The sequence below is a fragment of the Luteococcus sediminum genome (assembly GCF_054783495.1).
Map to the genome: position 1 here is coordinate 1 of NZ_BAAGQL010000012.1, position 57,671 is coordinate 57,671.

General features: G+C 68.6%; 44 protein-coding genes, 5 pseudogenes and 1 other annotated feature (1 of these 50 running past the window's edge). Of the genes and pseudogenes, 21 read left to right on the forward strand and 28 right to left on the reverse strand.

Annotated elements, in window-relative coordinates:
• Positions 1-184 precede the first annotated feature (184 nt).
• On the forward strand, positions 185-373 hold the full coding sequence (locus ACYVKA_RS06395; protein ID WP_460703949.1) for a hypothetical protein: 189 nt from the start codon (positions 185-187) through the stop codon (positions 371-373).
• Between the two features lie 79 nt (positions 374-452).
• Here the strand turns inward: ACYVKA_RS06395 and ACYVKA_RS06400 are convergent, their stop codons facing one another.
• Positions 453-929 (reverse strand): hypothetical protein, encoded by a 477-nt coding sequence (locus ACYVKA_RS06400; RefSeq protein ID WP_460703951.1) that lies wholly within the window; start codon positions 927-929, stop codon positions 453-455.
• Positions 930-944: 15 nt separating this feature from the next.
• On the reverse strand, positions 945-5,969 hold the full coding sequence (gene mobF / locus ACYVKA_RS06405) for a MobF family relaxase (RefSeq protein WP_460703953.1): 5,025 nt from the start codon (positions 5,967-5,969) through the stop codon (positions 945-947).
• A gap of 411 nt (positions 5,970-6,380) precedes the next feature.
• Between mobF and ACYVKA_RS06410 the strand changes: the two genes are divergently transcribed.
• Together ACYVKA_RS06410 and ACYVKA_RS06415 are read left to right on the forward strand one after the other, a co-directional pair.
• On the forward strand, positions 6,381-6,635 hold the full coding sequence (locus ACYVKA_RS06410) for a hypothetical protein (protein WP_460703955.1): 255 nt from the start codon (positions 6,381-6,383) through the stop codon (positions 6,633-6,635).
• 93 nt (positions 6,636-6,728) lie between these two features.
• A complete protein-coding gene (locus tag ACYVKA_RS06415; protein ID WP_460703957.1) occupies positions 6,729-7,064 on the forward strand; it encodes a hypothetical protein in 336 nt (111 codons plus the stop codon).
• A gap of 82 nt (positions 7,065-7,146) precedes the next feature.
• On the opposite strand, the gene ACYVKA_RS06420 is transcribed toward ACYVKA_RS06415, so the two are convergent.
• Entirely contained in the window at positions 7,147-7,305 is a 159-nt protein-coding gene (locus tag ACYVKA_RS06420; protein ID WP_460703959.1) for a hypothetical protein, read from the reverse strand.
• A 196-nt stretch (positions 7,306-7,501) separates the two neighbouring features.
• Between ACYVKA_RS06420 and ACYVKA_RS06425 the strand changes: the two are divergent.
• Together ACYVKA_RS06425 and ACYVKA_RS06430 are read left to right on the forward strand one after the other, a co-directional pair.
• A pseudogene (locus ACYVKA_RS06425) lies at positions 7,502-8,353 on the forward strand (IS481 family transposase); the annotation flags it as partial.
• Positions 8,354-8,459: 106 nt separating this feature from the next.
• Positions 8,460-9,275, forward strand: a complete 816-nt coding sequence (locus ACYVKA_RS06430) for a hypothetical protein (protein ID WP_460703961.1) — start codon at positions 8,460-8,462, stop codon at positions 9,273-9,275.
• A gap of 52 nt (positions 9,276-9,327) precedes the next feature.
• On the opposite strand, the gene ACYVKA_RS06435 is transcribed toward ACYVKA_RS06430, so the two are convergent.
• Positions 9,328-9,858 carry a GNAT family N-acetyltransferase gene (locus tag ACYVKA_RS06435; RefSeq protein WP_460703963.1) on the reverse strand — a complete coding sequence of 177 codons (531 nt, stop codon included), beginning with the start codon at positions 9,856-9,858 and terminating at the stop codon, positions 9,328-9,330.
• Between the two features lie 184 nt (positions 9,859-10,042).
• Here ACYVKA_RS06435 and ACYVKA_RS06440 point away from each other — a divergent pair.
• Together ACYVKA_RS06440 and ACYVKA_RS06445 are read left to right on the forward strand one after the other, a co-directional pair.
• Positions 10,043-10,345, forward strand: a pseudogene (locus tag ACYVKA_RS06440) (nuclear transport factor 2 family protein); the annotation flags it as partial.
• A 218-nt stretch (positions 10,346-10,563) separates the two neighbouring features.
• On the forward strand, positions 10,564-10,935 hold the full coding sequence (locus tag ACYVKA_RS06445; protein WP_123574853.1) for a VOC family protein: 372 nt from the start codon (positions 10,564-10,566) through the stop codon (positions 10,933-10,935).
• Between the two features lie 95 nt (positions 10,936-11,030).
• On the opposite strand, the gene ACYVKA_RS06450 is transcribed toward ACYVKA_RS06445, so the two are convergent.
• Complete coding sequence (locus ACYVKA_RS06450) at positions 11,031-11,603, reverse strand: CGNR zinc finger domain-containing protein (protein WP_123574852.1); 573 nt, start codon at positions 11,601-11,603, stop codon at positions 11,031-11,033.
• Positions 11,604-11,776: 173 nt separating this feature from the next.
• Between ACYVKA_RS06450 and ACYVKA_RS06455 the strand changes: the two are divergent.
• Positions 11,777-12,103 (forward strand): annotated as a pseudogene (locus tag ACYVKA_RS06455) (MFS transporter); the annotation flags it as partial.
• A gap of 87 nt (positions 12,104-12,190) precedes the next feature.
• Here the strand turns inward: ACYVKA_RS06455 and ACYVKA_RS06460 are convergent.
• The 9 genes and pseudogenes from ACYVKA_RS06460 to ACYVKA_RS06500 form a co-directional block, all read right to left on the reverse strand.
• Entirely contained in the window at positions 12,191-12,844 is a 654-nt protein-coding gene (locus tag ACYVKA_RS06460) for a cation transporter (RefSeq protein ID WP_123576819.1), read from the reverse strand.
• Positions 12,841-13,200 (reverse strand): Cd(II)/Pb(II)-sensing metalloregulatory transcriptional regulator CmtR, encoded by a 360-nt coding sequence (cmtR, locus tag ACYVKA_RS06465; RefSeq protein WP_123574850.1) that lies wholly within the window; start codon positions 13,198-13,200, stop codon positions 12,841-12,843. Before cmtR ends, ACYVKA_RS06460 begins: the two co-directional genes overlap by 4 nt.
• 515 nt (positions 13,201-13,715) lie before the next feature.
• Positions 13,716-14,819, reverse strand: a complete 1,104-nt coding sequence (locus ACYVKA_RS06470) for an ArdC-like ssDNA-binding domain-containing protein (RefSeq protein ID WP_460703965.1) — start codon at positions 14,817-14,819, stop codon at positions 13,716-13,718.
• Positions 14,819-14,986, reverse strand: a complete 168-nt coding sequence (locus ACYVKA_RS06475) for a hypothetical protein (RefSeq protein WP_460703967.1) — start codon at positions 14,984-14,986, stop codon at positions 14,819-14,821. Before ACYVKA_RS06475 ends, ACYVKA_RS06470 begins: the two co-directional genes overlap by 1 nt.
• A gap of 378 nt (positions 14,987-15,364) precedes the next feature.
• Positions 15,365-15,601, reverse strand: a pseudogene (locus ACYVKA_RS06480) (integrase core domain-containing protein); the annotation flags it as partial.
• A gap of 46 nt (positions 15,602-15,647) precedes the next feature.
• Positions 15,648-17,564 (reverse strand): tyrosine-type recombinase/integrase, encoded by a 1,917-nt coding sequence (locus ACYVKA_RS06485; RefSeq protein ID WP_460703969.1) that lies wholly within the window; start codon positions 17,562-17,564, stop codon positions 15,648-15,650.
• Complete coding sequence (locus ACYVKA_RS06490; RefSeq protein ID WP_460703971.1) at positions 17,533-18,621, reverse strand: tyrosine-type recombinase/integrase; 1,089 nt, start codon at positions 18,619-18,621, stop codon at positions 17,533-17,535. Before ACYVKA_RS06490 ends, ACYVKA_RS06485 begins: the two co-directional genes overlap by 32 nt.
• Before the next feature lie 68 nt (positions 18,622-18,689).
• Positions 18,690-19,741: pseudogene (locus ACYVKA_RS06495) on the reverse strand (IS3 family transposase); the annotation flags it as partial.
• Positions 19,338-19,472 (reverse strand) — a sequence feature (AL1L pseudoknot). Its footprint overlaps the pseudogene before it by 135 nt.
• A 347-nt stretch (positions 19,742-20,088) precedes the next feature.
• The gene (locus ACYVKA_RS06500; RefSeq protein ID WP_028702685.1) at positions 20,089-21,846 is read right to left on the reverse strand and encodes an oleate hydratase; all 1,758 of its coding nucleotides are present in this window, start codon (positions 21,844-21,846) and stop codon (positions 20,089-20,091) included.
• 87 nt (positions 21,847-21,933) lie between these two features.
• Between ACYVKA_RS06500 and ACYVKA_RS06505 the strand changes: the two genes are divergently transcribed.
• The gene (locus ACYVKA_RS06505) at positions 21,934-22,581 is read left to right on the forward strand and encodes a TetR/AcrR family transcriptional regulator (RefSeq protein WP_460703973.1); all 648 of its coding nucleotides are present in this window, start codon (positions 21,934-21,936) and stop codon (positions 22,579-22,581) included.
• Between the two features lie 445 nt (positions 22,582-23,026).
• Here the strand turns inward: ACYVKA_RS06505 and ACYVKA_RS06510 are convergent, their stop codons facing one another.
• Positions 23,027-23,461, reverse strand: a complete 435-nt coding sequence (locus ACYVKA_RS06510) for a hypothetical protein (protein WP_460704061.1) — start codon at positions 23,459-23,461, stop codon at positions 23,027-23,029.
• Here ACYVKA_RS06510 and ACYVKA_RS06515 point away from each other — a divergent pair.
• Both ACYVKA_RS06515 and ACYVKA_RS06520 read left to right on the forward strand, forming a co-directional pair.
• Positions 23,447-23,677, forward strand: a complete 231-nt coding sequence (locus ACYVKA_RS06515) for a type II toxin-antitoxin system RelE/ParE family toxin (protein WP_460704053.1) — start codon at positions 23,447-23,449, stop codon at positions 23,675-23,677. The two genes, ACYVKA_RS06510 and ACYVKA_RS06515, sit on opposite strands and share 15 nt — an antisense overlap.
• Before the next feature lie 336 nt (positions 23,678-24,013).
• On the forward strand, positions 24,014-24,481 hold the full coding sequence (locus ACYVKA_RS06520; protein WP_460703975.1) for a hypothetical protein: 468 nt from the start codon (positions 24,014-24,016) through the stop codon (positions 24,479-24,481).
• A gap of 187 nt (positions 24,482-24,668) precedes the next feature.
• Here ACYVKA_RS06520 and ACYVKA_RS06525 read toward each other — a convergent pair whose 3' ends face one another.
• The 5 genes from ACYVKA_RS06525 to ACYVKA_RS06545 all read right to left on the reverse strand — a co-directional run bounded on the left by ACYVKA_RS06525 (position 24,669) and on the right by ACYVKA_RS06545 (position 29,345).
• Positions 24,669-25,733 carry a tyrosine-type recombinase/integrase gene (locus tag ACYVKA_RS06525; protein WP_460703977.1) on the reverse strand — a complete coding sequence of 355 codons (1,065 nt, stop codon included), beginning with the start codon at positions 25,731-25,733 and terminating at the stop codon, positions 24,669-24,671.
• 870 nt (positions 25,734-26,603) lie between these two features.
• Positions 26,604-27,773 (reverse strand): hypothetical protein, encoded by a 1,170-nt coding sequence (locus ACYVKA_RS06530; RefSeq protein WP_460703979.1) that lies wholly within the window; start codon positions 27,771-27,773, stop codon positions 26,604-26,606.
• A 115-nt stretch (positions 27,774-27,888) separates the two neighbouring features.
• Complete coding sequence (locus ACYVKA_RS06535) at positions 27,889-28,203, reverse strand: recombinase family protein (RefSeq protein ID WP_460704055.1); 315 nt, start codon at positions 28,201-28,203, stop codon at positions 27,889-27,891.
• Between the two features lie 43 nt (positions 28,204-28,246).
• Complete coding sequence (locus ACYVKA_RS06540; protein WP_460703981.1) at positions 28,247-28,441, reverse strand: recombinase family protein; 195 nt, start codon at positions 28,439-28,441, stop codon at positions 28,247-28,249.
• 112 nt (positions 28,442-28,553) lie between these two features.
• Positions 28,554-29,345, reverse strand: a complete 792-nt coding sequence (locus ACYVKA_RS06545) for a hypothetical protein (RefSeq protein ID WP_460703983.1) — start codon at positions 29,343-29,345, stop codon at positions 28,554-28,556.
• Between the two features lie 63 nt (positions 29,346-29,408).
• On the opposite strand from ACYVKA_RS06545, the gene pglW reads away from it, so the two are divergent.
• Genes pglW through ACYVKA_RS06575 form a run of 6 tightly spaced genes read left to right on the forward strand, consistent with a single transcriptional unit; the run spans position 29,409 to position 47,101 of the window.
• Positions 29,409-33,635: a BREX system serine/threonine kinase PglW gene (gene pglW / locus ACYVKA_RS06550; RefSeq protein ID WP_460703985.1), complete on the forward strand. Its 4,227-nt coding sequence runs from the start codon at positions 29,409-29,411 to the stop codon at positions 33,633-33,635.
• Positions 33,632-37,141: a BREX-2 system adenine-specific DNA-methyltransferase PglX gene (pglX, locus tag ACYVKA_RS06555; RefSeq protein WP_460703987.1), complete on the forward strand. Its 3,510-nt coding sequence runs from the start codon at positions 33,632-33,634 to the stop codon at positions 37,139-37,141. The genes pglW and pglX overlap by 4 nt, the downstream gene beginning before the upstream one ends.
• A gap of 26 nt (positions 37,142-37,167) precedes the next feature.
• Positions 37,168-40,914, forward strand: coding sequence for a DUF6079 family protein (locus ACYVKA_RS06560; RefSeq protein WP_460703989.1), 3,747 nt, complete (start codon positions 37,168-37,170; stop codon positions 40,912-40,914).
• Positions 40,896-43,682 carry a BREX-2 system phosphatase PglZ gene (pglZ, locus tag ACYVKA_RS06565; protein WP_460703991.1) on the forward strand — a complete coding sequence of 929 codons (2,787 nt, stop codon included), beginning with the start codon at positions 40,896-40,898 and terminating at the stop codon, positions 43,680-43,682. Before ACYVKA_RS06560 ends, pglZ begins: the two co-directional genes overlap by 19 nt.
• A 1-nt stretch (position 43,683) precedes the next feature.
• The gene (gene brxD / locus ACYVKA_RS06570) at positions 43,684-45,021 is read left to right on the forward strand and encodes a BREX system ATP-binding protein BrxD (protein ID WP_460703993.1); all 1,338 of its coding nucleotides are present in this window, start codon (positions 43,684-43,686) and stop codon (positions 45,019-45,021) included.
• A 1-nt stretch (position 45,022) separates the two neighbouring features.
• Positions 45,023-47,101 (forward strand): DEAD/DEAH box helicase, encoded by a 2,079-nt coding sequence (locus ACYVKA_RS06575; protein ID WP_460703995.1) that lies wholly within the window; start codon positions 45,023-45,025, stop codon positions 47,099-47,101.
• 675 nt (positions 47,102-47,776) lie between these two features.
• Here ACYVKA_RS06575 and ACYVKA_RS06580 read toward each other — a convergent pair.
• From ACYVKA_RS06580 to ACYVKA_RS06600, 5 genes are all read right to left on the reverse strand, one after another.
• A complete protein-coding gene (locus ACYVKA_RS06580) occupies positions 47,777-48,313 on the reverse strand; it encodes a hypothetical protein (RefSeq protein WP_460703997.1) in 537 nt (178 codons plus the stop codon).
• Positions 48,295-49,920, reverse strand: coding sequence for a P-loop NTPase family protein (locus ACYVKA_RS06585; protein WP_460703999.1), 1,626 nt, complete (start codon positions 49,918-49,920; stop codon positions 48,295-48,297). The genes ACYVKA_RS06580 and ACYVKA_RS06585 overlap by 19 nt, the downstream gene beginning before the upstream one ends.
• A complete protein-coding gene (locus ACYVKA_RS06590) occupies positions 49,917-50,126 on the reverse strand; it encodes a helix-turn-helix domain-containing protein (protein WP_460704001.1) in 210 nt (69 codons plus the stop codon). The genes ACYVKA_RS06585 and ACYVKA_RS06590 overlap by 4 nt, the downstream gene beginning before the upstream one ends.
• Before the next feature lie 189 nt (positions 50,127-50,315).
• Positions 50,316-50,594, reverse strand: a complete 279-nt coding sequence (locus ACYVKA_RS06595) for a tyrosine-type recombinase/integrase (protein WP_460704057.1) — start codon at positions 50,592-50,594, stop codon at positions 50,316-50,318.
• Entirely contained in the window at positions 50,488-50,877 is a 390-nt protein-coding gene (locus ACYVKA_RS06600) for a site-specific integrase (RefSeq protein ID WP_460704003.1), read from the reverse strand. Before ACYVKA_RS06600 ends, ACYVKA_RS06595 begins: the two co-directional genes overlap by 107 nt.
• 626 nt (positions 50,878-51,503) lie before the next feature.
• Here ACYVKA_RS06600 and ACYVKA_RS06605 point away from each other — a divergent pair.
• The 4 genes from ACYVKA_RS06605 to ACYVKA_RS06620 all read left to right on the forward strand — a co-directional run bounded on the left by ACYVKA_RS06605 (position 51,504) and on the right by ACYVKA_RS06620 (position 55,417).
• Positions 51,504-52,715 (forward strand): LolA family protein, encoded by a 1,212-nt coding sequence (locus tag ACYVKA_RS06605; protein ID WP_460704005.1) that lies wholly within the window; start codon positions 51,504-51,506, stop codon positions 52,713-52,715.
• Positions 52,712-53,650: an ABC transporter ATP-binding protein gene (locus ACYVKA_RS06610; protein WP_460704007.1), complete on the forward strand. Its 939-nt coding sequence runs from the start codon at positions 52,712-52,714 to the stop codon at positions 53,648-53,650. The genes ACYVKA_RS06605 and ACYVKA_RS06610 overlap by 4 nt, the downstream gene beginning before the upstream one ends.
• Positions 53,651-53,657: 7 nt before the next feature.
• Positions 53,658-54,464, forward strand: a complete 807-nt coding sequence (locus tag ACYVKA_RS06615; protein ID WP_460704009.1) for an ABC transporter permease — start codon at positions 53,658-53,660, stop codon at positions 54,462-54,464.
• 131 nt (positions 54,465-54,595) lie between these two features.
• Complete coding sequence (locus ACYVKA_RS06620) at positions 54,596-55,417, forward strand: HNH endonuclease family protein (protein ID WP_394276178.1); 822 nt, start codon at positions 54,596-54,598, stop codon at positions 55,415-55,417.
• Between the two features lie 11 nt (positions 55,418-55,428).
• Here ACYVKA_RS06620 and ACYVKA_RS06625 read toward each other — a convergent pair whose 3' ends face one another.
• The 3 genes in view from ACYVKA_RS06625 to ACYVKA_RS06635 are tightly spaced (at most 8 nt apart) and all read right to left on the reverse strand, a layout consistent with a single transcriptional unit that may run on beyond the window.
• Complete coding sequence (locus tag ACYVKA_RS06625) at positions 55,429-56,313, reverse strand: 5-oxoprolinase subunit C family protein (RefSeq protein WP_460704011.1); 885 nt, start codon at positions 56,311-56,313, stop codon at positions 55,429-55,431.
• Positions 56,310-56,927 (reverse strand): 5-oxoprolinase subunit B family protein, encoded by a 618-nt coding sequence (locus ACYVKA_RS06630; protein WP_460704059.1) that lies wholly within the window; start codon positions 56,925-56,927, stop codon positions 56,310-56,312. Before ACYVKA_RS06630 ends, ACYVKA_RS06625 begins: the two co-directional genes overlap by 4 nt.
• Before the next feature lie 8 nt (positions 56,928-56,935).
• A protein-coding gene (locus tag ACYVKA_RS06635) for a LamB/YcsF family protein (RefSeq protein ID WP_460704013.1) crosses the window boundary here: on the reverse strand, positions 56,936-57,671 show its 3' portion. 59 nt of this gene lie beyond the right edge of the window; only the last 736 of its 795 coding nucleotides appear in the window; its start codon lies off the right edge, out of view — the gene reads right to left on this strand; the stop codon is at positions 56,936-56,938.

Consider the following 57,671-nt stretch of genomic DNA (forward strand, 5'->3'; position numbering starts at 1 on the left):
ACTCGGCAAACGCCGTGACGACACGCTGGCCCACAACTACCGCGAATGGCTCAAAGCCGCTTGACACGAGATAGGAGCATCAGATTCTTTCGGGCTGCCCCTGCGCAACGTCACCAACGGGCTCGGTTTCCTGCCCTACGGCTCGGGCGTCCACTACGACGGTGAGGCTGATCGTCGTCCTGCAGTGCACCAGTGGGTGGCATCGGGCGAGTTGCCGGAGACCCACTGCAGCGACGACGGTGTCGGGCTCGTCTACTACGGAACGCAGCTAGTCGATGCCGTCGCGGAACGCCCCGGAGCCCACGGCTACGTCGTCCGACGAGAGGGCGACCGTGCTGTCGAGGAACAGCTCACCACGCGCGTGCTGAGTTAACGCCACCCCGCGATCGTCGCGGCAAGACAGGGCGGCCGTGCAGTGAGTGGAGCCCGACGTGGTGTTTGCGTGCATCGGCTCACGCAAAGAGCGGGGTCACATCGTGTTGATCGGGCATGCGGTCACTGGCTGGAATCTGGATTGGGTTGCCGCGGCGTTGCAGCATCCTTTGTTGGACCACGTCGAGCTTCGAGGCTCGCTCGTTGCCGTCAGCGCCGACCAGCCATATGAGGTTTCGATGAGGTTTGGGATCGAGAGCATCCTGAACGTCGTCGTAGTCGACCACGAGGGCGAGTGCCCAAGTGACGGTACCTGTGGCATGACGTTGAGCCCAGTCGATGACCTGCAGTGCGTCGGCCCCGGTGATCTCGTAGACGGTGGTTGTGCCGCCGGTCTCGGTCGTGCTCCCTTCTTGGAAGAAGACGCGAAATCTGGGGTCATCTTCCTGCCCGCAGCGGTCGTACTCCCACACAGATTCCACCTGGATGCTGTTCATGACATCACCGTCCCATCGCACCGGCTCAACGTCCGCCTCTCGGCAGATGATCGATGTCATGCACATCTGATGGTGTCAGCGACGGGGAGATGCGGTCCGGTCTTCCGGAATTACATCGACATGCTTTCGGGCCTGGCGGATGACCGGCCGTTCGATGTGTCCGTTCTGCCGTGTTATGGCGTCTGCGGCCGCCCCACGAGGATCATCGTTCCATCGTGCGACGAGGGTGACGAGCCGCGTTTGGAGTTGCCCTTCGGAGGTCCTCGTCTGCTGGCTGAGCCCTTCCAGGCCCTGCTGCCACGTGCTGGGGTGGGCAGCAGCAATCGCGGAGAGCGCCTGATCCACCGCGTCGTCGTCTGCGGAGTTGATGAGTCGGTCGGTGGTGGGTTTCGCGTTGTCGAGGCATCGGGTGAGGGCTGCAGGTCCGTGGGTGATGAGGAGTTCGGCGGGGTCGCTGCCTGCGGGGAGTTCGGCGCGCAGGGTGTAGGTGCGGTGGACGGTGAGTTTGAAGTGGTCCTTGTCGGCGGCGGTGTTTCCGGCGGGGTCGTTGTCGGTGGCCAGGACGACTCGCTCCTGGTTGGCGAGGAGGGCGGCTTGGTGGTCGGTGAGGGATGTTCCGAGGGGTGCGAGGCCGGTGTGGCGGCCGGCGGTGGCGAGGGTGATGGCGATGGCGTCGAGGGGGCCTTCGACGATGACGGGGGTGCTGCCGGGTTGGGGGTGGCCGTAGAACTGGTCGCCCTTGCTGTGGATGGGGGTGGTGGGGGTGTTGAGGTACTTGGGGCCGGCCTGGTCGGCGGGCAGGGTGGGGTTGGCTCGGGCGACGAAGCCGAGGATGTGCCCGTCGGGATCGGTGATGGGCAGGGTGAGGCGGTCGCGGAAGCGGTCGATGAGACGGCCGGTGGAGGCGGGTTTGACGAGGCCGGCGGTGAGCATTTCGAGGTCGGTGACGCCGTGGCGGCGTAGGTGGGTGGCGAGGTTGGTCCAGCCGGCGGGGGCGTGTCCGGGTTGGATGGTGGGGTGGCCGGTGAGGTCGACGCCGAGGCGTTCGGCGAGGTAGGGCTGCGCCCAGGACTGGGGGAAGCAGCTGGCGTAGTAGTTCTGGGCGAGTTGGTTGACCTGGTGGAGCCGTTCGGCGGGGACGGGGGAGTCGGCCAGGGCGTCGGCGCGGTCGAGTTGGTGGCGCAGCATGGCGTCGCTGGGCGGGGTGGGGCCGGTGGCGTCGCGGATCATGCTGAGCAGTGCCAGTCGGGTGCCGGGGTCGTCCGGGCTCGGGAGTTCCGCCGCCGCCTGCTCGACCGACGTCGCAGTGTTCGGCGTTTGTTCGGGTGGGGTGGTGGTGCGGTTGAGGCGCCAGAGCAGGGCTGCGGCGGGGTGGTCGTCGGGTAGGGGTTTGACGGTGATGGTGTCGGCGAGGATGCCGTGGACGTCGTGGCCGGTGGCGCTCAGGTCGTCGAGGCGGTGCGCGAGTCGGACCAGGGCGGGGTCGTGGGTGAGTCGTTCTCCGATGGCGTCGAGGATGGGCTTCCAGCGCTCGAGTGCGGGGTCGTTCTGGTCGATGGCGTGATCGAGGGCGCGTTGGTACTGGGTGGCTTGGCGGGTGGTCTGGCGGGGCCCGGTGGGGCGTGGGTCGGTGTCGGGGATGTTGTTGGCGGCGCGCCAGATCGCGAGCTGGCGGCGGGTCTCGTCGGTGCAGGGCAGGGCAGCCCACGACGCGTCCGGAAGGGGCTGGTGGGCGACCTGGTCGGCGAGAGTGGTGACGAGGGTGGCGCGCTGTCGTGCCCAGGTGCCCCAGGCGGGGTCGTCCTGGGTGCGGGTGGGGATGCCGGGCAGCCATGGCAAGGGCCCCGCGGTCAGTGGGTGGCGGGTGTCGAGGCGCCAGGCGAGGGTGGCGGCCTTGTCTCGGGCGTCGTCGAGCTCGTGTTGGGCGTGGGCTGCGGTCAGGGCGGTGAGGGGGTTGGTGCCGTTGCTGGCGATGAGGATGAGGTGGTTGCGCAGAGCAGGCCAGGCGGGTTCGTCAGTGATGCCGGCTTCGAGGGTTTCGGCATGATCCTCGATGGTGGCGATGGCGTGGGGGCCGAGGAGGTGTTCGGCAGCGGTGGTGATGCCGTCGGCGTAGGCGGCGACGGCGACGGCGAGCAGTCGGGCGGGGTCGTGGTGGTCGGCGTGGTGGGTGGTGGCCGAGCGGGCGGCGTCGTCGCGGGTGAGGATCTGTTCGAGCAGGTCTGTGGGTGTGGGCGGGGTCGTGGCATCGGGTTGGGTGAGCAGCGCGGGATCGCCGTCGCCGGTGGTCTGCAGCCACAGGTGGTTGGCGTGACGTCCGCGAGTGAGCATGGTGTAGAGCTGCTGGCGAGACTCCTCAGGGGTGGCGATGCCGTGCGTGACGTCGCAGGAGATGCCTTGGGCGGCGTGGATGGTGGTGGCGTAGCCGAGCTCGACGGCAGCGGTCACGTAGTCGACGGGGACGGTGACGTGGCGTCGGGATTGGTGGTGCTGCAGCGCGAGGCACCCGTCGGGGCCGATGGCGGTGACGTGCCAGCGGTCGCCGTTCTTGACCCAGTCGGTGCGGCTGGTGCGCAGGCGGCGGTCGTTGCGGCGGGTGATGACGATGTCGCCGATGCGGGCGTGGTTGCCGTCGGCCAGCGCCGCGCTGGGGCCGGTGGCGTGGGGGCCGAGGTGGTGGGTCTGGGCGCGGTGGTTGAGTTCGGAGACCAGGTCGCGGGTGGGGGCGAGCATGATGGCGTCGCGGCCGGCGGCCTTGTCGCGGGTCCAGGCGGTGAAGGCGTTGTCGGTGACGGTGGCCAGGTCGCCGACGTGGACGCGGTCGTTGTCGAGGTAGAAGCCGATCGCGGCCGTGTCCCCCTGGCGGAGGGCGAGGGAGGCCGCGGCTTCGGCGGGGTCGGTGAAGCGCATCAGCTCATCGAGGGTGGCGGCGCCGTGTCGTGTCTGGATGTCGCGCAGCAGGCCCCCGGAGCCGATGGCGGCGAGCTGTTGGTCGTCCCCAATGAGCCGGACGACGGCGCCGCGGCTGGTGGCCCAGCCGGTGACGGTGGCCAGGGTGAGGGTGTCGGCCATGCCGGCCTCGTCGATGATGACCATCGACCCGGTGGTGATGCTCTGGGCCCAGTGGGGGAGTTTGTCGTGGGTGATGCCCCAGGCGAGTTTGGCGAGGGTGTCGGCCTTCAAACCGGTCGCGGTGGAGAGTTGGGAGGCTGCTGCGGCGGAGGGGGCGAGGCCGACGACGGTGTGGCCGGAGGCCTCCCACGCGGCGGCGAGGGCGTGCATGGCGGTGGTCTTGCCCGACCCGGCCGGCGCGATCGCGAGCTGCACCAGACGCCCCGACGTGGCGAGCTGTTCCACCAGCGCCGCCTGGCCCGGGTTGAGGGCGAAACCGCGTTCGGCGGCCGACATCGCCAACGACGCCTCCAGCACCGGCTGCGCCATCGATGTCCCGCCGTCGGTGCCGGCAAGGGCAAGGACGTCTTCCTCTGCTTGGAGGATGCGGTGGGAGGTGAACAGGGTTGATCCGGCGACGGTGTAGACGCTCGACCCGTCGGCCCGGCGCAGCGGCTGCGGCTCGGTGATCTCGAAGGTGGGCTTCTCCAACGGGACGGATGCTTCGAGGGCCATCGAGGTGAGCAGGTCGACGGCGGCATCGACTGTGCCGGTGGGGGTGGCGGTCAGGCGCACCTGGCGTTGGGCCTCGGCCCTGACATCGGTGCGTCGCCACGTCGCGCCGCGTCGCTCCATCGCCGCCACCACCCGTGCGGTGGCGGCGTCGAACCAGCCACTGTCAGCCACCGGCAACTGACGGGCTTGGGTGGGGTGAAGGGCTGCGTGGACGACCTGGTTGATCGCGGCTGGGCTGCCGAGGATGTCGACGGCCTCGGTCCGCCACGCGGCGCGTTGCTCGGTGATGGTGCGGGGCGCGTGCTTGGCGTCGCGGGTCTCGAGCGTGGCGCGCTGCGCCAGGTCGTAGCCCTCCACCACCGTCGGCGGACGTCCATGGTCGTCTTGGAACGAGGAGGCGAGCTCACCGCGCCGCTGTTCGATCGCCCGACGCCGCGACGACCACCGCTGGTTCAACTCGGTCGGCACCCCGACCACTTCACGCACCGGACGCTTGCCTGCGCCCATGGCGCGGTCCTCGAACCGCAGCCCGCGCGCTTCGAGGCGCTTGTACAGGGCGGTGTTGTAGGTCTCGGAGGCCGCGACGACGCCCTGGTAGAGGAGTCTGGCGTCGATCGCCAGCCACTTGCCCGAGCTGGTGGCGCGGACCTTGTTCGCCACCGCCACATGCGTGTGCAGGTCGGGATCTCCGGCGCGAGAGTCGCGGTGGGTGAACGCGGCGCCGACCAGGCCGTCGACGTCGACCTGCCGCACCCCCTTCGCCCCTTCGCGGGTGTAGAGCAGATGGTCCTCGACGAACCGCAGCGCCTCCGCCACCGCGTCGTGGTGGGCGCGTTCGACCATCGCCGCGGTCGGCAGGTCGGCGATCGCCCACAACGTCGACACGCTCTTCGGCGGCGAGAAGGTCAGGTCGAAACCGGACACCACCGAACGCCCCGGGCGCGAGTACCGCGCCACCGCACCCGCCAGCTCCCGCGCATCGACGTGCGCGCGGCCCATCTCCCGGACGAAGAACTCCGCCGCCACCTGGCTGCGGATCCCGGCCCGCACCTCACCCGGCACCCGCGCATCCGCCTCCAGGCCACGGCTGGTGTTCCACTCCGCCACCCGACGAGCCACCTCGACACGGAAGGTCGACACCTCCGACGGCAACTTGAAAGACGCCCCCAACCGATAGGCCGCCAACAGCTCACACTCCGATGCATCCGCACCCAGCCCGGCGGCCCGCTCGTGCCCCAGCGGATGCTGCCCGGCCCCGAACAACAACTGCATCTGCTCAGCAGTCACCTGCGACCCGGCGAAATCGTCACCGATCGCCGCGCAGCCCCTGCCAACCCACGTGCCGGGGGTTTCGCCGTGCTCGGGGTAGTACGTCGTCAGGCCCTGGTGGCCCTTCTCCGTCGAATCCTGCACAGCAACCTGCCGGGTCAGGTAGTCATACCCCGACCCGGCCGACAGCTTGTGCAGCGACATGGTCACGACTGCCCAACCCAGGGGTCGGGGCGTGGTGCCGAGTATCACGAACGAAGGCAGATCGCGCCGAGTCACGGACGTTGGCTCGCGTCACCCCATCCGCCAGTGCCGTCCGGGACATCGGGACAACCAAGACCTCGGTTAGGCGACAAAGGCCCCAACCTCGAGTTCGAAAGCGGCGTCAACCTCCGGCTGGAGGGCCTCCCCGAACGGCACTTCCTGGCCCTGAGTGCAAGAGGTGTGTGGCGCTTGATGGTCTCGTGTTTCCCCTGGGGTTCGTTCTGGCGGTTGGTGAGCACCGGGGGCGTCGCGTTCGCTTGGGTCTTCGTCAGGGTGGTTCGGAAGGGGCGAAGGTCGATGGGACGTCAGCAGGAACGGGTGGCTGCGAGGCGAGCGATTCATGAGGCTCGGGTGGCGCGGTTGCAGCAGCAGCGGGAACGGGAATCGGTGCTGACCGATCTGGCCGTGCGTGTCCAGGTGGAGCTGCGCACCGGCGCCAAGGCGTTGGCCGAGGCGGAGGCGCGCGCCGGTGCGCTGATCGAGGAGATGGTGACCGTCCACGGGCTGACAGCCACGCAGGTGGCTGAGTGGTGCGCTGGCGGGCTCAGCGTCCGTGAGGTCGGCCGACTTCGACGCCTCACGGTTCCCACCAGAGATGACCATTAGCGCCTGGGGACCGGGCTTTCGCGAGCACCGGGGTCGCGTGGTGGGTTGTGCCTGTGAACGACGGTCACGGTGGCCGGGCGGAAGGCGGGTGTGATGGCAACGGTTGAAGGCATGCGGAGCCTGGAGCGCGCAGTCGGGTTGTTGATGACCGCGGCGGAGCGTTCCCGGTTGGCGACGTGGGATCTGGAGGAGCTGGCGGCGTTCCAGCGCGACACGGCGGTGAACGAGGCGCTGTGGTCCGCCACCGGACTACTGGAGCCCGACGTGGTGCCCGTCCCGGTGGAGGTCGAGCAGCCCGGCGTCCTGACGGTGTTGGAGGAGGTTGAGCGGGAGCTGCGTCGGGTGGCGATCGGCGCCTATCCGGCCGGGACGAGTGCGGTGGTCGCGTTGGTGTGCGATCTGGTCGGGGAGTACCGGTGCCCGCGCTGAGGCCGTCGGAGGCAGACCGGCTGGCACGTCACCTCCTGATTGACGAGCCGGGTGACGTGGCGGCATCGGTGATGGGCTTGGCCTACATCGTCGACGCGGCCAGCCAGCGAACCCGCCAGGACGCGGATGGTGGGGCGCCGATCTTGGAGGTGTCGGCGTCGGCGTTGGCCCGCGTGCTGCGGTCGCGTTCTTGGAAGACAGCGTCACCGGCGCCGGCGATGGTGGCAGTGGCGGATGCCATCGGTCAGATTGAGCCCGATCCTGGTGTGGAGCGTGAGCTGGTGCATGTCTCGTACCTGGCGGCTCACGCCACGTCGAGGGTCGCGACTAGTTGTTGGTGGCAGGGACGTTCATGACAGTTTGCGGGTTGACGTGAAGGGAGGACCCCCGTTGGGTTGTGGCTTGTCGAAGGTCACAGATGAACAACGGAGGTCCTCATGGCCCACTCTAAAGCCCGTCTGAACGTCAACGGTCGGCGTCTGCTGGTCCAGCGCGTCCGCGAGCAAGGCTGGAAGGTCGCCCACGCCGCCAAGGCGATGGGAATCTCACGCCAGTGCGCACACCACTGGCTCAAGCGCTACGACCAGCACGGCGAACCAGGTCTGCATGACCGCTCCAGCCGACCCCGAACCATGCCCCGGCGCACCAACCACCAGGTCGAGGTCCGGGTCCTGGCGCACCGCGCGCTGCACCGGCAGGGCCCAACCCACACCAGCGCCGCGACCGGTGTTCCCGCGCGCACCGTCTCGGCGATCTGGAAGCGTCATCACATGCCCCCGTTGGCCCACCTCGATCCGATCACCGGAGCAGTGATCCGCGGCAGCCAGGCCACCACCCGCCGCTACGAACGCGAACACCCCGGTGAGTTGATCCACCTCGATGTCAAGAAGATCGGCAAGATCCCCGACGGCGGAGGCTGGCGAAGCCGCGGACGGGCCGCGACCAGCACCGAGAGGAACAAGCGGGCAAAGATCGGCTACGACTACGTCCACGCAGCCGTCGACGACCACACCCGGCTGGCCTACATCGAGATCCACGACGACGAGAAGGGACCCACCTGCGCTGGTTTCCTCACCCGCGCCGCGGCCTTCTTCGCAGACCACGGCATCACCCGCATCGAGCGGGTGATCACCGACAATGCCTTCGCCTACCGCAACAGCAGCGACTTCATCGCCGCGGTCGCAGCCCTCGACGCGAAACAGAAGTTCATCAAGCCCCACTGCCCCTGGCAGAACGGCAAGGTCGAGCGCCTCAACCGGACCCTGGCAACCGAATGGGCCTACCGACAGCCNACGAGGCCACAGCGCCCTCGGCGGGAAAGCTCCCATCACCCGAGTGTCATGAACCTGTCTGCCACCAACAACTAGTGCGGGGGACAGTGAGGTTTTGGGGGCGGTGCGCGCGGTCGAGCTGGGCCTGGATGCTGCCCTGCATGGCCAGACACCGGGCACACATCGTCCCGATGTCGGCAGTGAGTTCAGCACGGCGGTGATGGAGTGGGCGCGTGCTGTGGATCGCTGTGCTCAGCGGCCGTCGGTGATGACGCCGTTGGTGACGGCCCGGGCGGCGGGTTCGGTGCTGGCAGGGGTGGACGCGCTCACCCAAGCCCAGGCGACCCGGAAGACTGAAGCTCTTGTGGACTACCGCGACGCGATCAAGCCGGCGCTGGCCAGGAGCTTGCGGGCGTGGGGTGAGCATCATCGGCAGTGGGCCAAGCTGATGTCGCCGGGGGAGCGGGTCGACCCGGAGCTGATGGCTGCCACCACGCGGCTCATGCGCGCCAGCCGTGACGTGCCCGCTGGTGGAGAGGGGTCGCGGTCCTGGGATGCTGCGGTCACCGCCCTGAGCCTGACGAGGCATGCCGCCGCCGTCAGCAACCAGCCCGTTCACCCCGGTTCGTTGAAGGCGCCCGCGGAGCTGGTCGCGCCGATGCTGGCGGCCGCACTGCCGCCCAACGGTTCCCAGCTGCAAGTGGAGTGGCTCAAGCTCGAGCGCCTCGAGGGACGAGCGAACGTGACCGTCCCGGAACCAGTGCTGGCGAAGCTGGCCGCGGTGGGTAGCGCGACTGTGCGAGGTGCTGACCGGGCTCTGCAGTCGGGCTACCTGATGATGAGACCTGCTGCGGCACCGACGACGGTGCCAGCGGGCAGAACTGAAGCAGTCCCGGATCTGCCTCACTCACGGCTCGGACCGTCGCCGAGGTGCGTGTGATCTGGCACCGGTACGCCCGTGCCTCTCTGCAGCCGAGATGGCTGCGCGACGATCACGCGTCAAAGGTGGTGAGAGATGCCGTCAGCAATTGCTGGGCGGAGCCGAATTCCACGAACTCCCCGCAGGCCACGAATCCAAGCCGTGCCGCCAGGGCCAGGGCCTTCTGATTCGACGTTTGGGTGACAACCAGGACGGGTTCGTCGCCTCGGACCTCCGACGTCACTCGCGCCAGCAGTTCCCGGCACGCGGCCTCCGCGATGCTTCGTCCCCAGGCGTCGGGCAGTAGGACGTAGGACAGCTCCAACTCTCGCCCCTCCGGGCGGACGTGTCCGGGTCGATCCGGGTTGCGCCGATCCGCCACCACCGTGCCCAGCATCCGTCCACTGCGTGCGTCCGAGACGATCTGGGCCCATCTGCGACGCCCACACCGCGCTCCAACCACACTGACAACAGCGACCGCCCAGGCGATGGACTTCGGCCGGGGGCCGCCCAGATGGCGAACGCGATCATCGGTCAGCAACTGGACCATGCGAGTGACGTCGCCCGCGCGACCGTTGCGCAGCTGGATCTCAGGTGAGGCCATGGCTCGAGCTCAGGCAACGCGCACCGCCACACCTCGCACGGGCTCTGGAGTCAACGACCCTGCGCGTGAGTTGATGCCCGTGCATGTCGAGGGCGCGGGGGCTCTCTGGCGGCTAGCCTTCCGGTATGAGCACCGCCGAGGACGTCCTCCACCTGGTTGAGGCCCCGGCACGTGCCTTGCTGAGCAAGATGCCGAGGGGTTGCGGCTGCTGATGCATCCCGAGTGTGTCTGGCCCAGCTACGCAGGGCTGGTGCTGGACCGCGACGAGTATTGGCGCCGCAACACGACCGCGGTCAGCTTCACCTCCCAGCGCCTCGAAGGCCCCGTGGTGCGCGTCGTCGGCGACACGGCCATCGTCACTGGGACGGTTGTCGACCCTCTGCGCGACGGTGAGCAGTTCCGCCTGCTGATCACCATGACGTGGGTGCGCTGCGATGGTTTGTGGCAGTTGCTCGCTGGTCACGCGGGCCCGCGTCTGGCCTCGTGAACCGCACCCTTTGTCCCGAATGCGGTGTTGGGTTCCTCACCGTGTGCTGAGGTCCAAGCCGACGGCTGGATTCCGTGGGATGAGCTGTGGGACGGCTGGGATGAGCTGTGGGGGCGGCGCGCATTGCCATCGACACCGCGCGGCTGGCAGCTGCTGCAGAGGAGCGAGGTTCGCGTGCACGGCCCCGCTGAACATGGACGTGTCGCTACGGTGTCGTCATGATGGCCGTCCTGACGCAGTTGGTGTTCGAGTGCGACGATCCCGTCCCAGTGGCCGCGTTCTGGCAGGACGTCTTGGACCTCGCGCCAGCCGAGGGCACGGACGACTGGCTAACCCTGCAGTGGGAACCGGTCGGTCGGTTCTCGTTCCATCGCGTCGAGGGCTATGTGCCGCCTCCGTGGCCTGGCGAGTCTGGTCAGCAGCAGGTGCACTTCGATCTCCTGGTCGACGACCTGCAGGCTGCGTCTGCCACGGTTGAGCGTGCCGGTGGGACGCCGCTGACTGGGGTGATGGATCCGGGGCCGAAGGCGTGGCGCATCTTCGTCGACCCCGCTGGCCACCCGTTCTGTCTCGTCTCGGTGCCGGAGTGACGGCCAGGCGCAGTCAGTGGGGTTGAGGCGACCTTCCGGTCGCTCGGCCATTGTCATGCTCCAAGGGCGCTCGAAACCCGTTCGTGTTCAGCTGGTTACTTCCCAGTCTTCTGTCGGGCGTAGTAGGCGCGGGATCGGTTGCGGTCGCCGCAGTCCTTGGTGACGCACCAGCGTCGGTTGTGGGCTCTGGATGTGTCGAGGAAGACCCAGCCGCAGTGGGCGTCCTCGCACTGGTGGAGCCGGTCCAGGTCGGAGCGTGCGAGCAGGGCCATGATGCTTCGGGCGATCCGGTGGCGTGGGGTGGCAGGGGTGAGCGTGCGGTCGTGCCAGCGCCATCCATCGGCAGCGGGGGTGTAGGTGGCTGCGGTGAGTGCTTGGTGGAGCTCGTCGGTGATGACTTGGCCTGCGTCGGCGTCGTCGGTGAACAGTGCGCCGTACAGCGCCTCGCGCAATGCGAGGACCTTGGCATGTTCCGTGGCAGCCTCACCGGGCGGCACCTGAAGGGCTTTGGCTTCCTCGTTATGGATCAGCGCGGATTCCAGGCACCAGGCCATGACGTCGCCGAAGTCGTTGAGATCCTCTTCTCGGTCCTCGTCGGACAGTCGCCACTCGACCGTGTTGATCAGGTCCAGGGCGACGTCGCCGGCGATGTGACTGAAACGTGCCATTATTCAACCTCCATCCTCACAGTCTAGGCACCTGTTGCCTGTGAGCCGTTTATGCGGCAGGATCTCACAAGTAGAAAGCATCAAACTTGTGAGGCTAGGCGGTGGCTGTGAGGGACCCGATCGCAAGACTGGTCCGTGACGACCGGAGCTTCGCGTAGTATTGGTTTGGGCAGAGCGTGAGTAGTTTCGGCAGCCAGGTGGCGGCGATGGCGTTGCCGCTGGTCACTGCGGTGACCTTGCACGGGACTCCGGCGCAGGTGGGGTGGGTGGCCACGGCCGCGATGCTGCCGTACCTGTTGTTCTCGCTCATCGCGGGGCACGTCCTTGAAGGTAGGGATGCCCGCAAGGTGATGTTGCCGGCCAATCTGTTCCAGGGCGCTGCGATGGCTGTTGTCCCGATCGCCTGGCTGGGCGGGTGGTTGTCGGTCCCGCTTTTGGTGCTCCTCGCGTTCGTTGCCGGGTGTGCCGCGGTGTGTTTCGGCGTGGTCGGCTTCTCCTAGCGCATGTCGGAGTCGTGACACTGGCGGAACCGCGGAGGCCCCAGAAGCAGAGCTCCGGGGGCCTCCTCCGTCATCCTCTCGTGGGAATCAGTCGTCGTCCTCGTCCTCGAGGTCCTCCAGCACCTCGAACGGCGACTCGACGTCGCCGCGCCATGCCTCCAGGCCCTCGCGCACCGCGAGCACCGCCACGACAAGCGCCGCGACGGAGTCGGCCCACCACCAGCCGAACAGGCTGTTCAGGATGAGGCCGACGAACACCGCGCCGGAGAGGTAGACGCAGAGGATGAGCTGCTTGGCGTCGGCCATCACGCTCTTGGAGCCCAGCTCTCGCCCGGTCCGGACCTCGATCCACGCCAGCAGCGGCATGATGACCAGGCTCAGCGCTGTGATGCCGAGGCCCAGCGGGCTGTGATCGGGACCCTCTTGGCCGACCAGGGCCAGCACCGCATCGACCGAGACGTAGGCCGCCAGAGCGAAGAAGGCGACGGCGATCACCTTGACCGTGACCTTCTCCCACTGCTCCGGGTCCTTGCGGGTGAACTGCCAGGCGATGGCAGCGGCCGAGAGCACCTCGACCACCGAGTCGAGCCCGAAGCCGATCAGCGCCGCGGACGACGCGAGGACGCCCGCCCAGACGGCGACGATGGCCTCGATGACGTTGTAGGTGATCGTGAACCCGACGATGAAGCGGACGCGGCGGTGCAGGGTCGCGCGGCGCGCGGTGGTCAGAGTCTCGCTCATGCGTCCACCGCCGTCCCGCAGCATCCCGACACCGAGCACGCCGGGTCGATGCACGGCGCGTCCTCGTCCACCGCGAGCGTGACGTCGATCAGGGACATCAGCGCCGCGGCGAGGTGCGGGTCGGCGATCTCGTAGCGGGTTTGCCGCCCCTCGGGCTCGGCGACGACGATCCCGCAGTCGCGCAGGCAGGTCAGGTGGTTGGACACGTTCGAGCGGGTCAGCTCCAGCTCGCGCGACAGCACAGCCGGGTAGCTCGGACCGCCGAGCAGGGTCATGAGGATCCTGGAGCGCGTCGGGTCCGCCATGGCCCGGCCGAGCCGGTTCATGACGTCGAGGCGCGAAACAATAGTCAGCATGGACTGAACTATACAGTGTTCATTGACTAATCGCCCAGTTGTACGGGCTGCCGCACCCGCTCCGCGCGCTTGCCCTCGGGAATCGTGGTCACCTCTTGCGCCAGCGAGGCCACCTCGGCATCCCGCGACCCTTCCACGTCGCCACCAGGCCGGCAACCCAGCGGGCGGACGCGAAGAGCCCGTAACCGGCCCCGGCGAGGCCCACGGTGACCACGAGCCAGCGCCGGAAGATCAGCTGACTCGCTCCGCGGGCGCCTACACCCAAGTCATGTATGGCTCCATCCCACTGGGAAGCGCCATCGCAGGAATCCTGGGCTAGCACTACGGCACTCGCGCCGCAACCCTGGCCGGCGCGCTCGGCATGCTGTGCTCGATGCTGCCCATGCTGACTCGCACGGTCCTCAACCTGCGTCAGGCACAGGACCTCCACGCCACGACAGGCAACCCGGCAGGGAAGTGACAACGCCTCGAACACCTGACTGGCCGCTCGCAAGGCGCCCATGTGCTGTCCCGTCTCACCGAGGTGGAGCTGCAGGACTGCTCCCACGGCGAAGGGATGACCGCGACACCTCAACCTGATGGGCCGGTCTTGAGGTGGCCGCTGCCTTGAATGACACCGGGGAGCCGGCGCGTTCGGTCAGCAGCGCCGTGCGGTCTGCCGCGACGTTGCGGGTGACAGTCTCTGTCAAGGCTTGGGCAACGGGCTGGGTGTTGTCTGGTGCGGCGGTGGCGTCGAGGATCTGGTGGGCGGCCTTGAGGACGCGAGTGCCGGTGGTGTGGATGACGTCGGCGACGGTGGTGCCGTCGGGGTGGTGGGGGAGGGCTTGTTCTGCCCAGCCGGCGACGTAGGTGAAGGTGTATTGGCTGCTGTCGAGGCCGTGGGCGGCGGTGACAAGGTAGGCGACGGACTCGGCCTCGACCTCGCGACTGCCCCGACAGACCGGGGTCGCATCGGTGGTGGGCTGGTGGAGCAGGACGTGGCCGAGTTCGTGAGCCAACGTCTTGACGGCTTGGGCGTCGTCGACGTCGTCGCGGATCTTGACCGTTCGGGTGGTGTAGTCGGTGTACCCGTTCGCGCCGTGGCAGTCGCCCCGCTCCAGACGGAAGCCCTGCTCGCCGACGAGAGTGGCCAGGGCATGCCAGAGGCCGTCGGGTGCCTGGCCGGTGAGCAGGACGGGTTGGGGTGGTTCGGGGACGGGGTCGCCGGTGGTTTGGCTGATGTCGAAGACGCTGGTGGGTTTGACCCCGACAATCTGGGTGGCCATGAGGGGTTTGCCCTTGTCGTCGAGCAGGGGTGTGCCGTCGGGTTTGGTCTTGGGGAGGCGGCGGGTGACGGGGGCGAGGATGCGGATGCCGTGTTCGCCGCGGGTGACCTGGCGGTGGAAACTCTTCTGCCAGGTGGTGTAGCCGGCGACGAGGGTGGCGTCGGGTCGTTGGGTCCAGATCAGGATGGTGTTGTTGAAGCTGTACTGGTGGAAGCGGCTCGCGACGCGCAGCCAGGCCTGCCACTGCTCGGAGCTGGTGAGGTCGGCGGCCTTGTCGGCGATCTGTGCGTGCAGGTGCTCGAGTTGTTCGGCTCGTTCTGCCTTCTGGGCTTCGGTGGGTGGTCGGCGGGCCATCATCGCACCGACGGGGTCTGGGCGGTGAGCAGTTCCAGGGCGGCGTGGATGAGGTCGTCGACCTGGTCGTTGGGTGCGCCGGCGGCGCTGAGTTCGTCGGCCTCGAGGAGCAGCTGTTCGATGATGAGGGGGCGATCTGCCGTCAGATCAAGTGGTGTGGACGTCATATGGCCTCAAGCCGACACATCCGGTCCCGCGAGCACCAGGACGTCTGGGACTCGGAGGTAAAGTTCTCGTTGGCGGACCCCGACGGGCACTCAACTGGGGTATAGTAAAGACATCGCCAGCCCTTTCGAGGTGTTGGAAGTGAGCCTCGGGATGTCCTGCCGGAAGACAGGGCCCGGGGCTCGCGTTCGTTCTGGCTCACACGTCGACGATGGTGAGGGCTTCCCCAAGTGCGGCGGCGTACGTTTCATCGCCGGTGCGAAGGCTGGAGATTGCGCCGCAGATGCTGTCTGGGACCCAGAGCATGGGTTCCCCAGCGCCGACCCGATGGTGGAGAGTGGTGGCGGGCGATGTGAAGCGCCCCAGGTTCTGTGCCGCTCCTATGCGGGTTGGGGCTCTCGGGTGAGGGCCTCGTAATGGGCGGCCTCGTAGGCCGCGGGGAAAACGTTACCGATGCTGGAGTGCAGCCGGCGGGTGTTGTACCAGTCGACCCAGCCGGCGGTGGCGTACTCGACGTCAGCGATCGTCTTGTAGGGGCCGTCGTGGAAGATCGTGGTACGGATGCATTCGGCCTTGTAGAGCCCGTTGATCGTCTCCATCAGCGCATTGTCGTAGGCTTATCCGGCTAATCGGGGCTGGTCAGGGCCTGTTTCGGTGCTCTGTTCAGGCGATGTGGTCCATGAGGGTGTTGAGGCGGTTGATCAGGCGGAGGTGGCGTTCGGTTTCGGGGTCCCATCCGCGGTGTTGGGCGTCGTCGGCGAGGGCTCTGGCGTCCTCGCGTTGGGCTTGGAGGACGGGCAGGTAGGTGCGGGTGGTGTGGAAGCTGGTGCAGTTCTCGCAGATGTTGGCGTGGCTGCAGGCTCCTTGGGCTGGCGCGCGAAGGCAGTAGCCGCCTGCCAGTGCGGTCTTGATGGTCGGTGTGGTGCGCCAGTCGACGCCGTCGTCGAGGTCCTCACCGGGGGTTGGAGGCAGCGCGCCGATGCGTTGTTTGGCCAGGTCGAGCGCTCGTTCGTATTCGTCACGGACGGTGGAGTCGAACAAGCGCCCGTAGCGCAGGCTCATCTCGGCCGAGGAGTGCCCGAGGATGACCATGAGGGCTTGGAGGGAGACGCCGGCGTTGACCAGGGCGGTGGCGTAGGTGTGACGCAGCTGGTGCGGGGTGACGTGCCCGATCTTCGCGGTCTGGGTGGCGTGGTTGAGGACGTGGCGCAGCCGGTTGGAGCCGATGCGATGCCCGTGGTCGGTGAACAGGAAGTCAGCGGGTTTGCCGGTGCGAGGGTGCGGGATCGGCCTGCCAGGTGTGCGGGTGGTGGTGATCCTGTCCAGCAGAGTGAGGATGTCGGCGTCGATGGGGACCATCCGTTCGGTCTCGAGCTTGCCGAGAGGGACTTTCAGCCAGGACCCCGCGCCGGGTAGGTCGATCACGGTATCCAGCTCCAGGTCGAGCAACTCGCCGATACGCAGCCCGCAGGCGCGCTGCAACAGCAGCGCGTCGGCTGCGAGCCTGTCCGGGTTGTCTTCGAGGGCTTGCTGCAGGCGCCGGTCCGCGTCGGGTGGCAGGAACCTGGGCAGCGGCTGCGGCAGGCGGGGAACATCGCTGCGGAACATCAGTTTGCGAGCCGGTGCAGTGGGCCAGCCCCATTCGGTGATGTCGGTGAGGAAGTTGCTGACTGCCAGGATCCGGCGGGCTTGTTCGGCCGTGGTCAGTGGCCGTCGGGTCGCGGGGCTGGTGATCTGTGGCAGTGAGCTCATCCAGGCCTCGATGTGGGCGCAGCGCTCCAACCGGTCCGGCGTCAGGGTGGCGTCGATGCGGGTGACGAAGGTGGCGAACGCGGCCAGGCGGGTGGTCAGCCCGGAGATTGTGGAGGGTTTGCAGGTGACGGCCTTGCGTTCCAGATAGCCGATCAGCAGCGACTTCATCGGGTCGGGGACCTCGGCCAGGCGCCGCTGGTAGGGCCAGCGGGTCTGCGCTGGTGGCGGCGGGGCGGGCAGGACCTTGTGGTGGAACAACACGGTGCGGGTCGCGGTCGCGCAGCCGCGGTAGTGCTTCCAGGTGCGGCCGGTGGCCTGCTCTCGTTGCTGGCCGGCGAAGTTGAGCGCGTCGAAGTCGGCGGTGGTCAGATCGTCCAATCGCTTGCCGGTGGCGAACAAGACTCGCGCGAGGACCTGGCTGGCCATTGCCCTGGCGGTCTGCTCGCTGTAGTCACAAGCTCGCGCGGCGGTGATGAACTCGTCGAGGTCTTCACCGATCGTGGTGCCGGCAACGTCGCGCCAGATCGAGGAGAACTTGCGATGGACCAGATACTGCCATGACGGGTGCAACCGGCCAGTGACCAGCAGGAACGTGATGAACGGGCGAGTCCCTGAGTTCGCCTGCAGTTGGATCTCCAGCGGTTCATCTGCCCAAGTCTGCGGGTCGGGCCAGCGCTCGACGAAGACCCTCGCCCAGTATCGGTAGGCCGAGTTCCCCCGCCCGGTGCGGGCCAGATGGTCGCGGTAAGCGGCCAGCAGCGCCTCGCCGGTCTCGGCTGGTCGCAGGCCAGTGGTGTCAGTGGGTGCGTGCGCGGCTGCGAGCGGCATCGTATTCGGCTTTCACGTGGATGGGGGCCAGATGGATGTAGCGGGCGGTGGTCTCGACATGGGCATGCCCCAACAGGGCCTGCATCACCGCCAAGTCGACACCGGCCTCGGCCAGGGCGGTGCCGAAGGTGTGGCGCAGCGCATGCGGGGCGCCAGCCGTGACTCCGGCCATGCCGCGGTGGTAGCGAAATACCGTGCGCAGACCGGCCGGTGTGAGGGGCTGTCCGTGGTGCGGGCCCTTGGAGACCACGAACAGTTCCGCTGCGGTGGTTTCGGGGCGCTCAGTCATCAGGTAGGCGTTGAGCACCGCCGCGATGTCGGTGTCGAACGGGACACGACGGTCCTTGGCTCCCTTGCCGTGGACGGTCAGCCAGCGGGCGCCCATGTCGACGTCGGCAACCCTCACCGACAGCACTTCACATGATCGCAACCCGCAATAGAGCATCAACCCGGCCATGGCCAGGTCCCGCTTGCTGTGCAGGCTCGCCAACAGCGCGGAACACTCCGCAGCGGACAAGGCCCGCGGGAGCCGGCGCGGGGTACGCAACCGAAGCCGAGATCGAGGTGCGGGGCGTCGTTTCGTGTGGGCCAGCAGCCCCGAGCGCTCACCAGGGGCGAACCACGACGACGGGCGGCCCTTCGGGATCGGCGAGACGCGGTCGGCGTCCCGCATGGACAAGAACTCATACATCCCCGACACCGCTGCCAGGCGCAGGTTGATCGAGGCCGGTGCGAGCTGGTCCATCCGCCGTCCATTCAGATCGACCACATTCGGACCGGCCCTGCCCGGGATGTGCTCGTGGCGGCAATGGTCCACAAACTCCAGCATCGCCTCGACATCCACGTCGTCGACACTGTGACCCGAGACGCTCAACCAGCGGGCAAAGGCCACCAACCCGTAGCCGTAGGTGCGGATCGTGCGAGGCGAGTAGCACCGATCCGCCAGATAACGCAGATACGCATTCGGCGCCGCCACCAAGTCCTCGTCCGCACTCTCCAGCCGCCAGCCTGTGTCATCATCACGGACCAGCCCCACCACCATCGCCGTGTCCTCCATGCCACAGGACTACGCCCCAAAACCCTTCCTGACAAGGCTCCCGGCCATCATTAGCCGGTTAACAGGCAGTCGCCGACGGTGCCGATCGAGGGGCGGATGTTTTCCAGCGCGAGGTGCTCGGTGAGCGTCAGCGATGTGTACTGACTGCCTGCATCGCTGTGACGGATCAACTGTCCCACTTCGACGGGGTGACCCTCACGGGCGCGTTGCCACACAGCCATTCGCAGCGGTGTCATGACCAGGTCGACGTGCTTGGTGGTCTGCGCGTGCCAGGCCACGATCCGTTGGGAGAACACGTCGACGATGAACGCGACATAGACCCATCCGGCCCAGGTGCGGCAGTAGGTGAAGTCGGTCACCCAGCACCGGTTCGGCGCCGTCGCGGTGAAGTCCCGGTTGAGCAGGTCCCCGGCCCGCACCCCGTCCTTGGCAGGGATCGTGGTGCGGATGCCCTTGTCCCGGCGAACACCTTGGAGACCGAAGCCGCGCATGGCCCGGTCCACCGACCCGAACGACACCCGCTGACCGGTGTGGTTGCGCACCGCGACGAGCATCTTGCGACGTCCGTAGAGGCCTTCAGGATTCATCACCCGCCGACGCGTCTGGTCCGGCAGGTGCTCATGACGCCACACGATCTCGAAGACCGCATTGGCAACTTCGGCGTCACTGAGCAGCCGTTGGCTGATCCGAGGCCTGGTCCAGGCCCGGTAGGTTCGTGCGGCGACCTGGCAGCCCTGCTCCCGCAGGACCCGGCAGATCGACTCGACCGCATACCCCTCGACTCGTTGCTGGTCGATGAAGGCCATGATCAACGGTTGCGGGGGTCGAGTTCCCCCACGAAGAAACTCGTGGCCGCCTTGAGTATGGCCACGTCTTCTCGAAGGCGCTTGTTCTCTGCCTTCAGCTTCTTGATCTCCTCGAGCTCCGCGCTGGTGACCCCGTCGCGGCGGCCGGCGTCGACCTCAGCCTGGTTGACCCAGCGACGCAACGACTCCTTGCCCACGCCCTCCTGTCGGGCCACGGCTTCCAACGCCTTCGACAGGGTCGGGTACTCGCCCCGGTGCTCCTGCACCAACCGCACCGCCCGGGCACGGACCTTCTCATCGATCACTTTCGGCATGCTGACATCCTCTCGAACTCAAAAGGATGCGGCATCAAACCCTGGGCGATTCAAACGCCGAGAACTACCGGACCCGTATCCTGCTCACCAGCGCCGCGAAAACCGTAGCGTGAATACCCGTCACAACAGGGTCATCACCACGAACCGCGAAGAGCCCCGAATGAAGGGGGCGGCCCAGGCGCACCAGGCCCGCGGACTCGGCATCGCCGGGCAGCGGCGGGGGCCGGCGCCAGGGCCGCCAGGCGGCGGGCAGGCGGGATTCGGAGCCGAGGGGAGCGGTGGGCGACATGGGACCAGCCCAGGCGCGCCTCGGACCGGGCCCGAGGCGCACCCGCGGTGGGCGGGGCTCAGATGAGGCCGTGCTCCTCGAGGAGCTGGCCGATCTCCCCGTGCTCGAGCCTGCCGCGCAGGTAGCCGCGCAGCGCGGCCGGGCCGGGCATCTCCACCTTCTTGCCGTCGCGCATGCGCGACGAGGCCTCGAGCAGGTCGCGCACATCGTACGTGGAGCCCCAGGTCTCCGGCACGCCGCGCTCCACGTCGAGGAGTTCGTAGACGGCCTCCATGCCGGTGCGCACCGAGTACTCGGTCGTGAAGATCGTGTCGCGGCCGGTCTCCGCGAACTGCCCGAGGAACGCGAAGTTCGCCGCTCCCTCCGGCACGACCTGCGGCCGGTCACCCGCGCGGCGGGGCATGAAGAAGCTCGTCACGTAGGGCATCATGACCGGCACGCACCGGGCGCCGGTCGCCGCGAGCTCTGGGATCTCCTCGACGGGCACGCCCAGGTGGTAGAGCCACTCCTGGGTGATCTCCTCGCCGGTGCACTGCGCCAGGGGCTTCTTCACGTAGTCGCCGTCGACGTCGACGAACAGTCCGTAGACCCAGACGACGATCTGATCCTTCGGCTGCTTCTTGAAGTGCGGCTGGCGATTGACCGTCCAACTCAGCAGCCAGGAGGAGTCCTCGGCGGTGACGATGCCGCCGGTGACCACGCGGCCGCTGAACGGATCGCGCTGGGCGATGCGCTCGATGTAGGCGGGGATGCGCTCATCAAGCGTCGTGACGGTGGCCGATTCCCACTTCGTCTCCTCGATCGAGGAGCAGAAGACCTCCGGGCGCCCGAACGCCGTGTCCTTCTTCGCGATGCGCTTCCACAGGTCCCAGGCCGGGGCCGGGCCCTCGTTGAGGGCGGCGGGCGTGTGGTGGTCGCCGTCATCGGAGTTGTCCACGAGCGAGCCGATCGTCATGAGCGCGAGGTCGTGCGCGCCGAGCTCGATGGTCTCCTCGGCGCCGTCGCGGCGGCAGCGGATCGCGGTGGCGCGGATCTCGCCGTTGCGGTGGGCGAAGTCCACATCGAGGACCTCGGTGCCGGAGCGGAAGACGACGCCGTGCTCGGTGAGGTAGTGCATGAGTGGCAGGACGAAGGACTCGTACTGGTTGTACTTCGTGAACTTCAGCGCCGTGAAGTCGGGCAGCCCGCCGATGTGGTGGATGAAGCGGTGGAGGTAGAGCTTGAACTCGAGCGCGGAGTGCCACTCCTCGAAGGCGAACATCGTCCGCCAGTACATCCAGAACGGCGAGTCGAGGAACTCGCGGCCCATCACCTCGTCGATGCGCTTGCCCTCCATCTCGGAGCGCTCGGCGAGGAAGATCTTCAACAGGTCCTTCTGCGCCCGCTTCGGCAGGTCGAAGCGGCCCTCGTGGCCGGCGTCCTCGCCCCGGCGCACGGTGGCGCGGCGCAGCGAGTAGTTGGGGTCGTCCTTGTTGAGCCAGTAGAACTCGTCGAGCACGGAGGCGTCCTCGAGCTCCAGGGAGGGGATGGAGCGCATCATGTCCCACAGGCACTCCATGTGGTTCTCCAGCTCCCGGCCGCCGCGGATGACGAAGCCCTTCTCCGGGACGTCGAGGCCGTCGAGCGCACCGCCGGCTATCCCGCCCTTCTCGAGGATCGTGACGTTGGCGCCGGGGACCCCGGCGTCGCGGATGAGGAAGACGGCCGCCGCGAGCCCGGCCAGCCCGCTGCCGACGATGTAGGCCTTCGTCTCCTGGGCGTGCCGCGCGGGGCGGGGGCGCGCGAATGCCTCGTAGTTGCCTGCCGTGTGTTCCATGGTCCGTCCTTCCCGACGCGTGCCGGACGGCGCTCATCCGGCCTCGTAATTGAGTGTACTCAATAATGAGTCGACTACAATCGCGGTATGAGGACTCAAGATGCCGTGCGGCACGGGCAAGCGGCGGCGCCGGGCAGGCGCGAGCGGGCGAAGGCGGACAAGCGCGCCCGCATCCTCGCCGCGGCGCGCGCGCTGTTCGAGGAGCGCGGGTTCGAGCGGACCTCGATGAGCGAGGTCGCGCGCGTCGCGGATGTGGCGCAGGGGACCGTCTTCCAGTACGCGGCCACGAAGGCGGAGCTGCTCATGATGGTCGCCGAGGCGCTCTGGGGCGCCCACGAGCAGGCGAACACGGCCCCGCCGCGCTCCGCGCCGGCGGCGGGGGAGCCCGCGGCCCAGATCGCGGCCCTTATCTCGCCGTTCGTCGCCGCGATGCGCCGCTGGCCCGAGTCCACGACGTGGGTCGCCCGCGAGATCCTCTTCGGTGCGGATATGCCGCACCGCCAGCGGGTCCTCGGCCGCGTCGAGGGGCTCGAGGAGCAGATCGCCGCGCGCCTGCGCCACGACCGGGCCGGCGCCCCCGGCGCGGCTGCGGCAACCGGCGCCCGGCTCATCGTCACCGGGGTGCTCGCCGAGCTCAACCGCTCCCGGCAGGGGCGCATCGACGGCGAGGACGTCGATCTGGTGCTCCGCCGGCTCATCGACCTCGTGGTGGCGGGGGCGGGCGCCGCCCGGTGAACCGGAAGCCGTCCGGGCCGTTCGGGCCGCCGCTGGCACCGGCCGGCGCCGCCGCGATTGCCCACCGCGCGGCCGGCAGGCGCGTGCCCGCCACGGTCGAGTAGGGCCCCACGGTCAGGTCCTCGCCCAGCAGGGCGGGGGCGATGGCGCCATCGGAGAACTCCACTGCCGGAGATGTCGTTGTCCTCGTAGACCCCTGCTGGAGTCCATCCTCTAGCCTTGATGAGCGCCTCGGTGTCCTCCCTGTGGCGGTCCACACCCAGGCGACAGTTCTCGCGATCCTGAGAGATCCGCAGGTAGACGGCGGCCCGCCGAGGCTCAGCACTCATGGAGCCAATGGACGTCAAAGGTTATTCGGCTACGGAACGTGGTGGAGTTCCGCTTCAACGTGTAGCGGGAGCTCCGGGCAGTTTGGTACTGCCGGCGCGGACGAAGCGGAGCGCGTTCAGGCCACCCGCGGGTAGTCGATCGTCAGCAGAGTGTCGTCGCGGACGTCGCGCAGCACGCTCTCGCTGAGTTCTCCGATGCCGATGCCTCGAGCTCGGGAGGGCACCACATCGTCGTCCCCGGGGCTCCAGGCTCGGAGCACAGCGACACGCGATACGTTCGCGACGTGGTCCGGCATTTCACGCAACCACCCGAGCCACGCGTCGGCTTCGATCTCACCGTGGACCGGCGCGTCGTTGCGACGCCCGATGAGACTGTCGCAGTCACACATCCGGCTGGTCAGAGTGTACACCACGGACGAGCCTCGGACTCGACGGGAGGCTATGCGCATGGTGGTCTGCACCGGCGGCATGCCCAGCCTGTCCTCAGTGAATCGCTGGAACTCCGAAGTGAAGGCTGCGGCGTTGATCGCCCACAGATTGGTGGCGCACATGCTCCCGCATTTTACAAGGCGGCAAACAGGAGACTGCGCCAACTGGATGCTGCGACCTCGCTCAACTCACTTCGGGTTCCCCCGGGAAACCGGCTCGAGGCGTTGACGGGTGACCGGAAAGGCCAACACAGCATCCGGGTCAACGACCAATGGCGCATCTGCTTCGTGCGGACCGACGCGGGCCCGGAGAATGTGATCATCGAGGATTACCATTGAGGTGCACTCCGCCTCTCAGCTGCCGCGCGCCGAACCCAGAGGTGAGAGCCTGAGCATCGGTTGGTCCCTCGTCGAGCTCGCCGCCGTTCTGGAGCGGTTCGAGGACACACACGAGTTCATCCTCGCCACCCCCGACGGCCGGGTGCCCACCCTCGACATCAACGGCCTGGCGCTGGCGATGGAAGGCGGGAAGGACCTCGGCCTCCAGACCGCGGCGATCACGGTGCAGCAGGGTGCGGGGAAGCCCGGACCTGCGCAGCTGCGCGACAAGCGCCCCGAGCTCGTCGCACGGCGCGAATCCGAGCTCGCGCTGTGCTGCGCCGGCACCTCGGCCGCATGCTGGTCTCGCAGAACCTGCCGAACACCGACGCGGAGGCCGCATCCATCCGCGACGAGGTCGTCGCGGACGTCATCGCCCGGCATCGCAGCCTGTCCGCCGCGTTCTCGCTCGCGGACCTCGGCTTCACGTACGCCGCGTTGAGCATGTCGATGTCGCGTTGGTCATCGGATGGGCCCCGGGATTCCAGGACCAGCTCGTGGATGCCGCGCGCTTCGAGTTCGGTGATCGAGCGTTCCAGACATTTTCGTCGGGCGCGCTCGGTGCGCCGTTCGGCGGGGATTCTCTGGCGAACGACGACGATGTGTTCTATGCAGGTGTCGGCGATGGCTTCGATGATGGCCTGCCGTCGGCGGGTGCCTTCGTCGCGCCAGTGGACCTTGCGTTGGGACATGCGAAGCGACGACATCATCGTGCGGACCGCGTCCTCTTCGATGGTGGACACGACAGCGGCCGCGAGAATGTAGGTCCCGGGGTCTCGGGCATGGTCAGAGCCGGATTCGTCGACCCAGGCTCGGAGGGCCAGTGGTGTCGACATGTGCGAAGTCCTTGCGGTCAGATGAGTGAGGGAACCGTGATGCTACGCCCCGCTACCTCAGGCAGCGCGGCACCAGTAGCAGATACTTGATTGTCCTGGATGCGCTTCCGATGCGCTCAAGATTCGGTTGGCTCGTCTCTGACGGGCTGTGAGCGGTCACCGCGCGAGGGCTGGTGCCCCAGGGCCAGCTGGGACAGGCGTTGCGCAATCTCGGCGGATCGACCATCAGCGACGTGCTGATAGCGCATGGCGACACCCGCTGTGGTGTGACCAAGCCTGTCCATCAGTTCCCTGGTCGTGGCGCCTGCCTGCGCCGCGAGGGTCGCCCCAGTGTGACGCAGGTCATGCCAACGCAGGTCAGGGCGTCCGGCGGCGGCCCGTGCCGGTTTGAAGACCTTGTAGAGGGACCCATGGTGCATGTGCTCGCCTTGACTGTTGGGAAAGACCAAGGCGCGACGCCCAGCGCCAGTGTGCAGCGTCAGGTGCTCGTGGAGGATGGGACTGATGTGCGGAGGGATGGTGACGTCGCGAATCCCCGCAGCCGACTTCGGGGTCCCGACCACCGGCACGGCAATGCCGGTGCCATCCTTGACCCACCCGACCCCGCGGCGGACTCGGATCACGCCCTGGACGAGGTCGACATCCTCGCGGCGGAGTTCTGTCAGTTCGCCGAACCGCAGGGCACACCAAGCCGCCACGTGGACCATGGCCCGGTACCGCTCCGGCATGGCGTCGGCAATCCGTTGCAGCTCATCAACGGTCGCGGGCCGAATCGCGACAGTGGACTTCGCACGGCCGGCTCCCCTCAGGCGTGCGGGGTTCACCGAGATGAGTTCGTCCTCGACGGCCGTGGTGAGAATCGTGGAGAGCAGCGCGTACCGGTGGGCGCGGGCGGTCGGCTTGGACGGGTCGAGGCTGGCGTACCACTCGCGCACGCTCCGCCGGGTGATGCTAGGCAAGGGGACCGTACCGATCGGATGCTCGGTGAAGGACTTCATGTTGCGGCGGTACTCGGAACGGGTGCGTGGCTTGAGATCGCGTATGGCCAGCCACTGGGGGGCGTACGTGGCCAGGGTTTCCTGGGTCACCTCCACGGGATCCGGCCTCCATCGGTGCTCGGTGACCGCAGCGCTCTGGGTTGCGAGCCAGGCTTGCGCATCACCCTTCGTGGAGAAGGTCATGGGTGCAGTGCGTCGAACCAGATCGGGGCCCACGTATCGCGCTTGGTAACGCCCGCTAGGCAGCTTCCGAATTCCGCCCCAGCTTCCCCGCTTGCCTCGTTGCTTGGTCTCCTCGGAGCCTCGTGCCTTCGATGTCATGGTCCAGTCCTTGCCGTCGTGCCCTATCCGTGCCCTAACGCAAGTCACGAAGAGTCCACTCGTGTCCACTCAACCGGAGGGGGAACACGGGCGCGTCAAGGAGACGCTGGCTTGGGGGAACGTGGGGAAACGCCTAGTCACCGACCCACTTCGTCCGGCGTCCGAAGTCTTCTTCAAATCCTGTCAGCCCGACAGGCCGAGGGCCTTGTCAGAGCGGGAATCGCTCCGGCAAGGCCCTTCTTCGTGCAACAACCGTGCAAGTTGCCGGGGCGAGGCGTAGACGCACGCTGCACGGGTGGGCCCGGCAGCTGCACGCGACGCTCCATGAGGGCGCGGATGATGTCTGGCCTTAGCCTGGTTCGCCGTCCGGGGCGGGGCGCTAGTCGCTGCAGCCCCCTGTTGGACCGCGCGACGCCGATGCCGGGTCGAAAGGGTAGCTGATGTGGTTGTCCAGGGTGGCGCGTTGAGCCGCCACATCGGCCCAAGGTGTTAGGTACAGGCTGGGCCACTGCCTGCCGCATGAGGCACTGGTCGTGCGTGTGGTCTGCCGCTATGCCTTGTACGTGGAGGTTTAAGGGTGGGGGCATGCCTCGAGTCGATCTGGGCGCGCCCGCCATGCGTTGAGCCGCCTTCCGGCCCTATCCATCACATCATGGGCCCGACTTGAGCGATTCGGCGGCTTCGCCGAATGGCGTACGTGTTACATCTTGGCCGCACGTACGTGAGGCGCGTTCATCCGAACAGCTGGGCCAGGGTCGCAGGCCACGCGAGCTTGACCCCGTGGCGAGCACACAAGGTCTGCCAGTGGTCCCCGGCGGGCTCAGCTTCTATGAACAGGATCGGCTGAATCTGGCTGTGGCCCCGCTGGCGCAGGGTGTGGTCGTAGTCCAGGACCTGCCCCAGGCCACGGCGGAGCTGGGCGGTCTGGTTGGCGACCGTGGTGCTCTTGACTTCCACGACGTTGATGGTGCCGTCAGTCGCCTTCCATGCGACGTCGAAGGGGGGATCCTGGACCTCCGGCTCCACGGCTTCGAGGTCGCGCTCGGTGATGGCGTCGGCGAGCAGGTTCTCGAGGCTGCGGTGGCTTCGGAGTCCACGCTCGACGGCGTCGCGGTCGGGGGCTGCTGGGTCGGCGGCTGCGGGGGATACCTCTTCGTTCCGTCGGGAGAAGGTCCGACCGATGTCGCCGGCGCCGTTGGCCGCTTGGCGGTCGCTGAGGACAGGCGCAAGGCGGAACACGATGACTCGGCGTAGTGGACCGCCGCCGGTCTCGGGAGCCTGGCGGTAGATCCATGGCTGTTCGTCAGCTAGTTCGAACTCCCCGGCGTAGGTGACTTCGCCGCCCGCGCCGTTGAAGACCCGGAGCGTGTTTCCGTCATCGACGTGTTGCAGGATCCGCTTGTTGCCGCCGCTGAACTGCTGATCGCCCTTCTGGCCCTCCCCTGCGTAGTAGAAGTGCTCGCCCTCCCACTGGTCGAAGTAGCCGTGTTGATGACCTGAGGAGGCTGCGCTGAACACAAGGACGTTCGGGGTCTTGGAGCTGGCCGTGATGCCGCTCTGTGGGTTGACGCCGTAGTCTAGGTGCAGCTGGACGCGACTGATGGTGTCTCCGACGTTGAGGTTCCAGGCGGGGTCCGGTGTGGGTCTCCGGTTGGGGTCGCGAGTCACGCGGAATCCGAACCCGACCAGGAGTTTGACGACCGTGGCGGCGCCGCCCGAAAACTGGCCCGGGCCCCAGGCGGTACCTCCGGGCATCTGGGCAGCCGCGGCGCCCACGATGGCCTTGGAGTCGTACCGGCGGCCATTCTCGGTGATGAAGTATTCGCGGGCGGGGCCGAAGCCGTACTTGTCGAGGAACGACTCGCGGCCGAGCTGGTCAAACTCGGTCATTGCGGCCTGCACGGCCTGCTGGTTGATTTCGGGTAGCGCCATGACGACAGTCTGACCTACCGGGGCGTCCTGGGGCTGGTGCGTGGCGGCATGTCCCGGTTGAGCGACTTCACCCGTGGATCGGGCGCTATCCGGCTAAGAGCCGGTATGCAGTGCTGCGTCCGACGCCGACCTGCTTGGCCGCCGCTGTGATGGTGGATCCCTCGGCGACGAGCCTGCGCAGCTCCTCGACCTTGGTGCCCGGTACCCCTGGGCGCCCGCCCACGCGTCCCTGGGCCCTAGCCGCGGCTAGGCCGGCCATGGTGCGCTCCCTGGTCTGGGCGACCTCCATGTCGCCGACGGCGGCCAGGACGGTCAGGACTAGGCGCCCGGCGGGGGTGCTGGTGTCCAGCTGCTCGGACAGGCTGGTGACCTTGACGCCGCGCCCGTCGAGGTCCTGCATGAGCGTCAAGAGATCGATGGTGGAGCGGCCCAGTCGGCTGAGGCTATACACGACCCACCTTGTCGCCGTCGCGGACCCAGCCGCACATCTCGTCGAGGGCGGGCCGACTGGCCTTGCGACCGGAGACGCCGGCGTCGATGAACTCACGATCGAAGGTCCCGGTGGTGGCCAGGACGTGCCGTTGCATGACGATGTCCTGGTGGTCGGTGTTGGTGCGGATGTATGCGACGCGTGCCATGAGGTGTCCCTATAGCGGTGTCCCAAGTCCCGATGGTTTCGGGACGCTTTAGAGACAGTCTTGCAGGCGTGGGCCTCGATGTGCTCTATATCGGTCGTTGCTGGGACGATCTTCAGCTCGACGTGGCTCCCGAACGTCCCTGTCGATCGTTGGGCGTCTCGAAGTCCCAGATGGCCCTGTCGAGGGCGCGGGGAGTGACGTTCAGTGCAGCGGCCGCCTCGAACAGCAGGGTCTTGGCATCCGCCTGGGCGAACTCGTCCGAATGGCCCAGCTTTCGGGCCAGGTACCGGGCGACCTTGACGTCAGGCTTGACCATGTCGTCGACGCCGGCGTTCATGAGCAGGTACGACCACGAGAGCGGCCCAAGGCCGAGAACCCCGACCCAAGCGCACCGCACCGTCGCGTCCTGCCAGCCCTGACGCAGCGCCGCGGTGTCCGTGACCGGCACCTCAAGCTCGGCCAATCGGGTCAGCGCCTCATAGATGCCCTCGGTGCGGAGCCGGCTGGTTCCTGGCAACTTGCTGTGGTTGGCCAACTCATCCGTGGCGAAGCGAGCTGGGCCACCGGATGCGTCCATGGCAGCGAGCAGATCGACGGAGGAGTCTGTGGCTGCGGTTGGTCGCAGGGCTCGGTAACGGTCGAGCACCCGCCTCGCTGCTGAGCTGCTGCCTCGGGTCGAGTAGGCGCTGTTCAAGGCACAGAGCGCCAACGAGTCTCGAAACTCGATGGGCAGGCGCCACGTGGCCGGGTCACCGAGGTCACGAAGGAGCTCGTTCGGATCCAACTTCATGTAGAAGATCCTCACATGTGCGAGCGGCCTGGCTGCACCCAACGCGCCGATGCGCACGTGCGGCCCTGCACGGCCACGTGGCACATCTGCTTGTTGACTGTTGATGCCCTGCATGCAGAGCTATGCAGGAATCCCCCGCTAGAGTGCTTGCGTACCGGGCAAGGCAATGGAGGCGATGTGCTGTCGAATGGTCGATGGGTGGAGGTCACCCCGTCGAACCATGCGCACGAGCAGGAGGGCCTCCAGATCCTGCGGCAGCTGCTGCCCGACGAGCCGCCCTTCCGGGCCTGGACGAACTTCGAGTTCAAGGACGGCCACGGGCACTGGCACGAGGTGGATGCGCTGGTGCTGGGGCGGCGCCGGCTGCACCTGGTGGAGCTGAAGTACTACTCGGGGCTGCTGCAGGGCACTGACGCCGACTGGTTCCGCAGCGGCCATCCGGCGGAGAAGTCACCGCTGCTGCTGGCCCGCCGCAAGGCGCAGCGGTTCGCGTCGAAGATGAAGGAGCAGCTCGTCGCGTTGGAGCGTGAGCTGGGGGTCCAGCCCGGCACCTATGCCCGGCTCACGCCGTGGGTGCAGGAGTCGGTCTTCATCCACCACCCGATGATCCGCAGTGCCCTGGTGGGCAGTGCCGGCATCGGCATCTTCGGGCTGGACGATCACGAGTACCAGACGCACCTGGCCCCGATCTCGGATCGGCTGTTGGAGGAGTCGCAGGGCAAGCCGCAGCTGCCGGACGACATCGTCGGCCACCTGCTCGCCCGCATGGGCCTGGTGGAGCGCCGGGAACTCACCGTCGGCAGCTGGAACCTCTTCGAGCGGCTGGAGCCCACCGAGACCCACCAGGACTGGCTGGCCAATCACATTGCCGTCACCGAGGAGCGCGCGCGGATCCGCTTCCCGATCCTGCACGACAACGACTCCGCCCAGCACATCGCCGACATCAACAAGGTCGTCGACCACGAGTACAAGGTGATGCAGGGCCTGTCCCACGACGGCCTGCTGCGGCCCAAGGAACTCGTCGTGCACGAGGAACTGGGCCACGGCCTGGTCTTCCCCTTCGACGACAAGGCCGAACGACTGGACCTGTGGCTGGCCCGCCGCGGCCAGACCATCTCGCTGGACACCCGCTTGAGCGTGATCCGGCAGGTCGCCGAGGCGCTGCAGTACGCCCACCGCAACAAGGTGGTGCACCGCGGGCTGAGCCCCTACGCGCTGTGGGTGCGCGAGCGCCCCGACGGTGGCGTGAAGGTGCTGGTGGGGGAGTGGCGCAGCGTCGGTTCGGCCGGTGACCTCGCCACCGCCACCCGTGGTGTCACCGTGCTCCACGCCCAGGGCATCGACGAGGAGGAGGACCAGGAGGCCGTCTTCCAGGCCCCCGAGGGCGTCTGGTCGACCACGGCCAACCGGATCCGGCTGGACATGTTCGGGCTGGGCGCCACCGCCTACTTCGTGCTCACCGGCCACCTGCCGGCCAATGACCGCAATGCCCTGCTGGCGCGGCTGCGCGACCAGTCCGGCCTCGACATCAGCGTCGACCTGCCCGCCGCCTCCACCGAGCTGCGCAACCTGGTGCTGGCCGCCACCCAGGGCGTCCCGTCGCAGCGCACCAGCGACGTCGGCGACTTCCTGGAGCTGCTGGCCGCCGCCCAGCGCGTCACGCTCAATCCCGACACGAACCACGCCACCGATCCGCTGGAGGCGCGCCCGGGGGAGTCACTTGACCAGCGTTTCACCCTGGTCCGCCGGCTGGGCGCCGGCTCCACGGCGGTCGGGCTGTTGGTGCAGGACAACCTGTCCCGCACCAAGGAAGACAGGGTGCTCAAGACGGCCCTCAACGACGACGCTGCGCGCCGCCTGCAGGCCGAGGCCGACATCCTGCGCGGCATCCGTTCCTCGCACATCGTGCGGCTGGAGGAAGGGCCGCTGCGCGTCGGCGGCCGCGACGCCCTGCTGCTGAGCGACGCCGGTTCCCAGACCTTGGCCGAGGAGCTGGCGCTGCGTCCTCGCCTGTCACTGGACATGCTGGACCGCTGGGGCGACGACCTGCTGGCCGCGGTGGAGGACCTGGAGAAGCTGGGCCTGCACCACCGCGACATCAAGCCCGCCAACCTGGGCATCCAGTCCAAGCGGGCCCGCCACCTGGTGCTCTTCGACTTCTCGCTGTCCTCGGTGTCACCGCGCGCCATCGCGGCCGGCACCGCCCCTTATCTGGACCCCTTCCTGGGCGATGACCGCCCGGTCTACGACGCCGCGGCCGACCTGTATGCCGCCTCGGTGGTGCTCTTCGAGATGGCCACCGGCACCACCCCCGTCTACGGCGACGATCCCTCGGCCCATCCCCGCGCGTTGGCGGCTGACATCACGCTCTCTGCCGGCATGTTCGACCCGGCCGTGGCGCAACACCTGCTGGGCTTCTTCGCCCGCGCCCTGTCGCGCGATGCCGCCCAGCGCTTCGCCAGCGCCTCGGTGATGCGCGCCCAGTGGCACCAGACCTTCATCCAGACGGTCACCGTCGCTCCCGACGATGACGACGAGCTGGCGGCCCGCGCCGAGCTGACCACGCCGCTCAACCAGGCTGGGTTCGGCCCGCGCATGCTGTCGGCCGTTGAGCAGTTTGGCGTGGGCACGGTCGGTGACCTGCTGGCGGTGGACCCGGTGGCACTGATGCGGATCGGCACCTCGGACAACACCCGCAAGCAGGTCCGCGCGCGCGTCAAGCAGTGGATCGCCCGGTTCGGGGACCCCAAGACGCTCGACCTGCAGGCCGAGGCGACGCTGCCGCCACTGGACGAGATGTACGAGGCGTTGCTGCGGGTGGCTGTCGCCAAGCCGTCCCAGCTGCGCAGCCACGTCGTGCACTGCCTGCTGGGTGACAACTCGCAGGTGGACCCCTTCGCCACCCAGGCCGAGATCACCGCGTCGGCTCCCAAGCCACCGACACTGGCCCGCACCACCCAGCTGATCGCTGAACTACAGGAGCGCTGGGCCAAGAAGCCGGAGTCGCTGGAGGTGCTGCGCCAGCTGGACCAGCTGATGCGCAGCCAGGTGGAGGCGCTGGGCGGTGTCGCGACCGTCGACGAGCTGACCCGCGCCGTCCTCGCGGCCGTCCCGGGTGGCCTGAAGGACAATGAGGACGAGTTCGTCCGGGCCCGCGGCCTGGTGCGCATCGCGAGCGATCGGCAGCGCAACCTTCAGCGCGCCGACGAGGACAGCTCGGCGCTGGTCTGGCGTCGCCGTGGCCGCACCATGACTCTGGTGGGCTCTGACAGCGCCCTGCTCGACGCGGTCGACCACCTCGGCCAGATCGCCGATGGCATCGTCAAGAACACCCCCGACCAGGGCGCGATGGAGACCGTGGTGGTGCCCGCCGAGCGTGCCCAGGAGCAGCTGCGCCAGGCACTGCCCAAGGGCGAGCTGCCCGAGGCCCTGCTGGCAACACCACGGCTGGCCCAGCTGGCGGCCGGGCTCTCCACCATCACGGCAGCCTCAGCGATCGGTGAATTGCACCACCGACGCCTGCACCCAGCCCGCGCACTGCAGCTCACCCTGGGCACCTTGGCCCCGAGCAGCACGCTCACCACGCCCGACATCACCTCCCGGGTGGCCAACCGCTTCCCGGCCCTGGAGCAGCTGCCGGAACGTCCCCGACTGGACCAGCTTCTGCGCGAGGCCCAGCTGGATCTTGAGTGGAACGAGGGCGCGAAGCGCTTCATCTCCCGCCAGCTCACCGACCGCGCCACCGGCCTGGCCTCCCGCCACGCCACCCGCATCTCAGAAGACCTGGCACCCGTCTCCGTCTCCGGCGTCACCGGGCAACGACTGCTGGACTCGCGCCGCAGCCGCTCCTTCCTGGCGCTGGGCGTCGCCGCGCAGCAGCAGGACCGGCTGCACCGGGTGCTGGCCCACGACTTCGAGGCCCACGTCATCGACCTGGCCGCACTCACCCTGCCCCAGCTGAAGCAGGTGGCCTCCGCCGGTGCTCGCCCCATCCCGTGGCAGCTGATCCTCGCCTCCGACGCCGCCGAGCCGGGCAGCCGCGACAGACGCGGCGTACAAGCATTGATGGGTCGGGTGGCCGAGGCTGTGCGCCAGCAGCTCGACGAGACCATCGCCGGCCTGCCGGGCAACACCCCGGTGGTGCTCGCCGAGGGCTCGCTGCTGGCCCGCTACGGCCACCTGGACGTGCTCACCCACTGGAACGACCTGGCCGCCACTCGGCCGCAGGCCATATGGCTGGTGCTGCCGCAGACCCAGTCGAACCGGGGCCCGGTGCTCGACGGACACCCGGTGCAGGGCTCCCCGAACCAGTTCGTCCCGATCGACCCCACGTGGCTCGACATCCAGTGGAACCGCCTGCTCTCCCAGACCCCCGCACCCGACGCCTCAGGAGCGACCGCATGACCGCCACCTCGCAGCTCACCACCGATCTCAAGGCGCTGGTGTTGCGCGTCGAGGATGATCTGCGCCGGCGGCTGGCGGAGGACGCGAACCTGACGAAGCAGTGGCAGGACGAGCATCGTGAGGCGAACAAGGCCGAGCGCTCCGCTGCGGCGTGGGAGACCTTCCGCGACGACCGACTGACCCAGGCCGCCGTGAGCTGGGTGCTGACCACCGTCTTCATCCGGTTCTGCGAGGACAACGCACTGCTCTCGCCGGTGTGGGTCGCCGGCCCGCCGGAGCGACGGCAGGAGGCCCTGGATGCGGAGAACGCCTTCTTCCGCGAGTTCCCGACGCTGACCTACCGCGAGTGGATCCTGCAGGGCATCAAGCACCTCACCGCGCTGCCCGCGACCAAGGGGCTGGTGGCCCCGCCGGCCGCGCTGAACCTGATCGCGCCGTCGGGTGACATGGCCGGCGAGGTGTTGCAGTTCTGGCGCCGCCGCACCAGCGATGGTGAGCTGGTGCACGATCTACGTGATGAGAGCCTGTCGACGCGATTCCTCGGTGACCTGTACCAGGACCTGTCGGAGTACGCGAAGAAGACCTTCGCGCTGCTTCAGACCCCGGTCTTCGTGGAGGAGTTCATCCTCGACCAGACCCTCACCCCAGCGCTGGCCGAGCGCCCGCTGGAGGGCTTCACGCTGATCGACCCCACCTGCGGTTCCGGTCACTTCCTGCTCGGCGCCTTCGATCGCTTCGTCGCGCTGTGGCGCGAGCAGGAGCCCGACCTGCCGGACGACGAGGTGGTGCGCCGTGCGCTGGCGTCGGTCCATGGCGTGGACATCAATGGCTTCGCCGTGGCCATCGCCCGCTTCCGGCTCACGGTGGCGGCGCTGCAGGCGATGGGCCGCATCTCGCTGGAGGACGCCCCCGAGCTGGATCTGAACCTGGCCGCTGGCGACAGTCTGCTGAGCTACACCCAGGACACCCTGGTGGAGGACGAGAACCTGTTCTCCTTCGAGACCGAGGACACCGCCGCGCTGGCCCGGATCCTGCAGCCGCGCCAGTACGACGTGGTGGTGGGCAATCCGCCCTACATCACCGTCAAGGACAAAGCGCTCAACCAGCTCTACCGGTCGATCTACAAGACCTGCAAGGGCACCTACGCATTGACGGTGCCCTTCATGGAGCGCTTCTTCCAACTGGCCAAGCCCCGTGGCGGACCGGCCGGCTGGGTGGGCCAAATCACCTCGAACTCCTTCATGAAGCGAGAATTCGGATCGAAACTCATCGAGGAATTCCTGGCGCAGAAGGATCTGCGGCTGGTGGTCGATACCTCGGGTGCCTACATCCCTGGCCACGGGACACCGACGGTCATCATCGTTGGGCGCCATGAGTTGCCCACGTCATCCGCGGTGCGGACTGTCTTGGGTGTGCGGGGCGAGCCCGGACAACCCGCAGACCCGTCTCAGGGCCGTGTTTGGCGGGAGATCGTGGAGCACCTGGCAGGTCCCGGCCACGACGGTGAATTTGTGACCGTTGACGACCTCGATCGAAAAGTTCTGGCGACACACCCCTGGAGCCTCACTGGCGGCGCGGCAAGCAGTGTCACGAGGAAACTCGATGAGTCTCCAGAGCGGCTTGCCTCCACAGTCGACGAGATCGGCAGGACAACCCACACAGGTGCGGACGACGCATACTTTCTTCCCGCAACGTGGCCATCGCTTCATGGTCTCAAGGACGAGGTAGTGCCCGTCGTTCTGGGTGAAGAGGTCCGCGACTTCGCACTGGATCCTGAGCACGTCACCCTCTTCCCATACGACGAGGACGGTCAGCCCCGAAGCATTGGGCAGCACGCCGGACAGATGTATTGGCGCAACCGGCAGGTTCTCCGGATGCAGCTCGACTTCGGGCGCACCAAGGAAGAGCGTGGACTGAGGTGGCAGGACCACTCAATGTTCTTCCCGAAGCGCTTCCGGGCGAGGTATTCGATCACCTTCGCCTTCGTGGCGACGCACAACCACTTCGTGCTGGACCGGGGCGGGAAGGTGTTCAAGCAGTCCGCGCCGGTGATCAAGTTGCCGGCGGACGCCACCGAGGACGAGCACCTTGCGCTGCTGGGGGTGCTCAACTCGTCGACGGCCTGCTTCTGGCTCAAGCAGAACAGCCACAAGAAGACCGCGGCCGCCATGGGCGGCGGCATGATCGACGAACCGTGGTCGAACAACTGGGAGTTCACCGGAACGACTCTCAAGGATCTGCCCTTGCCCTCAGAGTTGCCCTTGGAGCGGGGTCGTTCGCTTGACCGCTTGGCCAAACGATGGGCCAGTCAGCAGCCGGATGCTGTCGTCCTCGAAGCGCCCACCGCTGGCGCCTTGGATGCTGCTCACCGGGCAGGCGACCAATTTCGCAGCGAAATGGTCGCCGCACAGGAGGAACTGGACTGGTGGAGCTACCGCGCCTACGGCCTATGCGATGAGGATCTGAACTACCACGGTGAGCCGCCGACCCTGCAACCAGGCGAGCGAGCTTTCGCGATCGTATTGGCACGCCAAGTCGAGGCTGGCGAAGCGTCCCCGGTGTGGTTCACCCACTGGAATCACCATCACACCCCGGTCACCGAGATCCCGGCCCACTGGCCGGAGGAGTACCGGGCGCTGGTGCAGCGGCGGATCGACCTGATCGAGTCCGACAAGGCGATCAACCTGTTGGAGCGTCCGGAGTACAAGCGGCGCTGGGCGTCAGAGCTGTGGGAGAAGAAGCAGGAGAAGGCGCTGCGCAACTGGTTGCTGGATCGCCTGGAGAGCCGGGAGTACTGGTTCGACGCGCAGGGTCGTCCGGCGCCGCGGTCGGTGAATGAGCTGGCCGACCTGGTGGGTCGTGACACGGAACTGGTGGAGGTGCTGCGGCTGTGGGAGGGCCGCGCCGGCGTGCTGCCCAGCGAGTCCCTGCGCAAGCTGCTGGTGCCCGAGGTGGTGCCCTATCTGGCTGCGCTACGGCTCAAGGACACCGGGATGCGGAAGTTCGAGGCGTGGAAGAAGACCTGGGAGCTGCAGCGGCAGGAGGATGCCGGCGTCGAGGTCGGCACCATCCCGGTCCCGCCGAAGTACACTTCGGGCGACTTCCGAAAGACCGAGTGGTGGCAGGCCCGCGGCAAGCTCGATGTGCCCAAGGAGCGCTTCATCCTGTACCCGGATGCCGGGCGGTCCACCGACACCAGCGAGCTGCTCGGCCGGGCCGGCTGGAACCACCTGGAGCAGGCGCTGGCGCTGGGCATCATCATCGGCACCCGGCAGGCCGAGGGCTGGGACGAGGAGCGGCTGGTACCGCTGGTCGCCGGGCTGGCCGAACTGCAACCCTGGGTGGAGCAGTGGCACGCCGACTACGACCCGACCTACGGCATGAGCATGGCCGAGTTCACCCGCGAGCAGCTGCGCCAGCGCAGCCAGCAGGTCGACAAGACCCTCGACGAGCTGGACGCCTGGCGTCCCGCCCCCACCACCCGAGGCCGCAAGCCCCGCGCCTGACCCATCACCAGCCCAAGGAGCCGGCAATGAGCACCAAGCTCAAGGACGTCATCGACATTCCCGAACGTGTCGAGGCCAACGACTACGTCCTCAAGCTCACCGACTCCGTCGGCAGCGACGCGGTGCGGCGAACCATCGACAACTACGTCGTCACCGACCAGCTGACCGAATCCTTCGACCAGGCCCTCGGGCTGGTGGGCAGCGCCATTCGGGAGCGCGAGAGCAAGGCCGCCTTCCTGGCCGGCTCATTCGGCTCCGGCAAGAGCCACTTCATGGCCGTGCTGCACGCCATGCTGCGCCACGAACCTGCTGCCCGCGAGAAGGCCGAGCTGGCCCCGGTGATCGCCCGTCACGACGCAGACCTGGCCGGCAAGAACATCCTGCCACTGGCCTTCCACCTGCTCGACTCCAAGAGCATGGAGGAGGCCATCTTCTCCGGCTACCTGCGCCAGATCCGCGAGCTGCACCCCACCTGCCTGCTGCCTGCGCTCCACCGCTCCGACGGCCTGCTGCGCGACGCCGCCACGCTGCGCCACCGGATGGGCGACACGGCCTTCTTCGAAGGTCTGGGCGGCCCCGGTGACCCCGACGACCCGTGGGCCGATGTGCTCGACGACTCGTGGACCGCCGAGAGCTACGACGCCGCCGTGGCCGCCGCGCCAGACAGCGAGACCCGCCAGAAGCTCGTCACCTCGCTGGTGGAGCGCTACTTCACCCAGGCCAAGGACTCCAGCGATTTCATCGACCTGGAGGGCGGTCTGGCGGTCATCGCCACCCACGCCAGGAGCCTCGGCTACGACGCCGTGGTCTTCTTCCTCGACGAACTCGTGCTGTGGCTGGCCTTCATGGCGCAGGAACGCGAACGCTTCGGGCGGGAAAGCCAGAAGCTCACCAAGCTCGTGGAGAGCTCCCGGGGCCGCCGCGACATCCCCATCATCTCCTTCGTGGCCCGCCAGATGGACCTTCGCAAGTGGTTCGCCGACTCCGGCGCGAGCGGCCAGGAACAGGAACTCATCGAGCAGGGCTTCCGCTTTCAGGAGGGCCGCTTCGCCAAGATCACGCTCGGTGACGACAACCTGCCCTACGTCGCCAGCAAGCGACTGCTCGCGCCCAAGGACGCGGCCGCGCAGGCCGTGCTCGACGAGGCCTTCCGTCGCATCGACCGCGACCCTCGGGTGTGGGACGTGCTGCTCGACGGGTCCAACACCGACGACGAGCACCGCGGCGCCAGCGAGGCCACCTTCCGGATGACCTACCCCTTCTCACCGGCGCTGGTCAGCACGCTGAAGTCGCTGGCCTCGGTGATGCAGCGGGAACGCACCGCGCTCAAGGTGATGCAGCAGATGCTGGTGGACCAGCGCGAGACCCTCACCGTCGACGACGTGATACCGGTCGGTGACGCCTACCCCTACCTGGTGCAGGGCGCCATCGGTCAGGCCATCGACGAGCAGACCGCCCGCCAGTTCCGCAATGCCGACACCCTGTACCTGGAGAAGCTGCGGCCCCAGGTGCTGCAGGCCCACCAAATGACCGAGGAGCAGTTGGCCTCCGGTGCTGAACTGCCCAAGCCGTACCAGGCCGACGACCGGCTCGCCAAGACGCTGTTGCTCAGCGCCGTCGCCCCCAAGGTGCCGGCCCTGAAGAACCTGGACGCCGGCCGCCTGGCCTCGCTGAACCACGGCTCGATTGCCTCGCCGCTGCCCGGCGCGGAGGCGCCGATGGTGCTCTCCAAGGTGCGGCAGTGGGCGCAGCGCATCCCCGAGGTTCGGGTCGAAGGGGAGCGGGCCGGCGCCACCATCCACGTGCAGCTCACCGACGTGGCCTACGAGACCGTCGTCGACAAGGCCAAGGGCCACGACTCGCTGGAGAACCAGCAGCGCACCGTCTCCAACCTGATCTGCGCCGAACTGGGCCTGGACCCGAGCGCCACCGACATCACCGGCGCCCTGCCCAGCACCGTGATGTGGCGCGGCACCCAGCGGCCGGTGGAGATCATCTTTGGCAACGTGCGCCGCAGCGACTGGCTGCCCGACAGCTACTTCGAGCCCGCCCAGACCGGTGCCTGGCGCCTGGTGGTCGACTACCCGCTCGACGAGGGCAACTTCTCCTCCACCGAAGACCTGGCCCGGGTGGAGCGGCTCAAGGAGCAGGGCCTGCAGGCCTACACTCTGGTCTGGCTGCCCAGCTTCCTTTCCGAGAGCAAGCGGATCGAGCTGCGTCGGCTGGGCGTGCTCGACTGGCTGCTGGAGAACGACAAGCGCTGGCGCGACCACTCCGACCACCTCAGCGAGGCCGACCGGGCCTCCGCCCGCGCCATCCTCGCTGCCCAGCGCGACAGCCTGCGCGCCGGCCTGCGCGAGACCCTGAAGCAGGTCTACGGCATCACCGAGGCCCAGCCGGGCGTCATCGACCCGGCCGAGCGCACCCCGCGGCTGATAAGCTCCTTTGACCCGGTCTACGCCCCCGACGGTGTCTCAGGCACCGGCTTCCAGACCGCCAAGGACTCGCTGCTGCGCGGCGCCTACGACGCCACCTACCCCGACCACCCGAAGTTCGTCCCCGAGGACGAGCCGGTGAAGACCAGCGAGCTCAACCTCGTCGCACAGCACCTGGTGCGCGCCATCGACAACCCCGACCGTCGCGTCGAGCTGGTCGGCGACAAGCGCGCCGTGCGGCGCGTGGCCAATGTGCTCAAGACCGGCCATGCCGCCGAGACCCACTTCCTGTTCGGCGACGAGCACTTCGGCGACTGGGGCACCATCATCGAGAAGGGCGTCGCGCTGGCTGGGGCCGACCGCAAGCCCGTCTCGGTGGGGGCGCTCCGCCAGATCCTGGACCGGGTGGAACCCGCCCGTGGCCTCACCGACCCGATGAAGGACCTGGTGATCATCGCCTGGGGCCTGCTGCGGCAGCGTGCCTGGTTCAAGGACGGGGCGCCGCTGACCGACCAGCAGCCGCGACCCGGGTCGCTGACGCCGGGCATGGAGCTGCGGCCGCTGGAACTGCCAGAGAAGGCCGACTGGGACCTCGCGGTGCGCCGTGCCGGGGCCATCTTCGGCATCCACGCCCAGCCCTACCTGACCCCGCCGGTGATGGCCAAGCTCGCCAAGGACGTGAAGCAGAAGGCCACCCAGCTGCGGCCGGCCGCCTCGTCACTGGTCACCGAACTCGGCACCGCCGGCCACCGGCTCGGCGTCGAGCCCGGCAAGCGGCTCGCGATCGCAGCCAACGCGCACGAACTGGTGACGACGCTCGCCCCGCTCGACGGACTGACGCTGGTGCGGACGCTCGCCTCCTTCGACCTCAAGGGCACCGAGCAGGCCACCGGAACGTCGCTCGCCACCGCGGAGGCGACGGCCGCCAAGATCCGCGACCTCAACTGGGACCGGCTGATGGGCATCCTCGACAACGGACAGACAAGGCCCACCGAGATCCGCACCAAGCTGCTGGCCGCCTTCGGCAACGACGAGTTCGCCACCGCCCTTGCCCCGGCGCTGCGGCGGGCCGAGAACGATGCCATCGACTGGGCCGTGTCGGTGCAGCCGGTGGTGCCCAATCCCGAGCCCCACCCCGTCGATCCGTGGCGGAGCCCCGCTCTGATCATGGACCCCAATGTGGTGCCCCTGGTCGACGTGACGACGTCCACCGCCGGCGTGGATCACGTCTTCACCGCGAGCAGTGGGGAATCGCAGACGATCCTGCAGCAGCTCGAGGCCTTCCTGCGGGCCCATCCCGGCAAGGAGGTCACCGTCCGGTGGGACCTCAAGCGTTGACCGGAACCACCGGCGCCACCATCACCCCCGCGGTGATCCGCGGCGAGATCGACAAGGCCGTCAGCAAGGACTACGGCACCCGGCCCGGGGACGCCCCGGTGCTGGCGCTGCGCGCCGTCCCGGAACCGTCGCTGCGGCAAGACTTCACCTACCGAGTGGCCGGGCGCGCAATGATCGTCAAGGTGCGGCCCTGCGTCTCCTCGCTGGCCGCCCTGGAGGCCCTGCAGGAACGAGGCGAGGGCACCTGGCTGGTGGTCATCACCGACCGGCCCGACGAAGACCTCGGCGCCGGCGTGCTCGCCCACTTCATCGACGCCCGGGTGCGCGGCATCGACCCCTGGCAGAGCGCCTGGCTCATCTTCGGCGCTCATGGCGTAGACCGTTCGTTGGCGCACCTTCCCAATGACCGCGCCATCGCCGAAGGCCTGATCGCGCTGCACCATGCCGACGAACTGCAGGTTGGCGGGTCGGACGAAACAGTGGTCGCCGACTGGCCGGCCGCCCCGGCCGGTGTGCTCACCCGCGACCATGCACTGGGCGCCGTAGCTCGACGTCGTCTCGGCCTGCCCACCGGCACCATCGACGGGCTGGCCGTGGCCCGGTGGACCACCGACGAGCACGCCCTGGCTCGTATCGCCAGGCTGCGCACCGAGGGCGGCGACGCGCTCACCTCGGCCACCCTCACCTGGCTGGCCGGCCGCACCGGCCCCGCCGCACCCGTGGTCACCGCCCACCTCCGCGAAGCACACCTGGGCCGGCTGGTTCCCCTCGGACTGGTGGTGGACCTGCTGCGCAAGGTTGCGGTGCGTGACGATGCCATCCATGCGCCGGCTGCCCGCGCCGCCCTGGAACGACTGGCCACCACCACCAACCCGGAGCTGCGCACCACCAGCATCGCCGACGCGCTGGGAACCCTGGCCGCCATGGTCACCCAGGACCTGCTCGACAGCGACGCCGGACGCGCCACCGGCCATCACATCGTGCTGCAGGCCGACGAGATCCTCACCGGGCTTGACGCTGACAACCTCGCCATCTTCTCCCCGCTGCTGCGCAGCGGCCTGCGAGCCCGCATCCGCGAGTTCAGCCGCCACCTGGCCGACCCCGACCTGACCCAGCTCGAACTGGCCTGGCTGGAGGTCACCCGGCACAGCCTGGCCCGCGGCCAGCAGCTACGCCGAGATCCCGACCTCGAGGCCTGCCACGCCTCCCTGCGGCTGGCCCGCTGGCTCGCCACCGACGACCAGCCCGTCACGACCGTGGCCCAGGGCGCCAAGCGCCAGCTCGCCGTCGACAGCTGGGTCGACTCCGCCCTGCACGACGCTGCCCACGGCACCGAGGACGTGGATGCGGCCGTCGCGCTGCGAGACCTGGTGGCACGAGCCCGCGCACGTCGGGCCGCACACGACGAGCAGTTCGCCGAGGCGCTGGTGCTCTCCACCGCCAGCCAGGATGGCGTGAACGGCCCATTCCCCGGGGACGGCGATTCGGTGTTGCCGCTGGAACGCGTCGTGGAGACCGTGGTGGCGCCACAGGCAAAGCAGCAGCCGGTGCTCTTCCTGGTGCTCGACGGGCTCAGTGGCCGCGTCGCCGACGAGTTGCTCGACGAGCTGCTCCACCGCCCCGACGGTTGGAGCGAATACCTGCTGCCCGGCCACCAACGCCGAGCCGCCGCCATGGCGGTGCTGCCGACGCTCACCACGGTGAGCCGCACCTCGCTGCTGTGCGGGCAGCGGATGACGGGCAGCCAGACCACCGAGAAGCAGCTGCACCCGCAGCTGGTCGCCTCGCTGGGGGGCGGCCATGCCGCGATCTTCCACAAGAAGGAGCTCGACACCTCAGCCGACGGCTACCAACTGGCCAGCGACGTGGCCGAGGCCGTCCGCGACGTCAACGGCACCCCGGTGGTCACCTGCGTGCTCAACACCGTCGATGACGCCCTCGACCGCAGCGACCCGGGCGGCATGCGCTGGGCCTCCGACGACATCAAGCACCTGCGGCCCCTGCTGACTGCTGCTGCAGCGGCCGGGCGGGCCGTGATCATCACCTCCGACCACGGCCACATCGTGGAGCGTCGAGCCGGTTCGCAGTTGCCCGGCATCACCAGCGAGGGCGGTCGGGTGCGCAGCGCCGAGCCGCCGGCTGGCCAAGGCGAAGTCCTGGTCGACGGGCCCCGCGTCGTCGGTGGTCCCAAGATCCTCGCCGTCTCGGAGGTGCTGCGCTACGGGCCGCTCAAGGCCGGCTACCACGGCGGGGCGGCACCTGCCGAAGTGGTGGTGCCGCTCGTCCTGATGGCGCCGCTGGGGGTGCAGCTCGCCGGCTGCACGCTCGCTGTGTCGCAGCACCCCGACTGGTGGGACGCGCCACTCAGCACCCAGCCCAAGGTGGCCGTGGCTGCACCCGTGCCGGCGCCTGCCGAGCAGACCCTCTTCGACGAGGCCGAGCCGGTGGTCGCCGAGCCCGCGACGTCGGGGCTCGGGGCGCGCGTGGTCGCCAGCCCGGTGTGGTTGGCGCAGCGCCAGATTGCGGGCCGCATCGTCATCACCGACGACCGGGTCGCCGCGCTCATCGACCGCCTGGCCGGGGTGCCCGACCAGCGGCTCCCCGCACCGGTTGTGGCCCAGACCCTGGGTGTACCGGAGCGCAGCTTCCTCGGGGCCTTTGCCCAGTTGCAGAAGCTGCTCAACGTGGAGGGCTACGCCGTGATCCGCAATGACGCTGGCAGTGTGGTGCTCGACACCGACATCCTCGCCGAACAGTTTGGGGTGTGACATGAGCGTCTCTCCTCGCCGCCGCCGCGAAGTCATCGACGCGCTGCGCCGCGGCACCGTGCCTGCGCATGGCCTCGACCTGCTCGCCGTTGGGCTCGACCCCTTCCAGACCGCCCTCGACGAGGAGATCACCACCGTCGCCGCCGGCGGTTCGGTCTTCAAGGCGATCCGCGGGGAGTACGGCACCGGAAAGACCTTCTTCACCCGCCACCTGGCCGAGAAGGCCACCGCCAAGGGATTCGCCACCGCCGAGGTCCAGATCAGCGAGACCGAGACCCCGCTGCACAAGCTGGAGACGGTCTACCGTCGCATCACCGAGTCGCTGCGCACCGCCTCGATGCCGCCCAGCGCCTTCCGCGGTGTGCTCGACGCCTGGCTGTTCGCCCTCGAGCAGGAGGCCGCCCAGACGAGCGGCAGCGATGACGAGCACGTCATCGACGCCGCCCTGAACCGCATCCTTGAGGAGCGGCTGGCGGCCGTCTCCACGCGCACCCCCGCCTTCGCCCAGGCGTTGCGCGGCTACCGTGAAGCCGTGGTGGCCGGTGACCTCGCCACCGCCGACGGACTCGCCGCCTGGCTCGGCGGGCAGCCCTCGGTGGCGGCCAGCGCCAAGCGCAGCGCCGGCATCAAGGGCAACCTCGACCATTTCGGCGCCATGGGCTTCCTGCAGGGACTGCTGCTGGTCCTCCGCGACGCCGGGCACCCCGGCCTGCTGGTGGTGCTCGACGAGGTGGAGACCCTGCAGCGGATGCGCGGCGACGTGCGCGACAAGGCACTGAACGCGCTGCGCCAGCTCATCGACGAGGTGGACTCCGGCCGCTATCCGGGGCTGTACCTGGTGCTGACCGGCACCCCCGCCTTCTTCGAGGGGCCGTCCGGCGTGCAGCGGCTCGCCCCGCTGGCCCAGCGACTGGCCACCGACTTCTCCACCAACGCCCGGTTCGACAACCCCCGCGCCATCCAGATCCGGCTCGGCGGCTTCACCCAGGCCAAGCTGGTCGAGGTGGGCATGAAGGTGGTCGAGCTCTACGCCGACAGTGCCTGTGGCCCGGAGCGAGTGCGGCGGGTGGTCGATCAGGCCTACGTGGCCGACCTCGCCGCGGCCACTGGCGGCAGGCTGGGCGGGCAGGTGGGCGTCGCGCCCCGCATCTTCATCAAGAAGCTGGTGGGCGAGGTGCTTGACCGCGTCGACCAGTTCCCGGACTTCGACCCCCGCCGTGACTACGCCCTCACCGTGCGCACCGACGAACTCACAGACGCCGAACCAGCCGCCATGGGCTCGCTGCCGTCGGCCCCGGCGACCAGCGTCGACGACATCGACCTGACGCTGGACGAGTGAGGTGGGCGGCTTCGAGCGGCTGGCGCCGTCGCTGCAGCACCACATCGTCAACGACCTCGGCTGGCCCTCGCTGCGGCCGCTGCAGGAGCAGGCGATCGAACCGCTGCTGGCCGGCCACGATGCACTGCTGCTGGCGCCGACCGCAGGCGGCAAGACCGAGGCCGCGTTGTTCCCGCTGCTGACGCGGATGACCACCCAGAACTGGCAGGGCACCTCGGTGCTGTACATCACGCCCCTCAAGGCGCTGGTGAACAACATCCAGCTGCGCGCCGAGCGCTACACCGGCTGGCTGGGCCGTACCTCGGCAGTGCGCCACGGCGACACCACAGCCGGGCAGCGCAAGCGGATGCTGCTCGAGCACCCCGACGTGCTGCTCACGACACCCGAGTCGATCGAGGCGATGCTGATCTCGACCACGACCGACCCGCGCGCCATCTTCGCCGGCGTCCAGACTGTCGTCATCGACGAGATCCATGCCTTCGCCGGAGACGACCGGGGCTGGCACCTGCTGGGCGTGCTGCAGCGGCTGGAAGACCTGGTCGGGCACCCGCTGCAGCGCGTCGGGCTGTCTGCCACCGTCGGCAATGCCGACTGGCTGCTCGGCTGGCTGCAGGGCAACAACCGCGCCAAGGGCATTCCAGGAGACCTCGTCAATCCGACGGTCGCCGACAGCGGCCCGGAACCCGACGTGCAGCTGGATTTCGTCGGCAGCTTGGCCAACGCCGCCAAGGTGATCGCCGCCCTACATCACGGCGAGAAGCGGTTGGTCTTCTGCGAGTCCCGACGCCAGGTGGAAGAGCTGGCCGAGCGACTAGGCGGGCTCGGCGTCGCCACCTTCGTGTCCCACTCGTCAGTGTCTCAGGAGGACCGGCGACGTGCCGAGGAGGCCTTCGCCCAGGAGCGTGACTGTGTCATCGTTGCCACCTCCACGCTGGAGCTCGGCATCGACGTCGGGGACCTCGACCGCGTCATTCAGATCGGTTCCACCCGCACCGTGGCCTCCTTGCTGCAACGGCTGGGTCGCACCGGACGTCGCCCCGGCACCGTCCGCAACATTCTGGTGCTGGGCATCAAGGACGACGACTTCCTGCGCGCCGCCGGCATCGCGCTGTTGTGGGGCGAAGGCTACGTCGAGCCACTGGTGCCGCCGCCCGAACCGCTGCACATCGTCGCGCAGCAGGCGCTGGGCATCACCATCCAGCAGGGGACGTTGGGCCAGGCTGAGCTAGTGGCGCGACTGCGCGGGTTGGGCTGGCTGGACGGCGCGCTGGTGGAGCGGATCGTGCAGGGCCTCCAGGAGTTGGGCCACCTGGATCGCGACGGCGACCTGCTGTTCGTCGGGCCGACCGCGGAGCGGCGCTTCGGCAGGACCTACTTCCGCGACCTGATGGCGGTGTTCACCGCTCCGCCCCAGTTCCTCGTGCTGCACGGGCGCGCCGACATCGGCTTCCTCGACCCCTTGACGCTGCTGCGGAAGGTGGACGGACCGCGCTTCATCACGCTGGGCGGACGGCCGTGGCGGGTGACGCACATCGACTGGTCGCGTCGCCGGTGCTACGTGGAGCCGGCCGACCATGGGGGAGTGGTGCGCTGGCAGAACTCCCTCCCAATGGACTCGCCCGAGCTGTGCGACGCCATGCGGCGCGTCCTGTTGGGCGCCGATCCCGCTGAGGTTCGCCAGTCGCAGCGCGCGGCGGCTGCGCTGGCTCGGCTCCGTGACGAGCGCGCCGAGGAGGTGGACGCCACCTCGACGCGCGTGGTGCAGCGCGAGGCCGATGCCCGCTGGTGGAACTGGGCCGGTGGCCGTCGCAACATGGTCCTCGCCACCGCTGTGGGCCGAGTCAACCCCGGCTTGATGGATGGCAAGGTCACCTTAGGGGACGCCTGGATTGGCCTGCGTGCCGGAACGACGCTGGGCATGGTGCAGGAGGCCCTGGTGCTGGCACGCCTCGAATACGGTGCCGAGTTCGAGGACATGCCGCTTGATATCGACGACGATGCGATCGCCGGCCTCAAGTTCTCCGAGCTACTCCCCGGCGCCCTCGCCCGCTGGGAGCTGGGCCGCCGTCTGCGCGGTTGATTCGTGGCCGAGCTGCGTTCCGCGTCCCCTGTATCGGCCACTGCCAGACCGTCTACTGACCGCTCGGCGGACAGAGCAGGCCGCGCTCGGCTGCCTCCAGTTGCGTGCAACTTCCATGCGCTAGGTGGACTGGCACGCGGTACCCCAGCACGCTGACCGCCACCGACCCGGGCTCGATCGGTCTGAGATCTCAACAACGGCCGGTTCTACGCTGGGCCGTCTCACCCGCTGCTGAGGACTTGATACCCGGGGGAGCGGGTGCCGTTGATGTAGCTCAACTCCTGCCTGGGTCCGCCCCACACTCCCGCTCGTCTGGGTATCGCCCACGCCTCCGGGAGAGGAAGCAAGGCCCAACACATGGCCCGCCTTCGCCCACCTAGAAGATGGGCGATGGGCGATGGTCCGGAGACAGCATCACCCAAGGCGGTGGGCGATACCTTGGGCGATGGGCGATGGGCGATGAATTCAATTCCAAGCACCCACTGGACGGCGTGCGTAGGGCGTAGAAGGCCCCTGGCCGCCTATGAGCCTTGGCGCACCCATGCACTCGGGCAGGGAGGAGGCCCCCCGCCCACAGTTCGACGGGGGCCTCTAGCACTGCGCAGGAGTACGCAGGTCAGACCAGGTAGAGCCGCTGTGGCGCCTTGTCTCCGGCGCCGTCCTTCTCTAACCGGACTACGCCGCTGGGATCATCTCGGCCAGGACGTCCCGGATCTGCTGGCGGTTCCCCTGGACGCCGGCCTCCAGGCTCTTCTTGCTGGCGCCTGGATTGGCCTTCAGAAACTCCTTGATCCGCTCGGGGATCAGGTCGGAGGCCGGGGTGGTGTGCGCCGGGTCAGGCTCCCAGAGCTCAATGGTCCCGCCGATGGCGGTGTTCACCATGAGCTCGGCCACCGTGGTCCCTGACGCTGCCGTGCCCTCGCGGTCCTTCGTGACGACCAGCTTGGCGTAGCCCACCTCGTCGCGGCTAAAGGGGTTGACCATCTCCTGTCGGTATTGGGCGCCCTTCAGGGCCGACCGCTTGCGCTGGGAGCCGATCGAGAAGCGCCCGTCGCTGTTCTTCGGCAGATGGTCGATGATGACCACAGCGCAGGTCTCGAACTCGGCCGCCATGTTGGCGAACCCTTGCCGGAACCACAGGGACACCTCCTCGTCCGCGTTCGGGTTCTTCCCGTCGAGGGCCAGCGACTCGCCTATGGAGTCGATGACCACCAGACCGGGTCCAGCTCCTCCAGCTCCTTGGCCATCAGCTCGCGCTCGCAGGGGGTGAAGGCGTCCTCTGGGCGTTTCATGTGCAGGTGCTTCAGGTGTCGCTGGTGGAGGCCCAGCACGCGGAGCCGGTTCACCATGGAGATCTTGTTGCCCTCGTAGTCCACATAGATGACCTCACGGCCCTCCTGCAGCGTCTCCACGGTGGCCAGCAGCGCCGTCCAGGTCTTCCCGGAGTTGGAGTCCCCGAAGACCATGTTGGTGGCGCCTTTGTAGAACAGGCTCCGTCCGCTCGCCCCCTTCAGGTGTCCCACGGTGGGCTTCGGAACCTCGAGGGTGCCGCTTTCCAAGCCCTTCCAGATCTCCAGCAGGTCGATGTCCTCCCAGCTGCTCTTGGTGACCTTCTTGGCCCGCGCGTCCAGCTTCTGCAGCTGCTCCTCCAGCAGCTGGGACCCCGGCGTCAGATCCTTCAGCTTCTTGCGGTCCCAGAATGGTGGTGGGTCCAGGGCTTCCACAGAGCTGAGGGCCGTGTCCAGCTTCTCGCGCAGCGGCGCGCCGCTGGAGTCCGTCGCGTCCAGGATGTCGGCGGGGATCGTCTCCTCCCACAGGTCCCATACGTCCCCGGTGGACATCTGCGGTGTGATGGTGCCGTCCTGCTCGATGATGGGCGTCACCGCCAGTCGCGCGAAGTCCCTAGCCATCTTGAAGGGGCTGCGCTCCCAGCCGTCACCCTCCTGGTTGTTCGGGCACGGCAGTCGCTGGCCCTCGGCCAGCTGCAAAAGCTGGGAGCAGCGGGTCTCGACCCAGCTGAGCTGGTCGTCCACCCACCACCACGGGACCGGCTGCCCGATCTCGCCGACCGCGCCTCGGTGACGCTTCTCGCGTTGAGCCTGGTTCTTGAACCGCTGCGGCATGGTCGCCAGCGTCTGCTGGACCGGGACGGGCGCCGTGCCCCCGTGGCCCCACCAGTAAGTGTCCAGCTCCTTCTGGCTGTGGACCGCTGGGAGCACCCAGATGTGCGCCATGTCCAGGCTGCCGGGGTCCAGCGTCACGTCCAGCTGGTCGGCCAGGTACAGCGTCAGCGCTCGCCAATCATCGGCGAATACGGTGGCCCAGTCCAGCGCGATCAGCACGCGCGCCCGCTTCTTGCCAGGGTGGCTGCTGTAGCTGTCCCCGGCGACCCACTGCCAGCCCAGCCCATTCAGGCGGTCCTCCAGGTCATCGGGGGTGTCCTGGTCGATGTCCAGGCCGACCATGCTAAACGTCTCGCGTCCGCCATTGTGACCGTCCTTGGCGGAGCGCCAGTCGTCGATGAACACCCCGGCCACTAGGGCACCGGCGAGCCTCTTGGCGATGTCACGGGAGGCCTTGTCGTCGAAGTCCTTGCAGGGGATCACCTGAGGGTGCTCGAACAGCTCCAGCAGGTCGTCCCAAGCCACCGTGCGGTCCTTCTGGGTCTGGTCGATGTTGCCCAGGATGGCAGGCCAGTCGACGTCGTTCGTGGGGGTCCTAGGCTCCGGCCCGACGCGCCTGTCGAACCGGTGCAGGAACGTGATCTCGGGGTTGACCAGGTCCTGGCCGGTCTGGCTGACGGTGAGTGGCCGGTTCAAGCGGCCACCACCCGGGCGGTCGGGATCTGCTGGAACATGGCGTCCAGGTCTTCCTGGCGGACGCGGATGGTCATCCGGCTGCCCATTCGGAAGGCGGGGAGGGCGCCTTCAGCGATCCTGCGGCGCAGGGTCTTCACCGAGCTACTGCAGTAGGTCGCGGCCTGCTCGCGGGTCATCCAGCAGGACTTGGGCTGGGTGGTGCTCATGGTGGTGGACTTCGCTCTCTAGAACGGCGCAGCACGTCGTGCCGCCCCTAACCGTTCCAATGCGCCTGAAGAAGGCTGTCGATCCAACCATTGCGGGCGGAAGCTACCCGCGACCAACGAGACGAAGATAGACGATCCTGGACCGGAGCGCAACGTTCGTGAGAGCCATGAGGCCTAGTCAAGTCAGGGTCAAGGCTTCAGAGCCATCTCCGACAGCCGCTGGGCGAGCTCAGCGTCTCGCTCGGCTGCTGCGTGCTGGTATCGCATCGCCAGGCCGACGGTGGAGTGGCCCAGGCGCGTCATGAGTTCCTTGGTGGTGGCCCCCGCTTGGGCGGCCATCGTGGCGCCAGTGTGCCTCAAGTCATGCCACCGCAGGTCGGGGCGCCCAGCGGCTGCACGGGCCGGCTTGAAGACCTTGTAGAGGCTGCCATGGTGCAGGTGGGCACCTTCTGTGTTGGGGAACAGCAGACCTTCGGGGCCAGGGTTGGCCCACGTGGCGATGTGGTCGGCCAGGATGGATCGGCATGATGTGCGGCGGGATGTGCACGGCGCGGACGCCAGCGGCGGTCTTGGGGGCGCCCACCCGGGCGGCCGCCTTGCCCTCGTCGTCCTTGACCCAGGTCACTCCGCGGGTCACGTTGATGACGCCCTCGGTCATGTCCACGTCCTTGCGCCGGAGCTCGGTGAGCTCACCGTAGCGCAGGGCGCACCAGGCGGCGATGTGCACCATGGCCCGGTAGCGCTCCGGCATGGCGTCCGCGATCCGCTGGACCTCGGCGACGCTTGCAGGCTTGATCGCGACAGACGACTTCGTGGTGCCGGCTCCCCGGATCTTCGCGGGTTGTCCGGGATGAGCTCCTCCTCGACTGCGCTGTTGAGGACGGTCCGCAGCAGCGCATAGGTGTGGGCCCGTGTGGTGGCCTTTGACGGATCCTGGGCAGCGTGCCAGGCTCGTACGTCCGCGCTCGTGACCTTCGGGAGCGCCTTCGCGCCAAGGGCTCCACCGGTGAACGACTTCGACATTCGTTCGTACTCCGCCACGGTCCGTGGACTCAGGGGCTTGAGTCCCATGGCGCCGGTCGCGCGCCCGGCCAACCAACGCTCGGTGAACTCGGCGAGCGTCTTGGCGGTCTCCTTGGGGGCCGCAGGCTTCCAGCGGTGTTCGGTGATGGCGGCCGACTGCATGGACAGCCACGTGTTGGCGTCGCCCTTGGTCTGGAAGGTGGTGGGGGCGTTGTGTCGCTTGCCGTCGGGTCCCTGGTAGCTGGCCTGGGTCAAGTCCCGGCAAGTGGTGTAACCGCTGCGGATCCTGCGGGGCGGGGTTAACTGGCGAGTGCGGGCATGGCGTGTGTCTGCGACAGCACATATGATCAATTCATGACTGCCTTCGCGAAGCACCCCGCCACTCGCTGGCTCGTCCCCGCCGTCGCACTGACCCTGCCGCTGGCCGGCGGCCTGGCGATGACGCGCGCCCAGGCCAATGACGGGCTGGAGCACCGCAGTGCCGAGCAGCTGCTGGTCGACCTGCAGGCCAGCCGTGTGGAGCAGTACGCCGGCACCGTGGAGACCAAGGTCGACCTCGGCCTCGGGCAGCTCTCCGGCATGACCAGCCGGGCCACCACCTTCACCAGCCTCGCCGACGGCACCAACACCCTGCGCGTGTGGGCCGACGGCACAGATCGCCAGCGCGTCGCCCTGCTCGGGGACGCCGGCCAGGCCGACGTCGTGCGCAACGGGACCTCCGTGTGGATGTGGAATGCCGAGGAGCGCACCGCCCAGCACGCCACCCTTGATTCCGAGGCCCACCGCGCCGCCGGCAAGCACGAGAAGCCCGACACGCCGGCCGGTCACGCCAGCGAGCTGCCCTCCACTCCTCAGGAGGCTGCCCAGCTGGCCCTGGACCACCTGGAACCGACCACCGAGGTCACCACCAGCGGCACCGCCACGGTCGCGGGACGCCCTGCCTACTCGCTCACCCTTGACCCGAAGGACGAGGCCACGCTCGTGGACCGGGTCACCATCGACCTCGACGCCGAGACCTCCATGCCCCTGCGGGTGCGGGTGGCGGCAACCGGCAGTGGGAGCCCGGTGGTCAGCATCGGCTTCACCACGCTGAGCCTCGGCGCCCCCGACGCGTCGGTCTTCGAGTTCACGCCGCCGAAGGATGCCACCGTCACCGAGGCAGGACATGCGTCGTCCACGGCCGCTGCCAAGGGCAAGCACCCGTCCGGCCAGCACGACGCAGCGAGCCGTGAGGAGTCCCGCAAGGCACTCCAGCAGGCCACCGCCCACATCGGCTCCGGCTGGTCCAGCGTCACCGTCGCGGCGCTGCCCGCCGACGCGGTCGCGAGGATCACCGCCCCGGAGGGCGACTCCGACGAGTCGGGTGCGGCCAGCCAGGCCGCGGCCATGCTGCAGGCCCTGCCGGCCGTCAAGGGCAGCTGGGGCAGTGGCAAGGTCTTCGAGGGGACGCTGTTCACCGCGATCCTCACCGACGACGGCCGCGTCGCGGTCGGTGCCGTGGGCGCCGACGAGCTGCAGAAGGCACTCGGCACGCCGCAGGCCAAGGCCGTCAGCGCGCACAGGTGACCTCCACGACACCGCTCGCGGTGGCCACGGACTGTCTGGTGAAGTCCTTCGGTGGCCACCGCGCCGTCGACGGCATCTCGGTCGAGATCCCGACGGGGGCCGTCTACGGCTTCCTCGGGCCCAACGGGTCGGGCAAGACCACCACCATCAGGATGCTGATGGGGCTGGTTCGCCCAACATCGGGCAGCATTCACGTCCTGGGCCAGCCGATGCCCGACGAGCTCGACCAGGTGCTCCCGCAGGTGGGAGCGCTGGTGGAGGGCCCCGCCTTCCACCCCTACCTGAGCGGACGCGCCAACCTGCAACGCCTCGACGCCGCCGACCGCGGCGCCGACCCGCGTACCGCGCGGGCCCGCATCGACGAGGCACTGGATCGGGTGGGTCTGGCGGCTGCCGGGCAGAAGCGCTTCCGTATCTACTCCCTGGGCATGAAGCAGCGCCTGGCCATCGCCGGCGCCCTGCTGCAGCCCCGCCGCCTGCTGGTGCTCGACGAGCCCACCAATGGCCTCGACCCCCAGGGCACACGCGAGGTCCGCGGCCTCATCGCCTCGCTGGCCCAGGACGGGGTGACCGTGCTCGTCTCCAGCCACCTGCTGTCCGAGATCGCTCAGGTGTGCAGTCACCTGGGTGTCATGCACAGCGGCCACCTCGTGGCGCAGGGGACCGTAGCCGAGGTGCTCGGGAGCGACCGGCCCGTCACTCGGATCGAGACCTGCACCCCAGAGCTGGCCGCCACGGTCCTGCGCAGCCTGGGCGCCACCGAGCTGCGTCACGATACCGAGGTGGTGACCGCCATGCTCGACGGTGCTGCGGAGGACACCCTGCGCGAGCTCGTCACGGGCGGCGTGCCGGTCCGCAGCTTCACCGTGAACCGTCCCAGCCTGGAGGAGCGGTTCATCGCACTGACCGGGGAGGGATTCGATGTCAGCGCCTAGGGCCTTCATGAGGCTGCTGGCCAGTGAGATGCGCCTGATCGGCGGCCGGCGCCGCAACCAGGCGGGCCTGCTCGTCCTCGCCGCCGTGCCGGTCGTGATGGCCTTCGCCGTGCGCGTCTCCACCCGGCCCCACCCGGGCCGGGGGCCCGACTTCCTGTCATCGATCGCGGGCAACGGGTTCTTCGTCGCGCTGGCGGCCCTGGCGGTGGAGCTGACCCTCTTCCTGCCCCTGGCCGTGGCCACCCTGTCCGGAGATGCGATTGCGGGGGAGGCCAACCAGGGAACCCTGCGCTACCAGCTGCTGGTGCCTGCGGGGCGCACCCGGCTGCTCGCCGTGAAGTACCTGTCCCTGGTGATCGGTGCGGCCATCGGCGTGCTCGCGATCGTGCTGGCGGGGCTGGTGACCGGTGGCTTGCTCTTCGGCCTGGGCCCGGTCACCACCCTGTCCGGCGGGACCATGGGCATCGGCGCGGCCCTGGGAAGGCTCGGGATCGGGGTGGCCTACCTGGTGCTGCAGCTGTCCGCGCTGGCCGCGATCGGTCTGTTCATCTCGACGCTCACCGAGCAACCGATCGCCGCGATGATCTCCACCACGCTGCTCACGACGATGATGTGGATCCTCGACGGCATCCCCCAGGTCTCCTGGCTGCACCCCTACCTGCTGGTCGACCGGTGGAATGCCTTCGGTGACGTGATGCGCAGCCCCATCCACACCGAGACGATGGCCACCGGTTCGCTGGTGGCACTGGTCTACATCGCCGTCTTCGCCTCTGCCGCCTGGGCACGCTTCGCGGGCAAGGACATCACCAGCTGACCCGTGGCTAGCCACCTGTCCCGACCCGACGCCTGACGGCCGCGCTAGGCTCGTCCGCGCTGTCCGAGCCCGGACAGGACGCGATGACGAGGGCCGATGGGTCCGGGGGAGTGTGACCACAGGTGCAGGTAATGAGGCGCTCGGTGCTGGTCGGGTTCACCGCAGCGGTGGCGCTGGTGAGCGTCGGCTGTCAGCCGATCCCCACTGTCCAGGCCGATCCGAGCCCTGCACCGGTGATCACCCTCCACCCTGCACCGCGCCCCTCTGCCACTGCCTCCACAACCAGCGGTCCGACGCTGAATCCGCCGATCGTGACGCCCTCGACGACGGCATCGAGCCTGGCGCCGGCGAGCCCCCGCCCGTCAGCCTCGTCCACCGTCACCATCAGGGACCCGCAGCTGGTGACGGCCGCCAAGGACCACTTGCCCACGCTCCCGGTCAAGGGGCGCGCCCCCAAGACCGGATACAGCCGCGACGAGTTCGGCCCGCGCTGGGCCGACGTCGACCGCAATGGCTGCGACACCCGCAATGACGTGCTGCACCGCGACCTCACGGGCATCACCACCCGCCCCGGTGCGAAGGACTGCGTGGTGCTCACCGGCACCCTGGACGACCCCTACACCGGCAAGACGATCACCTTCACCAAGGACCAGGCGTGGAAGGTGCAGATCGACCACGTCTATGCCCTGTCCGCCCTGTGGCAGCACGGGGCCCAGCGCTGGGACGACCAGACACGACGTCGGGCGGCGAACGACCCGCTGAACCTGCTGGCCGTCGACGGGTCCACCAATGCCTCCAAGGGGGACCGCACGCCTGCGGCGTGGATGCCGCCGAACCGGGCGTCGTGGTGCGACTACTCGGCCCGCTACGTGGAGGTGGCGCACCGCTACGGTGCCTGGGTCTCCCAGGCCGACAAGGACATGTTGGCGCGGGGCCTGGACACCTGTCGCTGACGCGCGGCGGTTCAGCCGAGGTGGACGCGCGGCTTGCTGACCAGGAAGCGCACCTTCTGGCCGGGCACCGCCTGCGAGAGCAGGTCGGCATCGGGGCCGTCGACCACGCAGATCACCGGATAGCCACCCGTGGTGGGGTGGTCCGGGCCGAAGACCACCGGCAGGCCCGAGGCAGGAACCTGTACCGCGCCACGCACGGTGGCCTCGCTGGCGAGCTCCCCGGCCACCTCACGCTCCAGCGGCTCACCGGCCAGTCGGGAGCCGACGCGGTCGGCCTGGTCGGTGACCTGCCAGAGCTGGTCGACGAAGGACTGGCGTCCCGCTGTCGAGAACCAGTCGTCGCGCGGACCCCAGACGGCGCGCAGGCTCAGTTCCTCGCGCAGGTGGCTGACCACGCCCCCCATCTCGCCTGAGCCCAGAACCCGGCCTTGCGCCTGGCCGACGGCCAGCTCGTCACCGGTCTTGACCACGGGCAGTCCGAGGCCGCGGGTGGGGTCGCTGGCCAAGGAACCGAAGTCCCGGTCACCCTCGATGCCTCCGCGCACCGACAGATAACGACGAAGTCCCCGGGTCACCTGCCCGAGCTCGATGACCTGGCCGTCGTGCACGAGGACGGGGGAGAAGAGCGCCGCGGGACGACGGTCCACGCTCAGCGGCCCCTCGGCGCCGGTCACGGCGACCAGCAGGTCCCCCCCGTGCACGCGCACCTGCAGGCCACCCAGCAGCACCTCGAGTGAGGCCGCCTGACGGCTGTTGCCCACCAGTCGGTTGCCCAGCTCGTGCGCGGCGCGGTCCCAGGCCCCGCAGGCACTGATGCCCAGGGCCGCCAGACCGGGACGTCCGGCGTCCTGGACGAGGGTGCGAAGGCCGGGTGCGACCACTTCGAGGGTTGTCATCGGACCTCCACGAACTGGATGACGGCCCCGGGCACGAGCAGCGCCGGGGGAGTGCGGTCGGTGCGCCACAGCTCGGCCTCGGTGGTGCCAATCAGCTGCCAGCCTCCGGGGGAGGCCTGCGGGTAGATGCCGGTGAAGTCGTCGGCCAGGGCGACGCTGCCCGGTGGAATCCGGGTGCGGGGGCTGCCCAGGCGCGGCACGGTGAGCCCACCCTGCTCCCCGGTCAGGTAGCCGAAACCCGGCATGAAGCCGGCGAAGTCAACCGTCCACAGCTGGCCGGTGTGCCTGGCAATGACCTCCTCAGGGGTGATCCCGACGAGCTCTGCGACCTGCTCCAGGTCCTCGCCGTCGTAGCGCACCTCGATCACGGTCGGCTCGACCGACTCGTGTGCCACCTGCTGGAGCCCCGCGTCGACCAAGGCCCTGACGTGGGCTGCCGCGGCAGCCAGGTCGGACTCCTCGGCGCAGCTCACCAGCACGGTGCGTGCGGCTGGCACCAGCTCGACCAGACCGTCCGGTGGAGTCGACGTCAGGGCCTGGTGCAGGCGACGCCGCAACTCGGGGGTGGCGGTCTCCACCAGCAGGGCCCTGCGGCCGGCGGCCAGCAGCCGCACCTGGTCGCTCATGCGAAGGACCGCAGCGCGATGCCGTCGGCCTCCAGGGCCTCGCGCACGGCCTTCGCCATGGCGACGGCGCCGGGGGAGTCGCCATGGACGCAGATCGAGTCGGCCTGCACCTGCACCGGCTGGCCGTCGATCGAGGTGACCGAGCCGGTACGCACCAGCTGCACCATCCGTCGGGCCACCTCGTCGGCATCGTGCAGCACGGCCCCCTCCTGGCGGCGCGAGACCAGAGTGCCCTCGGCGGTGTAGGCACGATCGGCGAAGGCCTCGCGTACCGCGCGCAGCCCTGCCTGTTCGGCCAGGTCGAGTACCAAGGCGCCGGGCAGCCCCAACAGGGCCAAGGGCCTGTCGAGGGTCTTGTTGATGGTCACCAAGGCCTCGACGACGGCCTCGGCCTGGGCCTGGTGGTGCACGATGGCGTTGTACAGGGCGCCGTGCGGCTTGGCGTAGCCCACGTGGGCGCCGACGGTGGCGGCCACTCCGGTGATGGCCGCCAGCTGGTAGACCAGTTCGTCGCGCAGCTGGGCGGGCGGCAGATCGATGAAGCTGCGGCCGAATCCGGCCAGGTCGCGGTAGGAGACGTGGGCGCCGATGCCCACACCCCTCTCGGCGGCCATCCGGCAGGTCCGGGCGAGCACGGTGGGGTCACCGGCATGGAAGCCGCAAGCGATGTTGGCACTGGTGACCACGTCGAGCAGGGCGCGGTCATCACCCATCGTCCAGGCGCCGAAGGAC

Bases quoted from the DNA above. Each gene is read 5' to 3' on its own strand.
- ACYVKA_RS06400 (WP_460703951.1), bottom strand. From the start codon at position 929: ATGACATCGATCATCTGCCGAGAGGCGGACGTTGAGCCGGTGCGATGG.
- mobF (WP_460703953.1), bottom strand. From the start codon at position 5,969: ATGTCGCTGCACAAGCTGTCGGCCGGGTCGGGGTATGACTACCTGACC.
- ACYVKA_RS06415 (WP_460703957.1), top strand. From the start codon at position 6,729: ATGGCAACGGTTGAAGGCATGCGGAGCCTGGAGCGCGCAGTCGGGTTG.
- ACYVKA_RS06420 (WP_460703959.1), bottom strand. From the start codon at position 7,305: ATGGCATCCGCCACTGCCACCATCGCCGGCGCCGGTGACGCTGTCTTC.
- ACYVKA_RS06435 (WP_460703963.1), bottom strand. From the start codon at position 9,858: ATGGCCTCACCTGAGATCCAGCTGCGCAACGGTCGCGCGGGCGACGTC.
- ACYVKA_RS06445 (WP_123574853.1), top strand. From the start codon at position 10,564: ATGATGGCCGTCCTGACGCAGTTGGTGTTCGAGTGCGACGATCCCGTC.
- ACYVKA_RS06450 (WP_123574852.1), bottom strand. From the start codon at position 11,603: ATGGCACGTTTCAGTCACATCGCCGGCGACGTCGCCCTGGACCTGATC.
- ACYVKA_RS06460 (WP_123576819.1), bottom strand. From the start codon at position 12,844: ATGAGCGAGACTCTGACCACCGCGCGCCGCGCGACCCTGCACCGCCGC.
- cmtR (WP_123574850.1), bottom strand. From the start codon at position 13,200: ATGCTGACTATTGTTTCGCGCCTCGACGTCATGAACCGGCTCGGCCGG.
- ACYVKA_RS06470 (WP_460703965.1), bottom strand. From the start codon at position 14,819: ATGGCCCGCCGACCACCCACCGAAGCCCAGAAGGCAGAACGAGCCGAA.
- ACYVKA_RS06475 (WP_460703967.1), bottom strand. From the start codon at position 14,986: ATGACGTCCACACCACTTGATCTGACGGCAGATCGCCCCCTCATCATC.
- ACYVKA_RS06485 (WP_460703969.1), bottom strand. From the start codon at position 17,564: ATGCCGCTCGCAGCCGCGCACGCACCCACTGACACCACTGGCCTGCGA.
- ACYVKA_RS06490 (WP_460703971.1), bottom strand. From the start codon at position 18,621: ATGGAGGACACGGCGATGGTGGTGGGGCTGGTCCGTGATGATGACACA.
- ACYVKA_RS06500 (WP_028702685.1), bottom strand. From the start codon at position 21,846: ATGGAACACACGGCAGGCAACTACGAGGCATTCGCGCGCCCCCGCCCC.
- ACYVKA_RS06505 (WP_460703973.1), top strand. From the start codon at position 21,934: ATGAGGACTCAAGATGCCGTGCGGCACGGGCAAGCGGCGGCGCCGGGC.
- ACYVKA_RS06510 (WP_460704061.1), bottom strand. From the start codon at position 23,461: ATGTGCGCCACCAATCTGTGGGCGATCAACGCCGCAGCCTTCACTTCG.
- ACYVKA_RS06520 (WP_460703975.1), top strand. From the start codon at position 24,014: ATGCTGGTCTCGCAGAACCTGCCGAACACCGACGCGGAGGCCGCATCC.
- ACYVKA_RS06525 (WP_460703977.1), bottom strand. From the start codon at position 25,733: ATGACCTTCTCCACGAAGGGTGATGCGCAAGCCTGGCTCGCAACCCAG.
- ACYVKA_RS06535 (WP_460704055.1), bottom strand. From the start codon at position 28,203: ATGCAGGACCTCGACGGGCGCGGCGTCAAGGTCACCAGCCTGTCCGAG.
- ACYVKA_RS06540 (WP_460703981.1), bottom strand. From the start codon at position 28,441: ATGGCACGCGTCGCATACATCCGCACCAACACCGACCACCAGGACATC.
- ACYVKA_RS06545 (WP_460703983.1), bottom strand. From the start codon at position 29,345: ATGCAGGGCATCAACAGTCAACAAGCAGATGTGCCACGTGGCCGTGCA.
- pglX (WP_460703987.1), top strand. From the start codon at position 33,632: ATGACCGCCACCTCGCAGCTCACCACCGATCTCAAGGCGCTGGTGTTG.
- ACYVKA_RS06560 (WP_460703989.1), top strand. From the start codon at position 37,168: ATGAGCACCAAGCTCAAGGACGTCATCGACATTCCCGAACGTGTCGAG.
- brxD (WP_460703993.1), top strand. From the start codon at position 43,684: ATGAGCGTCTCTCCTCGCCGCCGCCGCGAAGTCATCGACGCGCTGCGC.
- ACYVKA_RS06590 (WP_460704001.1), bottom strand. From the start codon at position 50,126: ATGAGCACCACCCAGCCCAAGTCCTGCTGGATGACCCGCGAGCAGGCC.
- ACYVKA_RS06600 (WP_460704003.1), bottom strand. From the start codon at position 50,877: ATGCCGGAGCGCTACCGGGCCATGGTGCACATCGCCGCCTGGTGCGCC.
- ACYVKA_RS06605 (WP_460704005.1), top strand. From the start codon at position 51,504: ATGACTGCCTTCGCGAAGCACCCCGCCACTCGCTGGCTCGTCCCCGCC.
- ACYVKA_RS06615 (WP_460704009.1), top strand. From the start codon at position 53,658: ATGAGGCTGCTGGCCAGTGAGATGCGCCTGATCGGCGGCCGGCGCCGC.
- ACYVKA_RS06620 (WP_394276178.1), top strand. From the start codon at position 54,596: ATGAGGCGCTCGGTGCTGGTCGGGTTCACCGCAGCGGTGGCGCTGGTG.
- ACYVKA_RS06625 (WP_460704011.1), bottom strand. From the start codon at position 56,313: ATGACAACCCTCGAAGTGGTCGCACCCGGCCTTCGCACCCTCGTCCAG.